The organism is Streptomyces sp. NPDC031466 (assembly GCF_055581265.1).
This window is the reverse complement of the sequence record NZ_JBVIJT010000013.1, coordinates 57,672-111,981: the sequence shown is the minus strand read 5'-3', so window position 1 is coordinate 111,981 and position 54,310 is coordinate 57,672. Positions and strand designations below refer to the sequence as shown.

The window sequence follows — 54,310 nt, the reverse complement described above, 5'->3', positions numbered from 1 at the left end:
CCACCCTGGCGAACACCCCGCGCCCTGAGTCCCAGATCTCCTCGCCTGGCGCGAACTTCCGCACCTGCGGCGGCACAAACCCCTCGCTCAGACGTCGGCACAGGGCGTGCGCCTCAGCCAGGCCGACCGACCCCAGCACGATGCGCGGCTCTTCACTCAGCCAGTCCACGCGGAGTTCGGGCATGGGGGTACCGCCGTCGAGGAGCACCTTTCTCAGCGATTCCAGGGTTGCCTGGGCCACGTTCGCGTCCTCACTGATGGTGAACCGCGTGGGACGCGTCTCCCGAGGGGAATCCATCGCCACTCCTCTCCGTAGCGGTTCCGCTACTCAGATGGCCCAGCGTGACCTACCCTTGCCATGTCCTCAACTTGCAGGCTTCGCACGGGTAGTTGGGCGGAAAGCAGTGAACCGAAAAGATCTGAACCCCGAGGAATCGCCCATCGCGGCGTTCGGTGAACGCCTGCGCAGGTCGCGGGACGAGCGGGGCTGGACGCAGGATGACCTCGGCGCCCGCATGGGTTACTCCGGGACGCACATCTCCGCTGTGGAAACTGGTCGGCGCCCCCCAACTCCCCGCTTCTCGGCAAGAGCCGACAAGGTGTTCGGTACGGGGGACAAGTTCGAACGGCAGGGCCGGGCCGCGCGGGACACGGCACTGCTGGAGGGTTTCCCCGAGTACCTCGGCTACGAGCGGCAAGCCGCGGAGATCCGGCTGTACGAAGTGGGCGTCATCCCTGGTCTCCTGCAGACACCGGACTACGCCGAGGCGCTGGCCGCCAGCGCGGTCAAAAGGGGTGCGATCACCGACGACCAGGCGCACGAACGGGTCTCGCTCATCACGGAGCGCCAAGCCTCGCTCATCAGGACGCCGCCACCTCTGGTCCTGGTCGTCCTCGACGAGAGCTGCCTTCGCCGTCCCATCGGGAACTCGGCGCTCATGGATGAGCAGTTGGCCCGGCTGCTGGAGTTCGCCGAGCTGCCGCACACCGCGCTGCAAGTCGCCCTGTTCACCATGGGGGCACGGCGTCCGTTCAATCTCCCCATCACCGTACTCACGCTGGCCGACCGCTCCCTCCTGTCCTACGCCGAGTCCGCCCAGCACAGCCACCTGGAGCGGGAAAGCACGTTCGTACTGCCGAGGCTTACGGCCTACCATCAGTTGCAGACCGAAGCGCTCTCGCAGAGGGCTTCCGTGGCCATGATCGAAGAACTTCGAAGGGGCACCTCGTGACCGACAACCCGCAGTGGTTCACGTCTTCGTACAGCGACAACGGCGGCCAGTGCGTTGAGGTCGCCGTCAATCTGGTCGCCTCGCGCGGCGTCGTCCCGGTCCGGGACAGCAAGAATCCCGAAGGCCCCGCTCTGGCGATCTCAGACACCGCGTGGAACGTCTTCGTGGGCTCTGTGCGCGGCACCACGCGCTGACCCTGTACGCCCAAAAGCAAGAGCCCCCGTCCATATCCGTGACGGGGGCTCTCGTCGTCCGGCTCCGCCCGATCAGGCCGTCGCCGAGCGGTATTTGCGGACCGCCAGCGTGCGGAAGATCAGGATGATCAGGACCGAGTAGAGCGCCGAGGCCCAGACCGGGTGCTGCATGGGCCAGGCCGTGGACGTCGAGACGCCCGGGTTGCCGAACAGCTCGCGGCAGGCCTGGACGGTCGCGCTGAAGGGGTTCCAGTCGGCGACATGGCGCAGCCACGGCGTCATCTGGCGGGAGTCCACGAACGCGTTCGAGATGAACGTGACCGGGAAGAGCCAGATCAGGCCGCCCGAGGTGGCCGCCTCCGGGGTGCGCACCGTCAGGCCGATGAGCGCGCCGACCCAGGTGAAGGCATAGCCGAGCAGGAGCAGCAGCCCGAACGCGCCGAGCGCCTTCGCGATCCCCTCGTGGGCGCGCCAGCCGACGAGCAGCGCCACGACCGCGAGGACCAGCAGCGTCAGAGCGGTCTGCACGAGGTCGGCGATGGTGCGGCCGGTGAGGACCGCGCCGCGCGCCATGGGCAGCGACCGGAAGCGGTCGATGAGGCCCTTGTGCATGTCGTCGGCGATGCCCGCGCCGGCGCCCGCGGTGGCGAAGGTGACGGTCTGCGCGAAGATGCCCGCCATCAGGAAGTTGCGGTAGACGGACGGGTCGGTGCTGGTGCCGATCTTCATGGAGCCGCCGAAGACGTAGCTGAACAGCACCACGAACATGACCGGCTGAATGAGCCCGAAAAGGATCATTTCGGGAATGCGTGACATGCGAATCAAGTTCCGCTGGGCCACGACCAGGGAGTCCCTGACGGACTGGCCGATGCCCCCCGCGGGCCTGGGGCCCGGCGTGCGCACGGCGTCGGTGACGGTACTCATGAGCCGCCCTCCGTGTTCTCGGCGTTCTCGGGATTCTCGGCGTTCTCCGCGACATGGCCGGTGAGGGAGATGAAGACGTCGTCCAGGGTGGGGCGGCGCAGGCCGATGTCGTCGATCTCGACACCCCGGACGTCCAGCTCGCGGATGACCTCGGCGAGCAGCTTGGCGCCACCCGTGACGGGCACGGTCAGCTTGCGCGTGTGCTCGGCGACGGTCACCTCGCCCTTGCCGAAGCCGCGCAGGACCTCGGAGGCGGCCGCCATGCGCTCGCGCTCGTGCACCACGACCTCGACGCGCTCGCCGCCGGTCCTGGCCTTGAGCTCGTCGGAGGTGCCGCGGGCGATGACGCGGCCGTGGTCGACGACGCAGATGTCGTGCGCGAGGTGGTCGGCCTCTTCGAGGTACTGGGTGGTCAGCAGCAGCGTCGTACCGCCCGCGACGAGTTCCTGGATGACCTCCCAGAGCTGCTGGCGGTTGCGCGGGTCGAGGCCGGTGGTGGGCTCGTCCATGAACATCACGGGCGGCGAGACGACGAGCGCGGCGGCCAGGTCCAGGCGGCGGCGCATGCCGCCGGAGTACGTCTTCGAGGGGCGGTCGGCGGCGTCGGCGAGGTGGAACCGGTCGAGCAGCTCGGCTGCCCGCGCCTTGGCCTCCTTGGCCTTCATCTGATAGAGCCGGCCCACCATCTGGAGGTTCTCACGGCCTGTCAGGTACTCGTCCACCGCGGCGAATTGGCCGGACAGGCCGATGGACCTGCGCACCTCGTTCGGATGCTTGAGGACGTCGATCCCCGCGACGACGGCCTTGCCGCTGTCGGGTGTCAGGAGCGTCGTCAGGCAGCGGACCGCGGTGGTCTTCCCCGCGCCGTTCGGCCCGAGGAGTCCGAGCACGGTGCCTTCCGGGACATCCAGATCGACGCCGTCCAGTGCCCTTACGTCGCCGAACGTCTTCACCAGACCTTCGGCATAGATGGCGCCTGGCATGTGGGTTCTCCCAGTGGTGTGGGTGACTTCCTGGGGAAAAGCTTAGATTTGCCGGACACCTCGCGCCCGGCGATCAGTGACGTGAGACACACCATAACGCGATACATCGCGAGTCCGCAGCTGTTTTCCCGAAAGTCCACCCCCGCCTTCTCCCCCGCCGGGCTGTGACGGCCGGGGGCCCGGCCCGGGGCTCAGCCGATGATCGTGTACCCGGCCTCCCGGAGCGCCGAAGTCACCTCCGCGCAGTGCTCGGGGCCCTTCGTCTCCAGGTGCAGCTCCACCTCCGCCTCCGTCAGACCGAGGCGCGGATCGGTGCGTACGTGGCTCACGTCCAGGACGTTGGCATCCATCACGGTCAGCACGCCGAGGAGCGTGGCCAGAGCGCCGGGCCGGTCGGTCAGGCGCAGCCGCAGCGAGAGGTAGCGGCCCGCCGCCGCCATGCCCTGGCGCAGGATGCGCTGCATCAGGAGCGGGTCCACGTTGCCGCCCGAGAGCAGCGCGACCACCGGGCCCTCGAACGCCTCCGGCCGGCTCAGCAGGGCCGCGACCGGACTGGCACCGGCCGGCTCCACGACCATCTTGGCGCGCTCCAGGCAGAGCAGCAAGGCGCTGGACAGTTCGTCCTCGGAGACCGTCACGATGTCGTCGACCAGGTCCGCGATGAGCCGGAACGGCACATCGCCGGGGCGTCCGACCTTGATGCCGTCGGCCATGGTCGCGGGGTGGGACATCGACACCGGGTGCCCGGCGGCGAGCGAGGGCGGGTAGGACGCGGCGCCCGCCGCCTGCACGCCGACCACCCGCACGTCCGGGCGCAACGCCTTGACGGCCACCGCGAGACCCGCCGCGAGACCGCCGCCTCCGACGCCGACGACGACGGTGCGCACCTCAGGGCACTGCTCCAGGATCTCCAGGCCCACCGTGCCCTGCCCCGCGACGATGTCGGGGTGGTCGAAGGGGTGGATGAACACCGCGCCCGTCGCGCGCGCGTACTCCTGCGCGGCGGCCAGCGTCTCGTCGACGACCTGGCCGTGCAGGCGCACCTCGGCGCCGTAGTCCCTGGTCGCCGCGGTCTTGGGCAGCGGCGCGCCGACCGGCATGAACACCGTGGAGCGCACCCCGAGCAGCGAGGACGCGAGGGCCACGCCCTGGGCGTGGTTGCCCGCGCTGGCGGCGACGACACCGGCCGCGCGCTCCTCGGGGAGCAGGCCGGCGATGCGCACGTAGGCCCCGCGCAGCTTGAACGAACCGGTCCGCTGGAGGTTCTCGCACTTGAGGTGCACCGGGGCGCCCACCAGCCGCGTCAAGTGCCGGCTGCCCTCCATCGCCGTCATCCGGGCGACTCCGGCGAGCATCTTCCGCGCGCCGTGCACGTCATCGAGGGTGACCGTCGGCAGCGACTGGGGCAAGCGGTGACTCATGCCGGCAAGTCTCGCAGCCGCCGCCCGGGGCCTCCCGCGGTGACCAAGGGACGAGACTGTTCCGGGCGTAGGTTTGCGCAGCGCAGGTACGGTCCGCGCCGTGTCCGCGTACCCTGTCCCCCAACCCACCGCCCTCGCATGAAGTGAGCCCCCGGCCATGCCCACCACTCCGGACATGACGACCGCCAGTGACCCCGGTCTTCTCGACAGCCTGCAGCACCAGGTGGCGGTCTTCGCCCGCCGTGCCGAGCAGACCCGCCTCGGCGGCGTAGGCCAGGTCCGCAACTCCATGGACCGCGCCGCGTATCTGCTGCTCAACCGCCTCGACAAGGAAGGCCCGATGGGCGTCAAGGCGCTGGCCGCGAGCATGGGGATCGACTCCTCGACGGTCACCCGGCAGGTCGCCCCGCTGGTCGACACGGGGCTCGTCAAGCGCACCTCGCACCCGGAGGACGGCCGTGCCGTCGTGCTCCAGCTGTCGCCGCGCGGCCAGGCCAGGCTGGACGAGGTGCGTTCCTCGCGGCGCGAGCTGATGGCCGAGCTGACGCAGGACTGGGCCCCGGACGAGCGGGAGAGCTTCTGCGCGCTCCTCACCCGCTTCAATTGCGCCCTCTCGGCGCGCCAGACGTCCCACGCGGCGCCCGGCGCGGAGGTTTCGGCCACTCCGGAGTCTTGACCCCGGCCCCGCGCCTGGCCTCATATGAGACCGGGACACTCCCTCGCCGGGAGTTGCCCTCTTCCCTGTGACCGGGAGGCGCGGTGCGAGGACGGCAGGCGCTCCAGGACGCCCGCCGTGCCCGGGAGTTCGAGGCGTTCGTCGCGGGCGCGGCAGGCAGACTCCTGCATGCCGCGACGCTGCTCACCGCCGAACGCCCCGACGACAACCCACGCGCGCGTGCCCTGCTGACCGGCGCCCTCGCGCACACGTACGCCACCTGGGACCGCCCGCGCGGCGAGGACCCCTACGACCGCGCGCGCCGGCAGGTCGCCCTGCGCTTCGTGCGCGGTGCCTGGCGCCACCACCGCGGCCACGGCGGCGTACTGGAGCGGCTCGGCCCCCAGGAACGGCTGATTCTCGTGCTGCGGATGTACGAGGGGGTGGCCGAGGAGCAGACGGCGGCGCTGCTCGGGCTGACCACCGAGCGGGTCCGGGTCACCTGCGCCCGCGCGATCGCGAGGACCCTGCACCCGCCCCGCGGGCCCGCCCCGGAGCTGAGCGGGGCCGCGCCCTCATGAGCCGTTACGAGCGCAAGGAGAGCGCCGTGCGGCGCCTCCTGGAGGGCGCGCAGCCGCCGGTCCCGCCCGAACTGTGCGCGGAGGCGGTGCGGCGGGGCGGGCGGATGCTGCGGCGGCGCAGGGTCGCGCGGCGCCTGCTGTGGCTCGTCCTGCTGGCCGGCGCCGTCGCGTTCGCCGTGTGGGCGTCCGTGGCCCAGCCGTGGGCGCCGCCGCCGGCCGACACGACCCCGCCGCTCACCCGCTGGTGACCGGTGGCTACCGGCCGGTGCCGAGGGCCTGCTGGAGGTCGGCCAGCAGGTCGTCGGCCGACTCGATGCCCACCGACAGGCGCACCAGGTCCGCCGGGACCTCCAGGGCCGAGCCGGCGACCGAGGCGTGCGTCATGCGGCCCGGGTGCTCGATCAGGGACTCGACGCCGCCGAGGGACTCCCCGAGCGTGAAGAGCTTGGCGCGGTTGCAGACCTCGACGGCCGCCTCCTCGCCGCCCTCGACGCGGAACGACACCATGCCGCCGAACGCCTTCATCTGCTTGGCGGCGATCTCGTGACCGGGGTGCTCCGGAAGGCCCGGGTAGAGGACCTGCGTCACGCGCGGGTGCCGGGTCAGCATCTCGGTGACCTTGGTGGCGTTCTCGCTGTGCCGGTCCATGCGCACCGCGAGGGTCTTGATGCCGCGCAGCACCAGCCAGGCGTCGAAGGGCCCGGCGACGGCGCCCATCGCGTTCTGGTGGTACGCCAGCTCCTCGCCCAGCGCGTCGTCGTTGACCACGAGGGCGCCGCCGACGACGTCCGAGTGACCGCCCATGTACTTCGTCATGGAGTGCACGATCACGTCCGCGCCGAGCGCGAGCGGCTGCTGGAGGTAGGGGCTGGCGAAGGTGTTGTCGACGACGAGGCGCGCGCCGGCGTCCCGGGCGATCTGCGCGACCGCGGCGATGTCGGTGATGCCGAGCAGCGGGTTGGAGGGGGTCTCCACCCAGATGACCTTCGTACGGTCGGTCAGCGCGGCCCGCACGGCCTCCGGGTCGGAGGTGTCGGCCACGGACCACTCGACGCCCCAGCGCGAGACGACCTTGGCGAAGAGGCGGAACGTGCCGCCGTAGGCGTCGTTCGGGATGACGACATGGTCCCCGGGGGCGAGCAGCGCGCGCAGGAGGCAGTCCTCGGCGGCCAGGCCGGAGGCGAAGGCGAGTCCTCGGCGGCCGCCCTCCAGTGCGGCCAGGTTCTCCTCCAGGGCGGTCCTCGTCGGGTTGGCGCTGCGGCTGTACTCGTAGCCGCCGCGCAGGCCGCCGACGCCGTCCTGCTTGTAGGTCGACACCTGGTAGATGGGCGGGACGACGGCGCCGGTGAGGGGGTCGGCCGTGTTCCCCGCGTGGATCGCCACGGTCTCGAAACTCGGGGCGGTGGGCGTGCTGTGCAAGTCACTCATGCGGCCTGAGCGTAATGCGCGGGAGGGACCTTTGGCGGCCCGGGCGCGGGGGCCGTCCTCCGGTGGGGGCGTCCGTCGGACATCCGGTGGGGGCGTCCGCTCGGTGCGGGTACGTCCCGGCAGGTTGGCCAAGTGTCGGACCCGTCTGGTTCGCTTGTGCCATGGAGATTCTCTGGTTCCTGTTCGCGGTGATCATGATCGGTGCGGTCCTCGGGCCCGTGCTGCTGCGCAGGCGCGGCGGAATCAGGCAGGTGGAGCCGGGCTCCCCGGACGCCGCCGACCCGGCGGACTACGGCTTCGCGCGTCAGGAGGAGCTGGACATCCGCATGCCCGGCCCGGACGCCGACCTCGTCCAGGTCCTCGACCTCGTGCAGCGCACGCAGGAGTGGAAGGCCGCCTCGCAGCTGCTCGCGGGCACGGAGACGCACGGCGAGCTGCGCTGGCAGCGTGTGCAGGCCTTCGCGGGGGCGGCCTCGCTGGAGCTCCAGCACCGGCCCGGTGGTGTGAGCGACACCCCCGGCGGCCAGTGGCTGCGGGTGTGGCGGGCCGAGGCGCCCAAGGACACGGGAGGCGCCGCGGTGCACGCGGAGTTCCTGGTGCAGCAGGCGTGGCGGACCGCGGTGCGGGGCACCGACGAGTTCCGGATCATCCTGGAGGAGGCCAAGGAGGCGTGCGCGCAGGCGGCGCTGCTCGCCCCGGGCGACCCCATCCCGTACATCATCGAGCTGTCCATCGCGCGTGGCCTCGCCTATCCGCGCGCGGAGTTCGAGCAGCTGTGGCTGAAGATCCTGGACCGCGCGCCCGCGCACATGGGGGCGCATCTGTCGGCGCTGCACTACTGGTGCGAGAAGTGGCACGGCTCGCGCGAGCTGGCGTACGCCTTCGCGGAGGCGGCCGCCGCGCGTGCTCCCCGGGCCTCCCTGCTCGCGGCGCTCCCGCTCTTCGCCGTCTACGAGCACATGCCCGAGGTCAATCTGGTCCGCGGCTTCTACGAGAGCGAGGTCGTCACCAAGGCCGTCGAGGGCGCCCTCTTCGCGGTGCACGCCGCGCGCCCGGACGACCCGATGCTGGCGCACGTCCGCCATCTCCTGGTGTTCTTCCTGGTCCGCTGCGAGCGCTGGTCGGAGGCGATGAACCAGCTGGTGCACGTGGACGGCCACGTCGGCGCCCTGCCCTGGACGCTCTCCGCCGACCCGGCCGAGAGCTACGCGGTGTACCGCGCGCTGGCGGTGGCGGGCTACGAGGCGAACGGCGGCAGCCCGGCGACGCTGCCGCACTGAGCCCCAGGAATGCCGGGGGCCGCCCGCACGTTCCCCTGATGCGTCCCCGCACCCCTGTCAGGTCCCGTACGAGGAGAGACCCACATGATCTTCGGCCGCACGCCCGAGCTCCCCACCCCCGAGCAGGCCCTGAAGGGCCGGGCGACCCCGGAATTCGAGGTCCCCTCCCGCCACACGGTCCTCGGCAACCCGCTGCTCGGCCCCTACCCCGAGGGCCTGGAGGTCGCGGACTTCGCGCTCGGCTGCTTCTGGGGCGCGGAGCGCAAGTTCTGGCAGACCCAGGGCGTCTGGACGACGTACGTCGGCTACCAGGGCGGTTACACCGAGAACCCCTCCTACGAAGAGGTCTGCTCCGGTCTGACGGGCCACACGGAGGCGGTCCGCGTCGTGTTCGACCCCACGCGCGTGTCGTACGCGACGCTCCTGAAGCTGTTCTGGGAGTCGCACAACCCCACGCAGGGCTTCCGCCAGGGCAACGACGTCGGCACGCAGTACCGCTCGGCGATCTACACCCACTCCGCCGGGCAGGAGACGGGCGCCAAGGCGTCCCTGGAGGCCTACCAGCAGGTCCTCACCGCCGCGGGCCACGGCACGATCACGACGACGGTGCTCCCCGCCGACCACAGGCCTTTCTGGCCCGCCGAGCCGTACCACCAGCAGTACCTGGACAAGAACCCCGACGGTTACTGCGGCATCGGCGGCACGGGCGTCCGCCTGGAGGACCCGTTCGAGACCAACTGGGGAGCGTCCTGCCCCACCGGCGTCGCTCCCGCGCCCGAGGCTGCGGACCAGTAGATCCGCCGCAGCGGGCACTCCGGCACCGGTGGCTACCACAGGAGCCCTCACTCGGAACCCGTTTCCCGGCGGGTCACCACTCAAAGGGGGACCCCGTCGTCAGCATGGACGTTTCTCCACCCCCGGCTTTCCTTAAGATGTTTGCGTTGCCCCGGTCCCTGGTGACGGTCCCACGATCGTGAACTCCCGCCTCGCGGGGGTCCTTCCGCTAGGAAACCCATGGACATCCAGGATCCGTACGCAGCGACGGGCCAGGGCCCCGAACGCCCGGCCCCGGGAAGGCCGCCGCGCGCGAGCCGGCACGTACGCAGTCATCTCACCCACGGCGTCACCGTGATCGAGATCCACGGTGACGTCGACGTGAGCACCGCCGCCGAGATCCAGGTGCACACCGATGCCGCCTCCGCACCGCGAGGCGCCCGGCTGATCGTGGACCTGCGGCCGGTGACCTTCCTCGACTGCGCCACCCTCAACCTCCTCTGCCGTACCCGGCACAGGGTCCTGGGGCGTGACGGACGTATGGCACTGGTCTGCGCGAATCCCTGGCACCTGCGGATCCTCGACACCGTGGGGCTCACCAAGCTCTTCGAACCCTTCGCCACCGTCCAGGACGCCCTGCCGGCGCACGGCCCGGATCGCCGGCACATCAGTCCAGGGTGTGATGAGTGAGCACGTGGTCGGCGGTCTGGTGCAGGGGCTGGTCGTGGCGGAAGGCGTGCGCCCGCATCCGGGCCAGGGCGTCCTCCGGGGGGAGCCGGAACATCTCGGCGAGCACGCCGGCCGCCATGTGGACGCTGGGCGGGTAGCCCTGCGGGCCGGGCCGGGTGGGGCGGTGCTCGGCGGTCAGCAGGTGGGGGTGCTCGTCCAGGGCGAGCAGGGCGAGGATGCGCGCGTAGGAGCCGGCCCGGGATTTCTGCCCGGCGGTGAGCAGGCCGGGCGCGGCGCGGCACAAGTCCACCGCGCCGATGCACAGATGGCCGGTGACCAGCGGAAGCGCGGTGACTGAGCGGACCTGCTGCGCGGCGGCGGCCTGGGTGTACGCCGGCCACCGGGCGAAGGCCTCGTACAGGTCCGCCTCTTCGATCAGGGCGCGCCGCACGTACGCGTCGGTGCAGGGGCCCTCGCCCGTGGTGAGCTGGGCGTCCTCCAGCCGCCGGGCCCGTTCGTCGGTGGCGTGGGCCATGAAGCGCAGCTCCCCGGCGACGACCAGGCTCAGCCCGAGGCAGTCGACCTCCAGATCCGCCACGCAGGCCCGGGCGGCCGCGGCGAGGCAGACGCCGTCCTCGTCGGCGGCGATCCGGCGCCAGGCGGCGGCGTGGTCATCCATGGTGTGCCCAATGGTGGAGGGGTCAGGGACGCGGTACGGCGTCGGTGTCGAGCCGGCCCTCGATGAGCCGACGGCACACCTGGGACAGCCCGAGCTGCTGGGACCGGGCGTAGCGGCGCAGGGCGTCGAAGGCCTCGTCCACGCCGGTGTTCCAGCGTTCGGCGAGGATGCCCTTGGCCTGTTCGATGACGATGCGGCTGGTCAGGGCCGCGTGCATCTGCGCGCGTTGCTGGTTGGCGTGGGCGACGGTGCGGTGCTGCAGGATGGCGATGGTCGCCACGTCCGCGAGCGACTGCGCGACCCGCGCGTCGACGGCCGAGAGGTTCTGCGCGCGGGCGTCGAAGAGGCTCAGCCCGCCGATGACCTGCTCGCGCAGCCGCATGGGCAGCGCGTGTGTGACGAGGAAGCCGCCTTCGCGGGCCCGGGCCGCGAAGACCGGGAAGGGAGCGGTCTGCGCGGCCGAGAGGAGGTCGATGTTCAACCGGGCCGTGCCGGTCCGGTGGCACTCCACGCACGGGCCCTGCTCGTGCTGGAGGGCGAAGAGTTCCAGCAGGCGGGTGTGCTCGTCGGAGGCGGCGATGAGCTGGAGCCTGCCGCCGGGATCCTCCAGGAGGACTCCCGCCGCCGACACGTCGAGCAGCTCGGTGCAGCGGGCGCACAGCGTGTGCAGGAAGTCGATCAGGTCGAAGTCGTCGACGAGTGTGTCGACCGCGTCGATGACGGCCGCCAGCAGGCGTTCTTCTCGAGTCATGGCCCTCAGTCCCTCCGCCGGCCACGAACGCCCGGCTCATCTCCGTCATCATGGTCAAAACGCACCCGCCGGGCCACCACGTCCTCGGCGACCTCGTTCAACGGCCGGCCGTGCCGGAAGGCGTACGCGCGCAGACGGATCAGCGCCTCGGCCAGTCCCACGCCCGCCTGGACGCTGATCATCCCGGCGGCCTGGTGCACGGCGGCCCGGTAGAAGTGCGAGGTGTCCGCCGCGGCGGCGAACGCCGCCCACGGTTCGGGGTCCTGGACGAGTGCGGCGGTCAGCGCGTTCGTCACGATCCACGCGTCGGCCAGGGGTGTCTCCGCCGGCGGGCCCGCCGCGGCGCGCTGCAAGGTCATGACGCCCAGGCAGGCCCCGCCGAGATCGAGCGGCAGACAGAACACCGCCCGGATGCCCAGCGCCAGGGCCTCGGGCAGCAGCGCGGGCCACCGGTCCGCCGGTTCGAGCGACAGGTCGGGCACCGAGACCGCCGTGCCCGACGCGGCCACCTGCGGGCCCGGTCCCTGGCCCAGCGTGAACTGGAGGTCCTCCAGGCGGGTGCTGGGGCCGCGGGTGGCCCAGAGCAGTTCGCCGAGCCCGCCGCCGAGCGTCACCGAGACGGCGACTCCGTCGACGCCCAGCGCGCGGGCGCACAACTCGGGATCCGCCCCGACCAGCCCGGCGCTGCCGGGGGCCGGACGCAGGCTCTCCAGTACGGCGGCAAGGTCGCTCCCGGCCACTGCCCGCACCCCCTTGCCCGACCGAACCCACTTGGAAATCGGCCCTGTCAGTCTATGCCCGGCCGGGGCCCGGCCGGGGTGGACCAGGCCACCCGGCGGCCCGGAAACGGGCGGGGCGCGGACGCGGGGCGCCAGGGGGCGTACGGTGGGGAGACAGGCTGCCCGCACCCGAGCAGATGATTCGCCGCGTACGCGGTGGTTTCGGCCGCGTACGGCAATCCTGACATTGGCTTCCGATCATGGGCAGCATCGGCGGTTTGTGCCAAAGATCGGAAGCACGATCATGTACACACGCCTGGGCGCGCACGCGGCTGCCGCCCCCTTCGTCTGTCTCCCGTGACCGCGTTCCGGGCGGCAGCCACCGAGCTGGCCGCCCTGCACGCGAACCGCCCCGACCCGTCGAGCAGTCTCGTACGCGCGTGCCGGACCGAACTGAGTCACGCCAGTTCGGTCGGGCTGACGCTGGCAGCGGACGCGGCGCTGGCCCAGCGGGTCTCCCTGGCCGCCGCCGGCCCTCTCGCCGTCCGGGGCGAAGCCCTGCAGATCAATCTGGGCGAGGGGCCGTGCGTCGAGGCCCTCCGCCGTGGGCGGGCGGTGCTCGCCCCCGACCTGGACGACCCGGAACACACCGGCGACTGGCCGGTGTACGCCCAGCAGGCCCGCGCGCACGGCATCCGCGCGGCCTTCGCGTTCCCGGTCGCCCACCCCGTGGGAGCCGATCCCCGGCCCGGCCTCGTCCTGTCCGTCTACCGCGACCGGCGCGGTGCGCTGTCCGACGCGGATCTGGCCACCGCCCGCACCCATGTCCACGCGGCCGAGCTTCTCCTCCTGAGCGTTCCGGTCCCCGGCGAGGACGACGCCACGGACGCCTGGCTCCTGCCGACCGAGGCGGTCGTCCACCAGGCGACCGGCATGATCAGCTACCGCCACGCCGTCACCGCCGGCCAGGCCCTGGCCCTGCTCCGCGCCCACGCCCACTCCCGCCAGACCGACCTGGCCGACCTGGCCCACGCCGTCGTCCACCACGGCCTACAGCTCCCGGAGCCACCGCCCGCCCATTCCTGACGAGGGCTGGGGCTCAGGCGCTGTCAGTCGACTCCGAGGTCCCGCCGCATCACGTGGCGCAGTTCGGCGATGGCCGCGTCGTTCGCGGCCTCCGCCTCGGCATAGGCCTCGCTGTCGGCCGTCGCTCCTTCGAGGATGCGGTCCCGCGTCGTGCGCAAGGCGATGAAGGCCGACCTCGCCGCCTCTACGACGTCCGACGGGGCGATGATGGCCAGCTGATGGCGGATCTCGTAGGCGCCGGGCGCGAGGAAACCGTCGCGGACCTCGCGTGCGTACCCCTCGCTTCCGCGGGCAGCCCCGCCCGTGGTCCGCGCGGATTCGTGGAGTGCCGTACGGATGCGGGAGAGCGCCGCCGTGTATTCCGCGTACAGCTGGCGTCGCGTCGCCGTCGCGCGGTCCTCGCTCTCCCGCCGCCACCGGATCCGGTCGGCCAGGAGTGTCGCGCCGACACCGATCCCCGCGCCCAGCAGCGTACTCACCGGCGAAATCCACTCCATGGGAACGCGACTCTAACGGCCCTCCCCCGCCCCTCCGCCGCCGGCGAATCCGTCTCGGGCCGGGATTTCCGACGCTGGGAGTGGCGAGGGGCAACAGCGGGCGTACAGCGCGATGTTGGACAGACGACTCCCGCCCTCACGCGGCCAGTCGTACCTCGCCCCAGGAAGACGTCCTGGCCGGCCTCGTGCTGGGGAGGGCGGTCAGTTGGCGTTGGGCCAGGGAGAGGAGGTCGGAGAGGCCGAGGCCCAGGGCGTGGGCCGCGGCTGCGAGGACCTCGGAGGAGCCTTCCTTGCGGCCGCGCTCCAGCTCGGACAGGTAGGGCATGGAGATCTGCGCGGCGTCGGCCACGTCCTTGAGCGTGCGCTCCTGCGCCAGGCGCTCACGGCGCAGGACGTCACCCACGACGTCCCGCCAGAGAGGTTCCTTGGGGCGCTCCTCGACCGGTCGCAGGGGGATCACACGGGCTTCGTTCGGCTTCCGCCGCTCCTGGCTGCTCATCCTCCCAGCCTAGGAGCCAATCGCCCGGCGGGTGGCGCAGGGTGTTCCGCCACCCGCGAAATCCCGCCGACCGCGCCGCGTCGGGCACCGCGCTACTTCGCCGCCGAGCCCACCGACGTCGCGTCCCGGCCCCAACTGGCCAGCAGCCGCAGGCCCTGCGCCGACGCCGAGTCCGGCTCCGCGTGGTACATCACCAGGGACTGGTCGCAGTCGTCCGGCAGCCGCAGCGTCTCGTACGCGAGCGTCAGCTCGCCCACCAGCGCGTGCCGCATCCGCTTGACGCCGTGGCCCTTCTCCCGCACGTCGTGCGTGGCCCACAGGTTCCTGAACTCCTCGCTCTTCACGGAGAGTTCACCCACCAGGGCGGACAGCTGCGGGTCGTCGGGATAGCAGCCCGCGTCCATGCGCAGGAAGCTCACGATGTCGGACGCCTTGTGCTCCCAGTCCACGAACAGCTCCCGTGAACGTACGTCCAGGAAACAGATCCGCGCCCAGTTGCGGTCCTTCGGCGCCAGCTCGCCCCAGTCGCCGAAGAGCGCCGCGGCCAGCCTGTTCCAGCCGAGGATGTCCGTCCTGCGCCCCACGACGTACGCGGGCACGCCGTCCAGGGAGTCCAGGAGCCGGCTCAGCGCGGGCCGCAGATACTGCTGGCGGGTGGCCCGCTTCTTCTTCGCCGCCTTCGGCTTCGCGAGCCGCGTGAGGTGCGCGTGCTCGGCGTCGCTGAGCCGCAGGGCGCGCGCGATGGCGTCGAGCACCTCGCCCGAGACGTTGCGGCCGTTGCCCTGCTCCAGGCGCGTGTAGTACGCGACGGAGACCCCCGCGAGCTGCGCCAGCTCCTCGCGGCGCAGCCCCGGCACCCTGCGGTGCCGCCCGAAGCTGGGCAGCCCGACGTCCTGCGGCTGGAGCCGCGCCCTGCGGGTGCGCAGGAACTCGCTCAGCTCCGCGCGGCCGTCCAGGGACACGGCCTCGCCGCCCCTGGGGTGCCCGGCGGTGGCCTCGGGGTTGTCGTCCATGCGTTCCATTGTCCCAGGCCGTGGGCCCGTGTCGCGGGTCGTAGGCCCAGGAGCCTGACCCCACCAGTAGTAGGACCGCTGGACGTAGGCAGAACGGGTGGCTGGGTGATGTCGCAGGTCAAGGGCAGTGTCATAGGTATGACTGAGCAGATCACCACCGTTTCCGCCTACGCCGCTCCCGCCCCCGACGCACCCCTGGAGCGCACCACCGTGCCGCGCCGCGCCGTCGGCGAGTTCGACGTCCTGATCGACATCAAGTACGCCGGTATCTGCCACTCGGACATCCACCAGGCCCGGGACGGCTGGGGCGAGGGCATCTTCCCGATGGTGCCCGGCCACGAGATCGCCGGCGTCGTCGCCGAGGTCGGCCCCGGTGTCACCAAGTTCGCCGTCGGCGACCGCGTCGGTGTCGGCTGCATGGTCGACTCCTGCCGCGAGTGCGAGAACTGCCGGGCGGGCCTTGAGCAGTACTGCGCCAAGGGCAACGTCCAGACGTACAACGCGCTGGACAAGAACGGCGAGCCGACCTACGGCGGCTACTCCACGCACATCGTCGTGGCCGAGGCGTTCACCCTGCGCATCCCCGACGGCCTCTCCCTGGACGTCGCCGCGCCGCTGCTGTGCGCCGGCATCACCACGTACTCCCCGCTCAGGCGCTGGGAGGCGGGTCCCGGCAAGAAGATCGCCGTGGTGGGCCTCGGCGGGCTCGGCCACATGGCCGTCAAGATCGCACACGCGATGGGCGCCGAGGTGACCGTCCTCTCGCAGTCGCTGCGCAAGAAGGCCGACGGCGAGCGACTGGGCGCCGACCACTACTACGCGACCAGCGACGACGCCACCTTCGAGCAGCTCGCCGGATCCTTCGACATGATCCTGTCCACCGTCTCCGCGCCGCTGCCGCTGGACAAGTACCTGGGGCTGCTGCGCCCGGAGGGTGCCTTCGTGAACGTCGGCGCCCCGGAGGAGCCGGTCTCCCTCAACCTGTTCTCCGTGATCGGCGGCGGCAAGACCCTTGCCGGCTCCATGATCGGCGGCATCCGGGAGACCCAGGAGATGCTGGACTTCTGCGCCGAGCACGGGCTCGGCTCGGAGATCGAGCTGATCCGCGCCGACCAGATCAACGAGGCGTACGAGCGGGTCCTGGCCAGCGATGTCCGCTACCGCTTCGTGATCGACGCGGCGACGATCTGACGGCCCCCGTGGCCTGACGACCCTCGTGGCCCGACGACCGCGTGGCCCGACGACCGCGTGGCCTGAAGACGCCTCGGTCGCGGGACCTGGTCCGCTGGACGCGGCGGAACCGGGACCCGTGACCGATACGGGCGCCGGGTGCCCCGGCCTAGCGTGGGCCCTGTCCGCGCGGGGTCTTGTTCCGTGCGGGAGCACGCGGGTTTTCGGCACACGAGGAGGTCGCACGATGTCCATCGAGTTGAACCACACGATCGTCCCGGCCGTGGACAAGAAGGCGTCGGCGCGGTTCCTCGCCGACATCCTGGGGCTCGAGGTGGGCCCACAGTTCGGGCCGTTCCTGCCGGTGGAGATCCCCGGCGGTGTCACCCTCGACTTCTACGAGAGCGACGGCGGCCCGATCACCCCGCACCACTACGCCTTTCTGGTGTCCGAGGACGAGTTCGACACGATCTTCGGGCGCGTCAAGGAGCGGAGCCTGACCTATTCGGCCGATCCGCAGGGCCACCGCACGGGCGAGATCAACACGAAGGACGGCGGCCGGGGCGTCTACTGGGACGACCCGAACGGCCACCGCCTGGAGATCATCACGAAGCCCTACGGCAGCGGGAGCTGAGCCGGGGCGCTCACGGCCACCCGACGTACGGGGGCGGTGGCACGACGCGGCGCCGACGGATACCGGCGATACGTGATCGCCGGTCCCTTCGACGCCGCGCCGCGGGAACCGCGCCGACCGGGGCCGACGCGTCAACGGGGCAAGGTCACTTGCCGTAGTACGCGTTGAGGATCGACACCGTCGACTTGTTCCCCTTCTTGTCCGTGATCTTGGCGTGGAAGGAGATCCCCTCGCCCTTCGCGGGGTTCTTCACGCTGACCTTTCCGGACCTGACCTTCACTTCCTTCCACGTCTGGCCGTAGTCGTAGGACACGTAGACGTAGAGGGACTTGAGGTTCGAGCCCGCCGCCGCGCCCTGGAGCGTGACCGGCACGGACTGGGTCCTGCCGGCCTCCGCCCTGCTGCGCAGGTCGACCGCCGGGCTGAACCGTGCCGTGGAGACGGGCAGGCTCGCGCCCTCCACCTTCTTGGAGCGGAACTTGAAGCTCGCGTCGACCCGCGTGGTGGCGGCCGCCACCTTCACGGAGCGCTTCACGGACGTCTTCAGCTCGTACGCGGCATCGCCCGCGGGCACCTTGAACGGCTGCGCGCCGACCAGCGGGTCCTCGTTCTCGCCGACCTTGGTGCCGTTGCGGTACAGCGTCGTCTTCGCGGACGTGTAGAGCGAGGAGCCCACGTGGTTGGCCCCGTCCGCGAACAGCGGCAGGGAGCCGAAGATCTCGTTGCCCTCGCGGAAGACACCGAGGTCGCCACCGATACGCGGCCCGAACACGGCCGTGTTGAACGTCTTCTCGTAGCTCTGGCCGGCCTTGAAGGTCTGCGCGGCGCCGAGCGTGTAACCCGCGTCGACGATGGGCCAGCCCTCGGGGTCGAGCCCGGCGTGCTGCTCCATGGTCATGCCCCACTTCACCTTGTCCGCGGTGGACAGGTAGAGCGTCCGCGTGGTGGGCAGCGGCCGGGGAATGCCGATCGACGAGCCGCTCGAGCTGCCCGGGATGGCACCCATGGCATTGAGCGCGCCCTTCTTGCCGCTGGACGACGCGCCGAGGCGCGCCGTCACCTTGGCCAGCTCGTTCGCCTTGAAGTGCCGGGTGTAGCCGGTCGCGAGCTGCTTGACCTTGCCGCCGGTGACGACGTCGTACTCGGTGTCCTCACCCTGGGTCCAGTGCCCGTCCCACTGCTGGAACAGCGAACCGTCGGTGATCTGCGGGCCGAGATGGGCGGTGCGGAAGTTCGCGTACGAGTCGAGGAACCAGCCGAAGCCGTAGCCCGCCTCCGCGGTCTCGATATTGAAGTCCGGCGCGGCGAACTCCATCTTCGCGCCCGCCGCCGGCACCGTGATGTCCACCGGCTTCGTCGTCCGCGCGTCCAGCGTCACCGTGGTGTTCCTGGTGATGCTCAGCTTGGGCTGGGCGATCCAGTCGGTGCCCTTGGTGAAGTCCGCCGGGTCCACGGTGATCCCGGAGTTCAGGATGTAACCGCCCTTGGGCACGCGCACCTTGACGGTGCCCGACGCGTCGAACGGGTCGTACGACTTGTCCTTCGCGAGCCCGCTGACGCCTTCGAGGTCGACGTCGTAGGCCTTGGCCGGAGCACCGTCCCGGCCGGTCAGCTTCAGCGTCAGGTCGTAGGACTCGACCTCGTTGTCGACCACGGCGGCCGTCCGCACGGACTGCCCGTCGCCGGTCGCGACGACGTACGCGGAGTACGTGCCGTCCAGGGCGGCGCCCCGCTTGGGGTCGGCGGTCAGGTCGACCGCGGCCGCGCCGCCCGCGGGGACGGTCACCTTCTTCGCGCCGAGGGCGAAGAAACCGGACGGGGCCGGGCGGCCCTTGGGGTCGGTGCCGGAGACCGTGACGTCGAGGGTGATGTCCTTCTTGCCGACGTTCTTGTACGTCACCTTCTTGGTGACCGACTTGTCGTCGGTGTGCGGCCACCGCTGCGTACCGAAGCCGACCGACACCGGCTCGGCGAACACGCTCTGCTTGATGGCCCTGTCGACGGCGATACGGCCCGAACCCTGCTGGAACGGCGTGTACTTGCCGCCCTTCGTGGACGCCGTCAGGGCGCCCTTCAGCTCGGCGTACTTCCAGTCGGGGTGCTGCTGCTTCAGCAGGGCGGCGGCGCCCGCGACGTGCGGGGTCGCCATCGACGTACCGGAGATCGTCAGATAGCCCTCGGGCTGCTGGCCGACCTCCTTCTCGATGACGCTGCCCGGCGCGGCGGCCGCGGTGATGTCCACGCCCGGAGCCGTCACGTCCGGCTTGATGGCGCCGTCGCCGAGACGCGGGCCCTGGCTGGAGAAGTCCGCCAGCTTGTCGTCGCCGTCGACCGCGCCGACGGTGAGCGCGGAGTCCGCGCTGCCGGGCGAGCCGACGGAGCCGGGAGCGCCGTCGTTGCCGGCGGCGATCGCGAACAGGATGCCCTTGTCCGCGGAGAGCTTGTCGACCTGCGCTTCGAGCGGGTCGACACCGGGGGTGTCGCCGCCACCGAGGCTGAGGTTGACGATGTCGGCGCCCTCGGCCGCCGCCCAGTCCATGGCGGCGATGACGCCGGAGTCCTCGCCGTAGCCGTCGTCGCCGAGGACCTTGCCGTTCAGGAGCTTGGCGCCGGGCGCCACGCCCTTGAACCTGCCGCCCGACTTGGCGCCCGTGCCGGCCGCGGTGGACGCGACGTGCGTGCCGTGGCCGTAGCGGTCCTTGGCGTCCGGCGAGGGCGTGAAGTTCTTCTCGGCGACCACCTGGCCGGCGAGGTCCGGGTGGGTGGCGTCGACGCCCGTGTCCAGGACGGCGATCTTCACGCCCTTGCCGTCGAACCCGGCGGCCCAGGCCTTGTCGGCGCCGATCTGCTTGACGCTCTTGTCCAGGCTCGCCTTGCGGACGCCGTCCAGCCACACGTGGCGGACGCCGGCGGCGGCGGTACGGGTGTCGCCCTTGCCGCTGGTGAGAGCGGCCCACAGGTCGGCGGCGTCCTGCCGGGGCGTGGTGAGCGCGTCGGCGTTCAGCGACTTCAGGGTCCTGCGGACCGTGGTGTCACCGGCGGAGCGCACCTCGGCGCGGGCGCCGGTCGCGGCTCCCTGGTAGCCGACGATGACCTTCAGGCCCTTCTTCTGGGCCGCGCGGTTGCGCTTCTTGTTCAGTTCGGTGACGTCGAACAGCCGCTGGTCGATCCGGCCGTCGGCTATCAGGCGGCGCGCGTCGGCGGGTATCAGCAGCGTGTGTCCGCCGCTGCGCCGGACCTGTACGGGGATGTGCTCGCGCCCCTTGGCCCGGTCGAGTCCGACCACGCGGCCCTCGGCGTCCAGGACGGCCCGGTCGCCGGTGATCAGCGTGAGATGGGTGCCGGCCCCGGCGCTCGCGCCCCGAACCTGGTAGGCGGGCCCGCCCGGCGTCGGCGCCGCGGTGGCCGGGCTGGTCATGCCCGCCGCCAGTGCCACGGCCGCTGCCGCGGCGACGGTGGCCCCGCCCGCTCTCTTCACTTGTCTGTGCAAGTCTCCCCCTGGAGGTTAAGGAGCTGTCGCCCCTCGGAGAGAGAAGTATGCCGATGGTCGAACATCTGCTCAACAGTGGGGCGAAAGGGGAGAGTTGGTGCCCGCGGTACGGGTGCCGACACGGGCGCGGGATACGGGTGTGGACACGGGCGCGGCCCGCACCCCTCGTCGGAGTGCGGGCCGCGACCGTGCCGTGCCGTGCCGATGGGACGGCACCGTGAGTGGGATCAGACGGCGGAGCCGGCCTTCCACTGCGCCCAGTCCATGTTCCAGCCGTTGAGGCCGTTGTCCGGGGCGATGACCTTGTCGCCGGTGTTGCGCACGTCGACCACGTCACCGGTGATGGTGTTGTCGAAGAACCAGGCGCCGGGCTTGCTCTTGTCGCCCGCGCCCTTGGCGTCCTCGAGGCCGATGCAGCCGTGGCTGGTATTGGCCTGGCCGAAGATCGACGGCGAACCCCAGTAGTTGCCGTGGATGAACGTGCCGGAGGAGGACAGGCGCATGGCGTGCGGCACGTCCTTGATGTCGTACTCGCCCTTGCCGTCGCCGTCCTTGAAGCCGACGGTCGCGCCGTCCATGCGGGTCTCCTTGAACTTCTCGGAGATCACCATCTTGCCGTTGTACGTCTTGTTCTCGGGCGAGCCGGCGGAGATCGGGATGGTCTTGACGACCTTGCCGTCCCGCGTCACCTTCATCGTCTTGGTCTTCGCGTCGACGATGGAGACCTGGTTGCGCCCGATCTTGAACTGGATGGTCTTCTGCTGCACGCCGTAGACCCCGTCGGCGCCTTCGACGCCGTCAAGCTTCAGCTTCAGCGTGACCGTGGAGTTGCCCTTCCAGTACTGCTCGGGACGGAAGTCCAGGCGGTTGTTGCCGAACCAGTGGCCGACGACTTCCTGGCCGCTGGTGGACGACACCTCGATCGCGGACTGGACTTCCTTCTTGTGCGTGATGCCCTTGTCGAAGCTGATCGACACGGGCATGCCGACGCCGACCGTCGAGCCGTTCTCCGGCGTGAAGTTGCCGATGAAGCTGTTGGCCGGCGAGACGGTCGTGAACGTCGAGTTCTCGTGCGCCTTGCGGCCCTCGGAGTCCTCGGCGGTCGCCGAGATCCGGTACTTCGTGGCGCGTTCGAGCTGGGCGGTGGGCTTCCAGCTCGTCTTGTCGGCCGATATCTGACCGGCCACGGCATGCCCGTCGGCGTTCTTCATGGTCACCGAGCTGAGCGTGCCCTCGCTGACCGTGACCTTCGCCGCGCTGTTGATGCTGGCGTTGTCGGAGCCGTCCTTCGGCGCGATCTTGATCTGGGCGGCGGAGGTCTTCTTGGCCGCCGCCTCGTCGACCTGGTTCTGCGACTCCTTGCCGCCGGAGGCCTTGTCGCCGTCGTCGCCGTTGCACGCCGAGAGCACCAGCACGCCGCCCACGAGAGCGGACACGGCCGCCAGGCCCCTGCGTCCACGTACTCGTCCGCGACGCCTACTGTCCGTCATCACACGCATCTCCATAGTTGCCGAATCCCCGAATGCCGCCGACATCCCGGCCCGCCCCCGGGAGTCCCTCGTAACCCCGCATAACGTCCTGCCCGGTTCGTCCCGTTCCACTACCGGGCGGACTGTGGGGAACACCACGTCCGCGGTACTGGAACCGCCCCGTGCCTCCACTGTGCGGCATGGGACGGCTCACACGAAAACGATCACCGTGCGGGGGCGGGACGACGGGACCCCGGACGGCGGTCGCTGTCCGGGGTCCCCGATTCCGGATCTTCCAATCCGCGAATCGCCGCCGAGCACTTCAGTCACTCGTCCGACCACGCCGGCGACTACACCAGCTCGTCGTCCTCATCGTCAGCGTCGTCATCATCCTCGTCCGCCTCCCAGTCCGGCGAATCGGGGTCGTAGTCGATCAGCTCGCTGCTCCACGAGGCCTGCGTCAGCTCGATCCCGGGGACCTCGTCGACCAGGTCGAACGGGTCCACCAGATAGGCGAGGGCCTCCGCCACGTCCTCCTTGACGGCGGCCTGCGCGTGCGCGCGCTCCTCGGCGGGCATCCGCTCGTCCTGTGCGACGCGGTCCAGCGCGGCACCCGTCAGTTTCCCGGCGTCATCGACCTCCACCACCATTTCAACCCGCAGTCGCACAAACCGTGATGTCTCGTCTTCAGTCATATGACGGAGCGTACGGCCCGGGCCCCCCGCGACTTTCCCGCGACCCGCGCCTTTCACTACCATCGGCCCACACGGCCAATTCGCCAGCACCACAAGGGGGATCCGATTCCGTGTCCGCACGTCGATCCATGCTGACCGCCACCGCCGCCGGAGCCCTCCTCGGCGCCCTGTGGTTCGTCCCCTCCGCGAACGCGACTCCCACTCCCGCGCACGAGAGCGCCCAGGGCGAGCGGCCCGCGGCCTCGCCGGCCCGCCCCCACGAGGCGACCACGACCACGGTGACCACCACGGCGACGACCACCGCGACCGGCACCCTCGCCGACACCGGCGGCTTCGACACCACCCCGTACGTGATCGGGGGGACGGCCTTCCTCGGCCTCGGGGCGGGCTTCGTCGCCTACTCCGTACGCCGGGAACGCACGGGCGGCGCCCGGGGCGCGGCCTACTGACCGGCGGCGCCCCCGGCATCGGTGAGGACTCGCCTAGGCGAGCGGTCCGGTGACCGGCTCCACCGCCGCGAGCAGCGCGCCCGAGCGTACGAACGCGTCGGCCGCCGCCAGATCGGGGGCGAGGAAGCGGTCCGGGCCCGGGCCCTCGACGCCCGCCTCGCGGATGGCCTCGACGACCGCCCGCGTCGCGGGGGCCGGGGTGAGGCCCTCGCGCAGCTCGACGGCGCGGGTGGCGGCGTACAGCTCGATGGCCACGACGCGGGTGAGGTTGTCGACGGCCGTACGCAGTTTGCGCGCCGCCGACCAGCCCATGGAGACGTGGTCCTCCTGCATGGCGGAGGAGGGGATGGAGTCCGCCGAGGCGGGGACGGCGAGCCGCTTCAGCTCGCTGACCAGGGCCGCCTGCGTGTACTGCGCGATCATCAGGCCGGAGTCGACACCCGCGTCGTCCGCGAGGAAGGGCGGCAGGCCGTGCGAGCGGTTCTTGTCGAGCAGCCGGTCGGTGCGGCGCTCGGCGATCGAGGCGAGGTCGGCGGCGGCGATCGCGAGGAAGTCCAGGACGTAGGCGACCGGGGCGCCGTGGAAGTTGCCGTTGGACTCCACGCGCCCGTCGGGCAGGACGACGGGGTTGTCGACGGCGGCGGCCAGCTCGCGTTCGGCGACCGTGCGGGCGTGCGCCATGGTGTCGCGCCCGGCGCCCGCGACCTGCGGGGCGCAGCGCACCGAGTACGCGTCCTGCACGCGCGGCGCGTCGTCCTGGTGGTGGCCGGTGAGCTGCGAACCGGCGAGGACGGCCAGCATGTTGGCGGCGGAGGCGGCCTGGCCCGGGTGCGGGCGGATGGCGTGCAGCTCGGGGGCGAGGACCTTGTCCGTGCCGAGCAGGGCCTCCAGGGTGAGGGCCGCCGTGACGTCGGCGGACTTGTAGAGCTTGTCCAGGTCGGCGAGGGCCATGATCAGCATGCCGAGCATGCCGTCGGTGCCGTTGAGGAGGGCCAGGCCCTCCTTCTCGCGCAGCTCGACCGGGGTGATGCCGTGCGCGGCGAGCAGTTCGCCGGCGGGCTTCAGCTCGCCGTCGGGGCCCTCGGCGTCGCCCTCGCCCATCAGGGTCAGCGCGCAGTGGCTGAGGGGGGCGAGGTCACCGGAGCAGCCGAGGGAGCCGTACTCGTGGACGACCGGCGTGATGCCCGCGTTGAGGACGTCCGCCATGGTCTGCGCGACCTCGGGGCGTACGCCCGTGTGGCCGGAGCAGACCGTCTTCAGGCGCAGGAACATCAGGGCGCGGACCACTTCGCGCTCCACGCGCGGGCCCATGCCGGCCGCGTGTGAGCGGACGATGTTGCGCTGGAGCTGGGCGCGCAGGTCGGGGCCGATGTGGCGGCTGGCCAGGGCTCCGAAGCCGGTCGAGACGCCGTAGACGGGTTCGGGCTTGGCCGCGAGCGCGTCGACGATCTCCCGCGAGGCGGCGAGGGCGGCCCGCGCCTCGTCGGTCAGCTCTATCCGCGTGTTCCTGCGCGCGACGGCGATGACGTCCGCCGCGGTCGTCCCGGACGTCCCAAGGGCCACGGTGCCCACGCTGTGCATATCCATATTCAGCAGCGTACGTATTGAATCGCCAGGTGTCACGGGTGGCTGCCGCCCTGGCCGCTTACCCCGCCTCGACCGGGCCGCTCGCCCGCTTCGTGCGGGCCGCCGCCCCCGCATCCCCCGGGCTGCCGACTCCGCATCCCCCAGGGCCGCTGCCCCCGCTTCCCCTGGGCCGCTGCCACCGCTCCGGGGCGCGCCGCCTCACCCGTCCGGGGGCCGGGGCTCCCGACCCCGGAAGCGCCGGCGCTCTCGCGGCGCCCCCGCGCGCGGGGGCGAGTCGGCGAGGCGGACCACCGCGTCGGGGCCGCTCGCGCCGCCCTCGCGGCCCGCGACCACCGGCTTCGCCGAGCGCGCCGCCTTGGCGCGGTACTGGGCCGCGTCGGCGAGGCGGAACAGGCGCCGGGCCGAGCGCACCGGACCGATCGGGTCCCCGGTGGACGCGACCCCGCAGGCGACCCCGTCCCCCAGCTCCAACTCCGCCGCCCGTACGCACAGTTCGTCGGCGACCCGCACCACCTCGTCGGCACTCGGTCCGAGGGACAGCAGGCAGAACTCGTCCCCGCCGAGCCGCGCGGCCAGCGTCCCCGGGAGCATCGCGCCGCAGAGCGAAAGGATCGAGCCGAAGCGTTCCAGGAGGCGGTCGCCGACCGCGTGGCCCCGGGTGTCGTTGACCCGCTTCAGCCCGTTCAGGTCGCAGACGACGAGGCTCACCACGGCGCCCTCGGCGCGGTGCCGCTCCACCGCCTCGTCGAGCCCGAGGTCCACCGCCCGCCGGTTGGCGAGGCCGGTCAGCGCGTCCGTGAAGGCCAGCCTGCGCACCTCCTCCAGACGCTCGGTCTGGGCGATCCCGGCGGCGGCGACCGCCGCGAGGACGGTGGCGAAGTCGGCGTCGGAGCGGCCGAAGACGGGCGCCCCCGCAGGCCGGGCCACATACAGCTCGCCCCAGGCCCGTCCGTGCAGCACGATCGGCGCGACCACGCAGCAGCCGCGGCCGCGCCGGCGCAGCGCCGTGACGCGCTGGTGGCAGTAGCCCGCCGAGCTGCCACCCCGGGGGCCCTCGGCGGTCTCCACCCACGCGTTCGGCTCGCCGCCACCCACCCAGCGCTCGTGCAGGAACTCGGTGATCTCCGGGAACTGGTGGACGGGGTAGGCCTCCCGCTCCGGGAACTCCTCCTCGCCCTCGGCGCGTTCGCCCGCGTTCACGAGCACGCGCAGCCGCCCGAGGTCGCGCTCCCACACGGACAGCGCCGCGAAGCTGCCGCTCAGCGCGCGGCAGGCACCGAGGGCGGCCGCCCGCCAGGACTCACGCGGAGTCTGCGCGGCGGCCATCCCCTGCGCCAGCTCCACCACGGCCCGCAGCCGGACATCCTCACCCATCACTCCAGGTTATGACGTTTGCGGCAATGTGGAACTTCGGGACATAAAGCCGCTTATATCCCGGGGCGGCGCGCACCCGGCCGGGAAGGCGTTCACTCCCCGGGCCACTGGGGCGCGCGCTTCTCGTTGAACGCCGCGACGCCCTCCGCCCGGTCGCCGGAGAACGCCACCGTGCGCCACGCGGCGTCCTCCACCTCAAGGCCTGCCCGCAGGTCGAGGCCGTGCCCCAGGCGCAGGGCACGCTTGGCGGCGCGCAGGCCGACCGGCGAGTTGGCGGCCATCCGGGCGCCCAGCGCGAGCGCTTCGGCACGGGCCTCGCCGTCCCGCACCAGTACGTCGACGAGCCCCAACTCCCGGGCCTCGGGCGCCTCCACGCGCCGCGCCGAGAAGATCAGCTCGGCGGCGCGGGCGGCGCCGACACGGCGCGGCAGGAGCTGGGTGCCGCCACCGCCCGGGATGACGCCGACGGACACCTCGGGGAGCCCGACGACGGCGGTCGGGTCGGCGACGATGACGTCGCAGGAGAGCGCCAGCTCGAAGCCGCCGCCGAGGGCGAATCCGCGGACGGCGGCGATGGTGGGCATGGGCAGCTCCAGCACACCGGTGTAGCAGGCCCGGGAGGTGGGCCGCTGGCGCAGCAGCTCGGCGTCGCTGAGGGAGTTGCGCTCCTTCAGGTCGGCGCCGACGCAGAAGGCCCGCTCGTGGGTGGACGTCACGACGACGACCCGGGCGGCCGGGTCGTCGGACAGGGCGGCGCAGGCGGCGGCGATGGAGCGGGCCATCTCCAGGGAGACGGCGTTCATGGCCTTCGGGCGGTCCAGGACCAGCTCCACGACGTGGCCGTGCCGCCTGACCGCCACGTACTGCCCGTACCGCTGCTCGTCGCCCATGACCGACGCCTCCTGTGGTTAACGACCGTTACCCCAGGATCATGTCAGCCGGGCGCCGCACCGGAAAGAGCCCCGGGGCCCGGAAGAGGGGCACCTCACGTACGGCGGGCCAGCAGCCACGGCTCGACGACACCGAGGCCGCGCACGGGCCGCTGCCACATCGGCTGGAGTGCGAAGCGGTACGAGGGCGGCTCCTCGCCCTCCTTCTCCGCCGCGGCGGCCGCCTCGGCGGCCTGCGCCTCGGAGGCCGGCGCGTCACCGGTGCGCGTCAGCTCCTCCGCGAACGCCCCGTCCACGAGGACCGCGTCCCGGGGCGCTATCGAGGTGAGCCGGCTCGCCAGGTTCACGGTCGTGCCGAAGACGTCGCCCATGCGGGTCGTCACGGTCCCGAAGGCGATGCCGACGCGCAGCTCGGGCATCGTCTCGTCGTTGGCCATGGTCTCGATGAGCCGCAGCGAGATCTCCGCGGCGACGCCCGCGTCGTCGGCCGCGTACAGGACCTCGTCGCCCAGCGTCTTGATGAGCCGGCCGCCGTGCGCGGCCACGAGGTCCGCGGCGGTGGTCTCGAAGGCCTCGACCAGCTCGCCCAGCTCCTCCTCCTCCATGCGGCGGGTCAGCCGCGTGAAGCCGACCAGGTCGGCGAAGCCGACGGCCAGGCGCCGGTCGACCATCTCCTCGTCGTCCGCCGCCTGCACGACCCGGCCCGTGGCGGCGGCCAGCTGGCGGCGCCACACGTAGACGAGGAACTCCTCCAGCTCGGGAAGGAGCAGTTCGACGAGCGGGTACGTGACCTCGGTGCGGGTCATGCCCGGCTCGGGCGGTTCGGTCAGCCCCTCCAGGAAGGAGTCGATCTGCCACTCGGCGAGCCGCGCCGTGGTCTGGCCCGTGGAGCGGGCCACCTGCACCGCCATGGCCTCGCTCAGCAGACCCGCCTCGACCAGACCGGCCAGCCGCCGCAGGGCCAGCACATCGGCCTCCGTCAGCGCCTTGGCCTGGCCGATGTCGGGGAAGCCCATGGCCCGCCAGAAGCGGGACGCCAGCTCCATCGAGACGCCCGCGCTGCGCGCCGCCTGGAACGGGGTGTAGCGGCGGTCCGCGCCGAGGATGAGCTGTTCCAGCTGGAGGGCGAGGGGGTTCTTCGCGGGCCCGCCGTCCGCCTTGTCGTCCTTCTCGTCCACTTCGGGAATCCCGGAGGCGCCGGCCCCGGCGTCGGGACCGCGCTGTGCGCCCGCGCCCGAGCCCGTGTCGTCGACGCTCACGCCTGCTGCCCTTCCGATCTGCCGCGGTCAGGTATCGACCCGCGCCAACTTTACGGCAGGTGTGCCGCAGCTCACTCCCGACTCCCCGTGACCTCGCGCGCGGGCCCCTGCAGGAGGCCTTCGGTGTCCGTGCCGTTCCCCCGCCGTTTCCCTGCCGTTCCCGCGCCTCCGGCACTCCGGCGCTCGTCAGCCTGCCGGCCGCAGATGCACGATGTCCCCCGCCCCGACCGGCTCCTGCACGCCGTCCTGCGTGGCCAGGACCAGACGGCCGTCGCCGTCCACCGCCACCGCCTCCCCCACGACGGCCCGCTCCCCGGGGAGTTCCGCGCGCACCCGGCGCCCGAGCGTCGCGCAGCCCGCCGCGTACGCCTCCTGGAGCCTGGACGCGCCCGGGTCGCCGTCCGCGTCCCGCCACACCCCGTACCAGTGCTCCAGGGACCGCAGCACGGCCCGCAGCAGTGTGTCCCGGTCCGTGGTGGTGGCCCCGGCGAGCGCGAGCGACCCGGCCGTGGGCACCGGCAGCTCGTCCTCACGCAGCGTGACGTTGAGCCCGATGCCGATGACGACTCCGCCGCCGGACCCGACGGGACCCCCGGCGCGCTCCACGAGGATGCCTCCCGCCTTCCGCTCCTGCTCACCGACCGTGACCAGGAGGTCGTTGGGCCACTTGAGTGCCGTGTCCACGCCGGCCACCCGGGACAGGCCCGAGGCGACGGCGACGCCGGTGAGCAGCGGCAGCCACCCCCACCGCTCGACGGGCACCTCGGCGGGCTTGAGCAGCACGGAGAAGAAGAGCCCGGAACGGGCGGGCGCCGACCACCGGCGGTCCAGGCGGCCGCGCGCCGCGCTCTGCTCCTCGGCGACCAGCACGGCCCCCTCGGCCAGGTCCCCGGCCCGGGCCGCCAGGTCGGTGTTGGTGGACCCGGTGGTGGGCACCACGTCCAGGGAGGTCCACAGCCCGCCCTCCCGCAGCAGGGCCCGCCGCAGGGAGGCGGCGTTCAGGGGCGGTCGCGCGAGGTCGGACCAGCGGTTGTCTTCAGCATCTGGCGGCGTCATGCAAGCCACCCTAGGTGTGGCAAACGCCGCACTGCCGAACGGTATCCGCGCCGATACGCTACGGGTCAGTAGCCAGCCGCAAGCCGCCATACGCACCTTTGAGCAGGCAGGGAGCCGCATCCCTATGTCCGAGATCGACATCCACACGACCGCCGGAAAGCTCGCGGACCTCCAGCGCCGCATCGAGGAGGCGACGCACGCGGGATCGGCCCGCGCGGTCGAGAAGCAGCACGCCAAGGGGAAGTTGACGGCGCGCGAACGGGTCGGGCTGCTGCTCGACGAGGGCTCCTTCGTCGAGTTCGACGAGTTCGCCCAGCACCGCTCGACGCAGTTCGGCCTGGAGAAGAACAGGCCGTACGGCGACGGCGTGGTGACCGGTTACGGCACCGTCGACGGCCGCCCCGTGGCGGTGTTCTCGCAGGACTTCACCGTCTTCGGCGGTGCGCTCGGCGAGGTCTTCGGCCAGAAGATCGTCAAGGTCATGGACTTCGCGCTGAAGACCGGCTGCCCGGTCATCGGCATCAACGACTCCGGCGGCGCCCGCATCCAGGAGGGCGTCATGGCCCTGGGCATGTACGGCGAGATCTTCCGCCGCAACACCCACGCCTCCGGCGTGATCCCGCAGATCTCCCTGGTCGTCGGGCCGTGCGCGGGCGGCGCGGTCTACTCCCCCGCCATCACCGACTTCACGGTCATGGTCGACCAGACCTCGCACATGTTCATCACCGGGCCCGACGTCATCAAGACCGTCACCGGGGAGGACGTCGGCTTCGAGGAGCTGGGCGGCGCCCGCACCCACAACGCCACCTCGGGCGTGGCGCACCACATGGCGGGCGACGAGAAGGACGCCATCGAGTACGTCAAGTCGCTCCTGTCGTACCTGCCCTCGAACAACCTCAGCCAGCCCCCGGCCTTCCCCGAGGAGGCGGACCTGGCGCTCACCGACGAGGACCGCGAGCTGGACACGCTGATCCCGGACAGCGCGAACCAGCCCTACGACATGCACGGCGTGATCGAACACGCCCTGGACGACGGCGAGTTCTTCGAGACGCAGCCGCTGTTCGCGCCGAACATCCTCACCGGCTTCGGCCGCGTGGAGGGCCACCCGGTGGGCATCGTCGCCAACCAGCCGATGCAGTTCGCCGGCTGCCTGGACATCGACGCCTCCGAGAAGGCCGCGCGGTTCGTGCGCACCTGCGACGCGTTCAACGTGCCGGTCCTGACCTTCGTGGACGTCCCCGGCTTCCTGCCGGGCGTCGAGCAGGAGCACACGGGCATCATCCGCCGCGGCGCGAAGCTGATCTACGCCTACGCCGAGGCCACCGTCCCGCTCATCACGATCATCACCCGCAAGGCCTTCGGCGGCGCGTACGACGTCATGGGCTCCAAGCACCTGGGCGCCGACCTGAACCTCGCCTGGCCCACCGCGCAGATCGCGGTGATGGGCGCGCAGGGCGCGGTGAACGTCCTGCACCGGCGCACCATCGCCGCGGCCGGCGACGAGGAGGCCCAGGAGGCGGCGCGCGCGAAGCTGATCCAGGAGTACGAGGACGCGCTGCTCAACCCGTACACGGCCGCCGAGCGCGGCTACATCGACGCGGTGATCATGCCGTCGGAGACCCGCTCGCACCTCGTGCGGGGCCTGCGGCAACTGCGTACGAAGCGGGAGTCCCTGCCCCCGAAGAAGCACGGCAACATCCCCCTCTAGTCCCCCTAGTCCCCCTAGTCCCCCTAGTCCCCCTAGTCCCCCAGGGAGCGGTCATGATCAAGGTCGTACGGGGCAACCCGACCCCGGAGGAGCTGGCCGCCGCGCTCGCGGTGGTCCAGGCGCGCGCCGCGGCGGTGGCGAACCAGCCGTCCGGCGCGCCCGCGCCGCCCGACGCGTGGGCCGACCCGGCCCGGGTGGCCCGCGACCGCCTGCCGGCCCCCGGCCCCACGGCATGGGGCCGCACGTACTGGCCCGCCTAGGCAGAGTGGGCCGGGGGAACCTGAGTACGCGTACTCAGGCGTCCCCGGCCCGCGCGGGCGCAGTATCGGAGTCATGCTGTGGTCGGATCCGGAGAACAACCCGCCCGAGGACATGCGGGACATGCAGGCGAAGATGCGCCGCGCGGGATTCGTCCTCGCCCTGGCCATGGTGATCGCGATGATCGTCCTCGGCATCCACTGAGCGCGACTCCGCCGCGTCCGTGCGCTCGCTACGCTGACCGGCATGAACGATCAGCCGCGCCGTCTCGTCCTCGCCTCGCAGTCCCCCGCCCGTCTCGCCCTGCTCCGGCAGGCGGGCCTCGCGCCCGAGGTGATCGTCAGCGGGGTCGACGAGGACAAGGTCACCGCGCCCACCCCCGCCGAACTGGCCCTCGCGCTCGCCGAGGCGAAGGCCTCCGTCGTCGCCGCGCGGCCCGAGGCCAAGGGCGCTCTGGTGATCGGCTGCGACTCCGTCCTGGAGCTGGACGGCCAGGCCCTCGGCAAGCCCGCCGACGCCGCGGAGGCGACCGCCCGCTGGCAGGCCATGCGCGGCCGCGCGGGCGTCCTGCAGACGGGCCACTGCGTCCACGACACCCTCACGGGGAAGTACGCCTCGGCGACGGCGTCGACCGTCGTGCGCTTCGGCGAGCCCACCGACGAGGAGATCGCCGCGTATGTCGCGAGCGGTGAACCGCTGCACGTGGCGGGCGCCTTCACGCTGGACGGCCGCTCGGCGCCGTTCATCGACGGCATCGAGGGCGACCACGGCAACGTCATCGGCCTCTCGCTGCCGCTGCTGCGCCGCCTGCTCGGTCAACTGGGCGTGGGCATCACGCGGTTGTGGGCGTAGGGCGGGCCGCCCTGTCGTAGGCCACGAGCGGCAGGACGATCAGGCCGAGCACGGCCATCATGAACACGAAGGCGGACCAGCCCACCGGGCCGACGCAGAAGGCGCCGAGCACGCCGTGCACGACCGCGCAGCCGATCAGCAGCAGGCTCCCGAAGCGGCCCGGCGCGCGGTCGCGGAGGCCGACGAGCGCCAGCAGGACGCCGCACAGCGCCAGATAGCCGCCGAGGAGGGCGCCGCCGATCCAGGCCGCGACGGTCATCGCGTGCGGGTCGAGGCCGGCCAGGGACATCTTCTGGTTGTCGACGACAAGGCCGAGGAACCAGTTGAGGAGCACGATCCCGACCGCCTCCACGAGGAGAACGATCGCGCCCACCCAGGCCACCGGTCTGCGCGCCACGGCACCCACCCTCTTTCCGCCCCGCTGTTACCGCCAGTACGGTCGAACATCGCGCACGCTACACGGCCCCGCGTCGGGCCGCGGGCAAAGAATCATTGGGCCATTCGTAGGGACTCCACAAAGAATGAGTCCGTGCCGCGGTGTGGCTTCACAGAGACCTTGACCACACCGGAGGGCTAGGCTGCCGGGCAGGAACCCCGCGTACCGTGGTGGGACAAGGGTTTTCGCGGTTCGAGCGGGCCTCGCATCACACTCCGTGTGGGCAAGCTCACCCTTGGGGACGGGTCGTACAGCCGTGTCGGCAGTCCCTAAACTCGGCTTGTTTCAAGGAGGGAGCCATCGTGCGCAAGGTGCTCATCGCCAACCGTGGCGAAATCGCTGTCCGCGTTGCTCGGGCATGCCGGGACGCTGGGATCGCGAGCGTAGCCGTCTACGCAGATCCTGACCGGGACGCCCTGCATGTCCGGGCGGCCGATGAGGCGTTCGCGCTGGGCGGTGACACTCCGGCCACCAGCTACCTGGACTTCTCCAAGGTGCTGGCCGCGGCCAAGGATTCGGGGGCGGACGCGATCCACCCCGGTTACGGCTTCCTTTCGGAGAACGCCGACTTCGCGCAGGCCGTCATCGACGCGGGCCTGAACTGGATCGGCCCGCCCCCGCAGGCCATCCGCGACCTGGGCGACAAGGTCGCCGCCCGGCACATCGCGCAGCGCGCCGGCGCTCCGCTGGTGGCGGGTACGCCGGACCCGGTCTCCGGTGCCGAGGAGGTCGTCGCCTTCGCCGAGGAGCACGGCCTGCCCATCGCCATCAAGGCGGCGTTCGGCGGTGGCGGGCGCGGCCTGAAGGTCGCCCGCACCCTCGAAGAGGTCCCGGAGCTCTACGACTCCGCGGTGCGCGAGGCGGTGGCCGCCTTCGGCCGCGGCGAGTGCTTCGTGGAGCGCTACCTCGACAAGCCGCGGCACGTGGAGACCCAGTGCCTGGCCGACAAGCACGGCAACGTGGTCGTCGTCTCCACCCGTGACTGCTCGCTGCAGCGCCGCCACCAGAAGCTGGTGGAGGAGGCCCCGGCGCCCTTCCTCTCCGAGGCGCAGGTCGCCGAGTTGTACGCCTCGTCCAAGGCGATCCTCAAGGAGGCCGGCTACGTCGGCGCGGGCACCGTCGAGTTCCTCGTCGGTGTGGACGGCACGATCTCCTTCCTCGAGGTCAACACCCGTCTCCAGGTGGAGCACCCGGTCACCGAGGAGGTCGCCGGCATCGACCTGGTCCGGGAGATGTTCCGCATCGCCGACGGCGAGGAACTCGGCTACGGCGACCCCGAACTGCGCGGCCACTCCTTCGAGTTCCGCATCAACGGCGAGGACCCGGGCCGCAACTTCCTGCCCGCGCCCGGCACGGTGACGAAGTTCGAGGCCCCCTCCGGTCCCGGTGTCCGCCTGGACGCGGGCGTGGAGTCCGGCTCGGTCATCGGCCCGGCCTGGGACTCGCTCCTGGCCAAGCTGGTCGTCACCGGCGCCACCCGTGAGCAGGCCCTCCAGCGCGCGGCCCGCGCGCTGGATGAGTTCACCGTGGAGGGCATGGCCACCGCCATCCCCTTCCACCGCGCCGTCGTCAAGGACCCGGCGTTCGCCCCCGAACTGACCGGCTCCAGCGACCCGTTCACGGTCCACACCCGGTGGATCGAGACCGAGTTCGTCAACGAGATCCCGGCCTTCACCGCGCCCGCCACGGACGCCGAGGCCGACGAGGAGCCGGGCCGCGAGACGGTCGTCGTCGAGGTCGGCGGCAAGCGTCTGGAGGTCTCCCTGCCCTCCTCGCTGGGCATGACCATCGCGCGCACCGCGGCCGCGGGCGGGGCCCGCCCCAAGCGCCGCGCGGCCAAGAAGTCCGGCCCGGCCGCCTCCGGCGACACCCTGGCCTCGCCCATGCAGGGCACCATCGTCAAGATCGCGGTGGAGGAGGGGCAAGAGGTCAACGAAGGCGACCTCATCGTCGTCCTGGAGGCGATGAAGATGGAACAGCCCCTGAACGCGCACCGCTCGGGCACGATCAAGGGCCTCACCGCGGAGGTGGGCGCCAGCCTGACCTCCGGCGCGGTGATCTGCGAGATCAAGGACTGATCCTGGTCCTCGGACGCCGGACGGGCTGAATTTCCGGGTATATCAAGCCCGTCCGGTGTTCGAGGACCGACTCGGCGGAGCCCGTGATCGACGGGTCGCGCTGCGGGGCACCCCCGCAACCGGCCCGCCCCCGCCCCGCGTCCTCCCCCACGCAGAACCGAGGGCCACGGGGGGCTTCAGTGACACGCACAGGGGAATTACTGGCGCTGCTGACCGCCGCGGGTGCCCTCGCCGGCACCGGGTGGCTCGCGGCGACCGCCGAGGCCGGGCAGCGCTACGAGGCGGGGCTCGTCCTCGGCCTCGCCGCAGGGCTCGCCGTGGCGCTCCTGCGGCGCTTCACCGCGCTGCCGCCGGGCCGGCGCCGCCCCTACACCTACGCCCTGCCGCTCCCCGCGCCCGACTGGCGCGCCCCACTGCCGGACCCGGCCGGCGACCCCGACGCCCTGCGCCCGTACGCCGAGCGGCGCGCGCGGCTCCTGAGCGACGCGTCCGCGCTCGGCGGCTCGCTGCGGTACAGCTGCGCGCTGGCGCCCCGGCTGCGGGACGAGCTGGCCGCCTTCGCCACCACGGCCTCCATCCAGGCGAGCAACTGCGTGCTGTATCCCGCGGGCGACGGGCCGAGCAGCCCCGATCCCGCGTACGACGCCGCGTACGCCCTGGGGGAGCTGGTGGCCGCCGTGGAGTTCAGCCGGCTCGGGCTGCGGGCCGTGGAGGCCCTGGTGACCGAGCGGCCGCTGCGCGCCGATCCGCCCTGCTACTTCAATCCGCTGCACGAGCGCGGCCACGCCCGCCTGGCGATCGGGGACGCCGAGGAGGCCGCCGTCTGCCACGGCTGCGCCCGGCGGCCGGCGCCGCTGCTCGTGCCGTCGGCGGCCGGGCCCGTGCCCTACCACGACAGTGACGCCGTCGACCCGCGCTGGCGGCTGCTCGGTTACGGCGCGCTCGTCCCGGACAGCGGCGCCGCGATGATCGCCGCCGCCAAGGACAGCTGCCACGCGCCGCCGCGCGGTCGCGGCCCTCGCGGGGACCGGGTCAAGGCGCTCCGCGCGAGGGTGAGTTGATGATCATGGAAGAGCTGGTGGCCGGGGTGCTGAGCGGGCTCGCCGTCGGCACCTGTGTGACGTACCCCCTGGTGCTGTGGCTGGTCCGGAACCTCCGTGGGGGCGGTCTGCCGCCGCACCGGCGCGAACGCAGGGCGCGGGCGGAGCTGGAGGCCTTCTTCGGCCCCGGGGAGGCATGAGCGGGGCCGCGCGGGACGTGACCTCCGCCGATCTCGCCCGGGGCGGCAGTGGCATCCTTGAAGGACGCGTACGTTCACGAAGGGTGCGGGGATGACGACCGGCATGGACCAGCAGGCGGGTGCGGCGCAGCAGTCCACGCGGGCCATGCGGGCCGACGCGCGCCGGAACTACGACCGGCTGCTCGCACAGGCCCGGGCGGCCTTCGCCGAGCACGGCACGGGCACCTCGCTGGAGGACGTGGCGCGCCGCGCGGGCGTCGGCATCGGCACGCTCTACCGGCACTTCCCCAACCGGCACGCGCTGATGAGCGCGGTCTGGGAGGACGCGGTCAGCGATCTCCTCGCCCGCTCGCGGGCGCTGCTCGACGATCCGCAGCCCTGTTCAGCGCTGGTGACGTGGCTGCGCGCCATCGTCACCCACGCGGGTGAGTACCGCGGTCTGTCCAGCGCCCTCATGTCGGCGTCGCAGGACGACAGTTCGGCGCTGGCCCGGTGCAGCGCGCCCATGCGGCAGGCGGGCGCGGCGCTGCTCGCCCGCGCGCAGGAGGCGGGGGCCGTGCGGCCCGACGTCTCCATCTCCGACCTGTTGCAGCTGACCAACGCGATCTCCCTGGCGGCGGAGCAGACCCCGGACGATCCGGAGCTGGCCGACCGGCTGCTCACGCTGACCCTGCGGGGCCTGAAGGCCGACGGCCGCGCGGCGGCGTGAGCACCGCGCCGCCCGTCCCCGGCCGCCTCGGCCCCACCCCCGGTCAGCGGCGGCGCAGATCCGCGACGCGCGCGGTCCGCTCCCCCGGCGGCTGTTCCGCGAGGAGGGCGTTGCGCAGCTGTTGACCCGGGCCCGCCCCGTGGTTGCGCCGCTGGCCCGGCAGGGGCACGTCCCGGCGCGGCGGGCGGCCCCCCTGAGCGGAATCAGCGCCGGGCCCGGCGCCGGGGCCCGCGGAGCCGCCCGTCACCGCGATCTGGACGCCCTGGTCGGCCAGGGCCTGTAGTTCCGTGCCCGCCCGGTCGTCGTGCGCCGGGGGCTCGTCGGTGACCAGGCGGGTGATGACGTCCGTCGGCACCGTCTGGAACATCGTGTCGGTGCCGAGCTTGGTGTGGTCGGCGAGGACCACGACCTCGGAGGCCGCCTGCACCAGCGCCCGGTCCACGCTCGCGGAGAGCATGTTGGACGTGGACAGACCGCGCTCGGCGGTCAGACCACTGCCCGACAGGAACGCGCGCGACACCCGCAGCCCTTGCAGGGACTGCTCCGCCCCGCTGCCCACGAGGGCGTAGTTGGAGCCGCGCAGGGTGCCGCCGGTCATGACGACCTCCACCCGGTTGGCGTGGGCCAACGCCTGGGCGACCAGCAGCGAGTTGGTGACGACGGTCAGGCCGGGGACCCGCGCGAGCCGTCGGGCCAGCTCCTGCGTGGTCGTCCCCGCCCCGACGACGATGGCCTCGCCTTCTTCGACGAGTCCCGCCGCGAGGTCGGCGATGGCCGTCTTCTCGGCGGTCGCGAGATGTGATTTCTGCGGAAAGCCGGACTCCCGCGTGAATCCGCCCGGCAATACCGCACCGCCATGTCGGCGGTCGAGGAGTCCTTCTGCCTCCAGCGCGCGCACGTCCCGCCGTACGGTCACTTCGGAGGTCTGGACGACGCGGGCGAGCTCGCGGAGCGATACCGCTCCGTTGGCCCGCACCATTTCGAGGATCAATTGGCGACGTTCTGCAGCGAACACGAAACTGACAGTAACCCCAACGACCGTCTGCTTTCAGCAGTATGCGCCGAATAACAGAAGTTGTTCGCACGGCAGCACAGGAAGTGGTATAGCTGCCCATCTCCCCGGCCTATGCCGCGCGAATGGGTGACAACAGCGCGTGACCTGCGGCGCGTTGCGCCAAGGAGCGCCGCCCCGGTCAGCCCTCGCCCGCCGTCTTCCGCGTGTGGAGCTGGCGCGCCACCTCCGCGATCGACCCCGAAAGCGAGGGGTACACGGTGAACGCGTTCGCGATCTGCTCGACCGTCAGATTGTTGTCGACCGCGATCGAGATGGGGTGGATCAGTTCCGAGGCGCGCGGTGCGACGACCACACCGCCGACCACGATGCCCGTACCCGGCCGGCAGAAGATCTTGACGAAGCCGTCGCGGATGCCCTGCATCTTCGCGCGCGGGTTGCGCAGCAGCGGGAGCTTGACGACGCGCGCGTCGATCTTGCCCGCGTCGACGTCGGCCTGGCTGTAGCCGACGGTGGCGATCTCCGGGTCGGTGAAGACGTTCGCCGAGACGGTCTTCAGGTTCAGCGGCGTCACCGCGTCGCCCAGGAAGTGGTACATCGCGATGCGCCCCTGCATGGCGGCGACGGAGGCGAGCGCGAAGACCCCGGTGACGTCACCGGCCGCGTAGACCCCCGGGGCAGACGTCCTGGAGACCTTGTCGGTCCAGATGTGCCCGGAGTCCTTGAGCTTGACCCCGGCCTCCTCCAGACCCATGCCGCTGCTGTTGGGGATGGCGCCGACGGCCATCAGGCAGTGCGTGCCGGAGATGACGCGCCCGTCGGCCAGTGTGACCTCCACGCGGTCGCCCACGCGCTTGGCGGAGGCGGCGCGGGAGCGGGACATGACGTTCATGCCGCGCCGCCGGAAGACGTCCTCCAGGACGGCGGCGGCGTCGGGGTCCTCGCCGGGCAGCACGCGGTCGCGGCTGGACACCAGGGTGACGTTCGAGCCGAGCGCCTGGTAGGCGCCGGCGAACTCGGCGCCCGTGACGCCCGAACCGACCACGATGAGCTCCTCGGGCAGCTCGTCGAGGTCGTAGACCTGGGTCCAGTTCAGGATCCGCTCGCCGTCGGGCAGGGCGTCCGGGACCTCGCGCGGGTGGCCGCCGGTCGCGATGAGCACGGCGTCGGCGACGAGGGTCTCCTCGCTGCCGTCGGCGGCCCGCACGACGACCTTGCGGGAGCCGTCGGACTCCTGCTGGCCCTCCAGACGGCCGCGGCCGCGCAGCACGCGTGCGCCCGCCCGCGTGACGGACGCGGTGATGTCGTGGGACTGCGCGAGCGCGAGGCGCTTCACCCGCCGGTTGACCTTGCCCAGGTCCACGCCGACCACGCGCGCGGGCGTGTCGATGTGCGGGGTGTCGTCCGCGACGATGATCCCCAGCTCCTCGTACGAGGAGTCGAAGGTGGTCATCACCTCGGCCGTCGCGATCAGGGTCTTCGACGGCACGCAGTCGGTGAGCACCGACGCCCCGCCCAGACCGTCGCAGTCGACGACGGTCACCTCCGCGCCGAGCTGGGCGGCCACCAGGGCCGCCTCGTATCCGCCGGGTCCGCCGCCAATGATCACGATCCGAGTCACGTACTCCATTGTCCCGCACGCTCGCGGACGGGGACGCGCCGGGGCCACCGTCCGGGCGAGCCCCTTCCGCGCGGGCGGTACTCCCGCCGCGGGACCTGCGTTCTTGATTGCTGCCGTACCCTCGACCACATGTCGCTCTACGCCGCGTACGCCGGCAATCTGGATCCGCGGCTCATGTCACGCCGCGCCCCGCACTCACCGCTGCGCGCGACCGGCTGGCTGACCGGCTGGCGGCTCACCTTCGGCGGGGAGCACATGGGGTGGGAGGGCGCCCTCGCGACGATCGTCGAGGCACCTCGCTCGCAGGTCTTCGTCACCCTCTACGACATCGCGCCCATGGACGAGGATTCCATGGACCGGTGGGAGGGCGTGGGCCTGGACATCTACCGGCGCATGCGGGTCCGCGTGGACACCCTGGAGGGCAAGGAGCCCGCCTGGGTGTACGTCCTCAACGGCTACGAGGGCGGCCTTCCGTCGGCGCGCTACCTCGGTGAGCTGGCCGACGCGGCGGAGACGGCCGGGGCGCCCCACGACTACGTGATGGAGCTGCGCAAGAGGCCCTGCTAGCGGCCTCGACGTCGTCTCGTCGGAAACGACAAGACAACGATCGGAATCCCGTGAGCATCGTCATCTACGCGCGTAGGACTTAACCGGCTACTCTCGTCGGCGTGAACGCTTCAGTTATTCCGGACGACATCCAGGGCGACCCCTACGCCGCCGCCGACGCCGCCGCCGCGCGGCTGCGCGAGCTGACGGGCGCCGAGACCCACGACGTCGCCCTCGTGATGGGCTCCGGCTGGGCGCCGGCCGTCGACGCGCTGGGCGAGCCCGAGGCCGACTTCGCCGTCACCGAGCTGCCCGGCTTCCCGCCGCCGGCGGTCGAGGGGCACGGCGGGCGCATCCGCTCCTTCCAGATCGGCGACAAGCGCGCCCTGGTCTTCCTGGGCCGCACCCACTACTACGAGGGCCGCGGCGTGGCCGCCGTCTCGCACGGCGTGCGCACCGCGGTGGCCGCCGGCTGCAAGACGATCGTGCTGACCAACGGCTGCGGCGGTCTGCGCGAGGGCATGCGTCCCGGGCAGCCGGTGCTGATCAGCGACCACCTCAACCTCACGGCGACCTCCCCGATCGTCGGCGCGAACTTCGTCGACCTGACGGACCTGTACTCGCCTCGGCTGCGCGCCCTGTGCAAGGAGATCGACCCCTCCCTGGAGGAGGGTGTCTACGCGCAGTTCCCCGGCCCGCACTACGAGACGCCGGCGGAGATCCGCATGGCCCGCGCGATCGGCGCGGACCTGGTGGGCATGTCCACCGTCCTGGAGGCCATCGCCGCGCGTGAGGCCGGGGCGGAGGTGCTGGGCATCTCCCTGGTCACGAACCTTGCCGCGGGCATGACGGGGGAGCCGCTGAACCACGAAGAGGTCCTCCAGGCGGGGCGGGACAGCGCCACGCGCATGGGTGAGCTGCTCGGCAAGGTCCTCAACCGGATCTGACGGGGGCGTCTTGACCGGGGTCCTTGCCGTTGCCCCGGGTCCCGGCTCGCTCTCCGGCGCTCCGCGCCGGGTCTCCCACCCACCCACCCGTTTACCCCGCACACACCGGCGAGGTAGGGGCGTTCGCCCCCGCGCGGGTGGGTGGGTGGGCGGGACCGTTTACCCCGCACGAACCGGCGAGGTAGGGGTGTGGCCACCCGCGGGTGGGTGGGACCGTTTGCTCCGCACCAACCAGCGAGGTAGGGGCATGCCCCCCCCCCCGCGGGTGGGTGGGGGGACCGTTACCCCGTACCAACCGGCGGGGTAGGGGCGTGGCCCCGCGCGGTGGGTGGGACCGTTTGCCCCGAACCAACCAGCGGGGCAGGGGCTTGGCCTCGCGCGGGTGGGTGGGGCCGTTTGCTCCGCACCAACCGGCGGGGCAGGAGCCCGGGGCGGGCGGCCCGGGGTCCGGACGGGTCGGGCGGCCCATGCACCACAGCCGGCGCCCTCCCGCCGCCCGGCCGGCCGGACGGAACAGCCGGACGAAGAACACCACCGGACCGGCCCGGACGGAACAGATGGACGAAGAACGCCACCGGACCGGACCGGCCCGGACGGCACGGACGGAGCCCTGGCCCCGGCGGGCCCGTGCCACCGGCCCGCGGGCCGGATCGAGACGCGAGGGGACGTGCCGGTATGTCCGCCCGGAGCACGGTGCCCGCCCCCCGGGGCCACCGAAGCGAAAGGGCGCCCGGGCCTAGATGGCGAGGACGGACATACCGGCGCGGCCCCGCCCCAAAACCAACCGGGGCAACCCCGCGACACCCGCACACGGCAAAACCACCCACCCCCAGACCACCCGGGGACACGGCACCAGCACGACCCGCCACCCCCCGACCAACCGGGGCGGCACCCCCGCCCGCCGCCCTTAGAAACAACCGGGGTAGGCATACCCCGACCGCCCCACCCCGCCCCCCCCAGGACACACCGCCGACCGCTACAGCGACCGCCGCAACGAGAGGCTGACGACCCCGTGCAGGACCACCCCGTGCAGGACAACTCCGAACTCATCGCGCGAGCCCGGGCCTGGCTGGCCGAGGACCCGGATCCCGAGACCCGCGACGAGCTGGCCGAGCTCATCGACGCGCAGGACATCGCCGAGCTGACGGCGCGTTTCGCCGGCACCCTCCAGTTCGGCACGGCGGGCCTGCGCGGCGAGCTGGGCGCGGGCCCCCTGCGGATGAACCGCTCCGTGGTCATCCGCGCCGCCGCGGGCCTCGCCGCGTACCTGAAGGCCGAGGGGCACACGGACGGCCTCGTCGTCGTCGGGTACGACGCCCGCCACAAGTCCGCGGACTTCGCCCGCGACACCGCCGCCGTGATGACCGGCGCCGGACTGCGGGCGGCCGTCCTCCCCCGCCCGCTGCCCACCCCCGTCCTGGCCTTCGCCATACGGCACCTCGGCGCGGTCGCGGGCGTGGAGGTCACCGCCAGCCACAACCCGCCCCGCGACAACGGCTACAAGGTCTACCTCGGCGACGGCTCGCAGATCGTGCCGCCCGCCGACGCGGAGATCGCCGCGCACATCGACGCGGTCGCGAGCCTGCACGACGTGCCCCGCCCGGAGTCCGGCTGGCAGACCCTCGCCGAGGACGTCCTGGAGGCCTACCTGGCCCGTACGGACGCCGTCCTGTCCCCGGAGTCCCCCCGCACCGCCCGCACCGTCTACACGGCGATGCACGGCGTCGGCAAGGAGACCCTCCTCGCCGCCTTCGACCGGGCGGGCTTCCCCGCCCCCACGCTCGTCGCCGAGCAGGCCGAGCCGGACCCGGACTTCCCGACGGTCGCGTTCCCGAACCCGGAGGAGCCGGGCGCGATGGACCTGGCCTTCGCGACGGCGGCCCGCACCACCCCCGCCCCGGACCTGATCATCGCCAACGACCCGGACGCCGACCGCTGCGCCGCGGCCGTCGTGGACGGCGGCGAGTGGCGGATGCTGCGGGGCGACGAGGTCGGCGCCCTGCTCGCCGCGCACCTCGTCGAGCGCGGTGCCCGCGGCACCTTCGCCGAGTCGATCGTCTCCTCCTCCCTCCTCGGCCGCATCGCCGAGAAGGCGGGCCTGCCGTACGAGGAGACGCTGACCGGCTTCAAGTGGATCGCCCGCGTCGAGGGCCTGCGCTACGGCTACGAGGAGGCGCTCGGCTACTGCGTGGACCCCGAGGGCGTACGCGACAAGGACGGCATCACCGCCGCGCTCCTCCTCACGGAGCTGGCGTCCGAGCTCAAGGAGGCGGGCCGCACCTTCCTCGACCTCCTGGACGACCTCGCCCTCCAGCACGGCCTGCACGCCACCGACCAGCTGTCGGTCCGGGTGGAGGACCTCTCCCTGATCGCGGACGCCATGCGTCGCCTGCGCGAGCAGCCGCCGACCGCGCTCGCGGGCCTGCCCGTGACGAAGGCCGAGGACCTGACGCGGGGCACGGAGACGCTGCCGCCCACGGACGGCCTGCGCTACACGCTGGACGGCGCCCGCGTCATCGTGCGGCCGAGCGGCACGGAGCCGAAGCTCAAGTGCTACCTCGAAGTGGTGGTCCCGGTGTCGGCCAAGTCCGAGCTGCCGGCGGCCCGCGCGCGGGCGACGGAGCTGCTCGCCGCGATCAAGCGGGACCTGTCGGCGGCCGCGGGCATCTGACCCGGGACGGGTGGCTCCGCCCCGGGAGCCACCCGTCCGAGTGATTCCACTCCCGCAGCTGCCGCAGCGGAACGCTGCGCCGCCGGTCCCCCAGGAAGGGACGACCGGTAGCGCACGTCCACCTCCGGGAGCCGCCGCAGTGCCGTACGGACCGATTCCCTCGACCGCCGCTCCCTCCCGGGTCCCGGCGTCGCGACGTCCCCCGGGTGCCGCGCGGCCGCTCCCGGGCCTGCGCCGGCGCGCGGTTCGCGCCCTGCGCCACGCCTTTCCGGCACTTGTGGCGTACGCGGCCGTACGCGGGCTCGGCCTGCTGGTCTTCGTGCCCTGGGCGCACAGCGAACGCCGAGGCGTGCGGCATCTGCTCATGGCGTCCTGGGACTGCGACTGGTACCTGCGGATCGCCTCGCAGGGGTACACGCAGACGCTGGGCAGCGCGTACGACGCGAACAACCTCGCGTTCTTCCCGCTCTACCCCCTGCTCATCCGGGCGGGCGACGCCCTGGTCCCGGGCCTGCCGCGCGGCGCGGCCGGCCTCGGCGTGTCGCTGTTCTGCTCGTTCCTCGCGGCGTGGGGGATCTTCGCGGTGGGCGACCGGCTGTACGGCCGTCGCACGGGGGTCGTCCTCGCACTCCTGTGGGGGAGCCTCCCGGTGGCCCTCGTGCAGTGGATGGGCTACACCGAGTCCCTGTTCACGGCCCTCACCGCGTGGTCGCTGTACGCGCTGCTGACCGGGCGCTGGCTGTGGGCGGGCTCCCTGGCCGCGCTGGCCGGCCTGACCCGGCCCACAGGTGTGGCGCTGGCGGCGGCGGTCTGCGTGACGGCGCTGCTCGCACTGCGGCGCGGTCTCTCGGTACGGCCACTCCTCGGCGCCCTCCTGGCGCCCCTCGGCTGGCTCTCGTACGTAGCCTGGGTGGGCCTGCGGCTCGGCCGCTGGGACGGCTATTTCGCCGTACAGAAGCTGTGGCACAACAAGTGGGACGGCGGCGTCGAGACGGTCCGGCGCATGCAGGCGCTGTTCATGACCGAACGGCCCGCGCTGTTCTACGCGATGGTGACGGCGGTGCTGCTCGGCGCGGTCGTGCTGTACGCGCTCAGCGTCGCCGACCGGCAGCCGCTCCCCCTGCTGGTCTTCACCGGCCTGCTCCTGCTGATCGTGGCCGGCAGCAGCGGCGTCTACTTCCCCCGGGCCCGCTTCCTGCTGCCCGGCTTCCCGCTGCTGCTGCCGCTCGCCGCGGCCCTGGCACGGGCGAGGACACCGGTCGCGGTGACGCTGCTGACGGCGGCGGCGTTCGCGTCGGCCGTGTGCGGCGGCCACATGCTCCTGGGGTGGCACGGCCCGCCGTGAGGCATGCCGTGCCGGATCAGGTCAGGTCGGGTCAGATCTGGTCGAGTCAGGTCACCGCGAGCAGCACCACGAGCAGCACCGCTCCCGCCACGGCCGGCGCGAGGATCTCGTAGGCCCAGCGCACCTCGGCCTCACCCCGCGCGGACTCGGCGTCGGCCTGGCGCTCGGCCAGCTCGCGCAGGTCGTCCATGGCCAGGTCGCCGCCGGAGCGCGTGGGCGGGGCGGACGGGTCGAGGAAGGGGCGGCCGCCCGTCGGGTCACCGGCCGCGGCGGCCTGGGACCGGCTGCGGGCGGCCTTCTTGCGGCCGCGCAGCGAGACGGGGATGGCCCACAGCTGGTACTTGGCGCCCGAGCGGGTGAGGACCTCGTTGGAGTAGCCGGAGCGCAGCGCCGCGACGGACGCCCACGGCAGCGTGATGGTCCGGAAGGGGTTGCGCACGCGCAGCCTGTCGTCGTTGGCGAAGACGACGGGCCGCACGGTGTACGCGACGACCAGCGGCACCGCCAGGAGCAGCCCGGCGAGCGCGATCCAGGGGGTGCGGCCCTCGCCGCGGATGACGGCGTCGAGGCCGAGCCACAGGCCCAGGGCGAGCAGCAGGACGCCGCCGGCGATGCCGGCGGGGGACCGGAAGGCGCGGTCCTTGTACGCGGGCTCCGCCACGGGGTTCTGGGGGTCGCTCATACCCTGATTCTGCCTGACGCGCGGCGCAGGGCCCGCAGGCCCACCCCTGTACAGCAGCTACGCGCGTAGATATGCTCCCCTCGTGACCATGCCCACTGCATTCGCTGACGTGACCGCGTCCGACAGCACGCTCCGCCGCTTCCTCCACGGGCTGCCCGGCGTCGACGCGGTCGGCCTGGAGGCGCGCGCCGCCTCGCTCGGAACCCGTTCGATCAAGACCACGGCGAAGGCGTACGCCATCGACCTGGCCATCTCGATGATCGACCTGACGACGCTGGAGGGCGCCGACACGCCGGGCAAGGTCCGTGCGCTCGGTGCGAAGGCCGTCCATCCGGACCCGACGGACCGGGGGGCGCCGCGCACGGCGGCCGTCTGCGTCTATCCGGACATGGTCGCCACCGCCAAGGAGGCCGTCGCGGGCAGCGGCGTCAAGGTCGCCTCCGTCGCGACCGCCTTCCCGGCGGGCCGCGCCGCGATCGAGGTGAAGCTGGGCGACGTGCGCGAGGCCGTGGCCGCGGGCGCCGACGAGATCGACATGGTCATCGACCGCGGAGCCTTCCTCTCCGGGGACTACATGACGGTGTTCGAGCAGATCCGCGCCGTGAAGGAGGCCTGCGGCACCGCCCGCCTGAAGGTCATCTTCGAGACGGGCGAGCTGTCGACGTACGACAACATCAAGCGCGCCAGCTGGATCGGCATGATCGCGGGCGCCGACTTCATCAAGACCTCGACCGGCAAGGTCGGCGTCAACGCCACCCCGGCCAACACCCTCCTGATGCTGGAGGCCGTGCGCGACTTCCGCGCGCAGACCGGGGTGCAGATCGGGGTGAAGCCCGCGGGCGGCATCCGCTCGACCAAGGACGCGGTGAAGTTCCTCGTCCTGGTGAACGAGACGGCGGGCCCGGACTGGCTGGACAACCACTGGTTCCGCTTCGGCGCCTCGTCGCTCCTCAACGACCTGCTGATGCAGCGCCAGAAGCTGGCCACCGGCCGCTACTCCGGCCCCGACTACGTGACGGTGGACTGACCCATGACTTCCACTCCCTTCGAGTACGCACCCGCGCCCGAGTCCCGCTCGGTCGTCGACATCGCGCCGAGTTACGGCCTGTTCATCGACGGCGAGTTCGTGGAGGCCGCCGACGGCAAGGTCTTCAAGACGGTCTCCCCCGCCACCGAAGAGGTCCTCTCCGAGGTCGCGCAGGCCGGCTCCGAGGACGTCGACCGCGCCGTGAAGGCGGCCCGCAAGGCCTTCGAGAAGTGGTCCGCGCTGCCGGGCGCCGAGCGCGCCAAGTACCTCTTCCGCATCGCCCGGATCATCCAGGAGCGCAGCCGCGAGCTGGCCGTCCTGGAGACCCTTGACAACGGCAAGCCGATCAAGGAGACCCGCGACGCGGACCTCCCCCTGGTCGCCGCGCACTTCTTCTACTACGCGGGCTGGGCCGACAAGCTCGACCACGCGGGCTACGGCCCGAACCCGGCGCCGCTGGGCGTCGCGGGCCAGGTCATCCCCTGGAACTTCCCGCTCCTGATGCTGGCCTGGAAGATCGCCCCGGCGCTCGCGACCGGCAACACCGTCGTCCTGAAGCCCGCCGAGACCACCCCCCTGAGCGCGCTGTTCTTCGCGGACATCTGCCGCCAGGCGGGCCTGCCCAGGGGCGTCGTCAACATCCTTCCCGGGTACGGCGACGCGGGCGCCGCCCTGACCTCGCACCCGGACGTGGACAAGGTCGCGTTCACGGGCTCCACGGCCGTCGGCAAGGCCATCGCCCGCCAGGTCGCGGGCACGGACAAGAAGGTCACGCTCGAACTGGGCGGCAAGGGCGCGAACATCGTCTTCGACGACGCCCCCATCGACCAGGCCGTCGAGGGCATCGTCACGGGCATCTTCTTCAACCAGGGCCAGGTCTGCTGCGCCGGGTCGCGCCTCCTCGTACAGGAGTCGATCCAGGAGGAGCTGCTGGACTCGCTCAAGCGGCGCCTGTCCACCCTGCGCCTGGGCGACCCGCTCGACAAGAACACCGACATCGGCGCGATCAACTCCGCCGAGCAGCTGGCCCGCATCACCGCGCTCGCCGACACCGGTGAGGCGGAGGGCGCCGAGCGCTGGTCGCCCGCGTGCGAGCTGCCCACGTCCGGCTACTGGTTCGCCCCGACGCTCTTCACGAACGTCACGCAGGCGCACACCATCGCCCGCGACGAGATCTTCGGCCCGGTCCTCTCGGTGCTGAGCTTCCGCACGCCGGACGAGGCCGTCGCCAAGGCCAACAACACCCAGTACGGACTCTCCGCCGGCATCTGGACGGAGAAGGGCTCGCGCATCCTCGCGGTCGCGAACAAGCTCCGGGCGGGCGTCGTGTGGGCCAACACATTCAACAAGTTCGACCCGACCTCGCCGTTCGGCGGCTACAAGGAGTCGGGCTTCGGCCGCGAAGGCGGCCGCCACGGTCTGGAGGCGTACCTCGATGTCTGACGCGCGACTTGACGTCTTCAAGACCTACAAGCTGTACGTGGGGGGCAAGTTCCCCCGCAGCGAGAGCGGCCGGGTGTACGAAGTGACCGACGCAAAGGGCAAGTGGCTGGCGAACGCGCCCCTCTCCTCCCGCAAGGACGCCCGCGACGCGGTCGTGGCAGCGCGCAAGGCGTTCGGCGGCTGGTCGGGCGCGACCGCGTACAACCGCGGCCAGGTCCTCTACCGCATCGCCGAGATGCTTGAGGGCCGCCGCGAGCAGTTCGTCCGTGAGGTCGCGGACGCCGAGGGTCTGTCGAAGTCCAAGGCCGCCGCCGTCGTGGACGCCGCGGTCGACCGCTGGGTCTGGTACGCGGGCTGGACCGACAAGATCGGCCAGGTCGTGGGCGGGGCGAACCCGGTCGCGGGCCCCTACCTCAACCTCTCGACGCCCGAGCCGACCGGCGTGGTCGCCGTCCTCGCGCCGCAGGACTCGTCCTTCCTCGGCCTCGTCTCGGTCCTCGCCCCGGTGATCGCGACGGGCAACACCGCCGTCGTGATCGCCGCCGAGAAGGCCCCGCTCCCGGCGCTCTCGCTGGGCGAGGTCCTCGCGACCTCCGACGTGCCCGGCGGCGTGGTCAACATCCTCACCGGCAGGACCGCCGAGATCGCGGCGCCGCTCGCCGCCCACCAGGACGTCAACGCGATCGACCTCACGGGCGCGGACGCCGACCTGGCCCGCGAGCTGCAGATCGCGGCGGCGGACAACCTCAAGCGCGTCCTGCGTCCACAGCCTGTGGACACGGACTGGACCGCCGACCCCGGCACGCGCCGCCTGACGGCCTTCCTGGAGACCAAGACGGTCTGGCACCCCACGGGCTCCCTGGGCGCCTCCGGCTCGGCCTACTAGCCGCCCCGCACGCGATGAGGCCCCGGTTTCCTCCGTCCAGGAGGCCGGGGCCTCGTCGTGCCACCACCCCGGGTCGCGGCCTAGCCCGGCAGCAGGCCCGTCGCGTGGCCCACCAGCGGGAGGTCGGCCGCCGACGCGCCCTGGGCGAGCGGGCCGGTGGCGACCGCCGTGGTGACCGGCTTGAAGTCCCCGATCTGGGTGCCGAGGGAGTTGTCGAGCGGGTCGACGCCGGTGCCCGCCAGCGGGTCGAGCTGGAGGTTCTTGGCCGGTGCGAGGCCGCCCGCCGTCGCGTCGCGCACCGCCCCGGTGAGGGCCCCCACCGCCGAGGCGCCGTCGAGGTCGCCGAGCGGCGTGGGGACCCCGGCCGCGCGCGCCGCCTGGACCGGCTCCGCCGCACTCGCGCCCGCGCCCCCGGCGCCCAGCGCCGCGCCCGCCGCGCCGATGACCAGCCCCGCGCGCAACAGCGCCCGGGAGCCGGCGCGCAGAGACCTGGATGCCGCGTGTCGTGTCATGAGTACCGCCCATATCCGTGCGTCGTCAGTAATCGCGCGAGCACGTAGCGTAGTTGACATGTGACGTGGCCGCCAATGCCGACCCGCGGGGGCGGCCGGGGGGCGCGATGCCGCACACTGTTCTCTCGTGACTTCCCATCCGCCGATACCCACCCGCGTCGTGCTGCTCTGCGGCCCCTCGGGCTCGGGCAAGTCGTCCTTCGCCGCCCGCTCGGGACTGCCCGTCCTGTGTCTGGACGACTTCTACAAAGAAGGCGACGACCCTACGTTGCCGCAGGTCCCCGGCAGTTCGGACATCGACTGGGACTCCCCCGCGTCCTGGGACGCGGACGTGGCGGTCGCCGCCATCGAGGAGCTGTGCCGCACGGGCCGCACCCGTGTCCCGGTGTACGACATCTCGACCAGCGCGCGCGTGGGCCAGGAGGACCTGGACATCGAGCGCACGCCGGTGTTCATCGCGGAGGGGATCTTCGCGGCGGACATCGTGGAGCGGTGCCGGGAGATCGGCGTGCTCGCCGACGCGATCTGTCTGCGGGGGCGGCCCGCCACCACGTTCCGGCGGCGGCTTGTCCGGGATCTGCGGGAGGGGCGCAAGTCCGTGCCGTTCCTCCTCCGGAGGGGGTGGCGGCTCATGCGGGCGGAGCGGGCGATCGTGGCGCGGCAGGCCGCGCTCGGGGCGGATCCCTGCGGGGGCGAGGAGGCGTTGGGGCGGGTTGCCGCGGCCGCTGTTGCTGTGCCGGGTGCTCTCCACCGCCGCTTCGCGGCGGATCCTCTCCCACCCACCCGCCCGTTTGCCCCGCGTTGACCTCGTACCGAACAGACAGCCCGTTTGCCGCCCGTTTGCCCCGCGTTGACCTCGTACCGAACAGACAGCCCGTTTGCCGCCCGTTTGCCCCGCTTCGAACCCGTACCGGACAAGCAGCCCGTTTGGCCCGTGCTGAGTCCGTGCTGAGTCCGTGCCGGACAAACAGAAGGACCGGAAAGGCCCCCCCGGCCTTCCGGTCCCGCTGCTTGTTTCCCCCGTGTCCCCCGTGTCCCCCGTGTCCCCCGTGCTTTCCGCCGCGTCCCCCCGGAGCGGCGGCCCCCGTTCCCCCCGAATCCTCAGGCGACCAACTCGCCGAAGGACTCCTCCTGGTCACGGCCAAAGCTGAGGACCTCGTCCTCACGCAGCCGGCGCAGCGAGCGCCAGATGCTGGACTTGACCGTGCCCACGCTGATGTCGAGGATGTCCGCGATCTCCGGGTCGGTGCGGCCCTCGTAGTAGCGAAGGACCAGCATCGTGCGCTGGAGTTCGGGCAGCCGGGCCAGGGCCTGCCACAGGACCGCGCGCAGCTCGGTGCCGCGCATCGCGTCCGTGTCGCCCACCGTCTCCGGCAGCTCCTCGGTCGGGTACTCGTTCAGCTTGCGGCGGCGCCACGCGCTGATGTGCAGGTTGGTCATGGTGCGGCGGAGGTAGCCCCCGACCGCCGCCTTGTCGCTGATCCTGTCCCAGGCCCGGTACGTCGAGAAGAGGGCGCTCTGCAGCAGGTCCTCGGCCTCGAAGCGGTCCCCGGTCAGGTGGTAGGCCGTCGCGTACAGGGAGGCGCGGCGCTCCTGGACGTAGGCGGTGAACTCCGCCTCCGACAAGGTCTTCCGCTCCCCCGAGCCCTCCCCGCACACGCTTGTCCCGCGCGGCGCGTCAACCACCGTCATGTACGTGGTGTGCTGACGCCCGGCGCCGCGAGCGCACCCCCGCCCGCTCACGGCACCGGACTTCTCAGAGCCCCGCCCGACGTCGTGGAGACGCGTGACAACTGCGCTTGAGCTGGTGCTGTGCAGCGTGTTCATCTCGCGCCCCCCGTCGGTGGAGTCCGGCTTGTTCCGTCTGGCTTCCGTACTTCTTGCGTGTGACCAGAACTCTGCCGGACCCACTTCATGACGGTGTCCGCCGACTGTCACAGGCCTGTCACAGGGCGCGGGGTCCCTCCTTCCGCGCGTGAGGGTGCGGTGAGGGAGCACGCCAACAGTCGAACTGGGGCCGAGCATGGGACAGAATGACCTCCGTGCCTTCCCTGTTGCTGATCGAGGACGATGACGCCATCCGGACGGCCCTGGAGCTCTCGCTGACGCGCCAGGGGCACCGGGTGGCCACTGCTGCCACCGGCGAGGACGGCCTGAAACTGCTCGGTGAGCAGCGGCCGGACCTGATCGTGCTGGACGTGATGCTGCCGGGCATCGACGGGTTCGAGGTGTGCCGCCGCATCCGGCGCACCGACCAGCTGCCGATCATCCTGCTGACCGCGCGCAGCGATGACATCGACGTGGTCGTGGGCCTGGAGTCCGGCGCCGACGACTACGTGGTCAAGCCCGTGCAGGGGCGCGTCCTGGACGCCCGGATCCGGGCCGTGCTGCGGCGCGGCGAGCGGGAGGCCAACGACGCGGCGACGTTCGGTTCGCTCGTCATCGACCGGGCCGCGATGACCGTGACGAAGAACGGCGAGGACCTCCAGCTCACGCCGACCGAGCTGCGGCTGCTCCTGGAGCTGAGCCGCAGGCCCGGGCAGGCCCTGTCGCGGCAGCAGTTGCTGCGCCTGGTGTGGGAGCACGACTACCTCGGTGACTCGCGGCTGGTCGACGCGTGTGTGCAGCGGCTGCGCGCCAAGGTCGAGGACGTCCCGTCCTCGCCGACGCTGATCCGCACGGTGCGCGGGGTCGGATACCGGCTGGACTCGCCTCAGTGACCACACCGCACGACGAGCTCCGCGGGCTGCCCGCGGCGCGCAAGGCCCTGCTGGCGGGGTTGCGCTTCACGAGTCTGCGACTGCGGCTCGTGGTGGTGTTCGGCCTCGTCGCGCTCACCGCCGCCGTCACCGCGTCCGGCATCGCGTACTGGCTCAACCGCGAGGCCGTGCTGACGCGCGCGCAGGACGCGGCGCTCAAGGACTTCCGGCAGCAGATGCAGACCCGCGCGGGCGCGCTGCGGGCCGACGCCACGCAGGAGGAACTGCAGTCGGCGGCCGGGCAGATGGCCAACAGCGGCCAGCGCTACAGCGTGCTCCTGGTGGCCGAGAAGAAGGGCGGCGGCCGGATCGTCGGCTACTCCGACCTGGACGCGTTCACCCTCGCCAAGGTGCCGCACCCGCTGCGGCAGGCCGTGGCCAAGAAGCAGGAGCTGAACTCCGGCAACGACAGCCCCTACCACCTGTACTGGCAGCGGACCGTCGACCACGGCACGCCGTACCTGGTGGGTGGCGCCACGGTGATCGGCGGCGGCCCGACCGGTTACATGCTCAAGTCCCTGGAGCCCGAGGCCAAGGACCTCAGCTCGCTCGGCTGGTCCCTGGCCATCGCCACGGCCCTCGCGCTGATCGGCTCGGCGCTGCTCGCGCAGGCCGCCGCCACGACCGTACTCAAACCCGTGCACCGCCTCGGTGTCGCCGCGCGCAGGCTCGGCGAGGGCAAGCTCGACACCCGGCTGCGGGTGTCCGGCACCGATGAACTGGCCGATCTGTCCCGGACGTTCAACCGGACCGCCGAGAACCTGGAGAAGAAGGTCGCCGACATGAGCGCCCGCGACGAGGCGTCCCGGCGCTTCGTCGCCGACATGTCGCACGAGCTGCGGACGCCGTTGACGGCGATCACCGCGGTGACCGAGGTCCTGGAGGAGGAGCTGGACGCGCAGACCGGTTCCGTCGACCCGATGATCGAGCCCGCCGTGCGGCTCGTGGTGAGCGAGACGCGGCGCCTGAACGACCTCGTGGAGAACCTCATGGAGGTCACCCGCTTCGACGCGGGCACCGCGCGCCTCGTCCTGGACGACGTCGACATCGCCGACCAGATCACCGCGTGCATCGACGCCCGCGCCTGGCTGGACGCGGTGGAGCTGGACGCCGAGCGCGGCATCACGGCCCGGCTCGACCCGCGCCGCCTGGACGTCATCCTGGCCAATCTGATCGGCAACGCCCTCAAGCACGGCGGCTCCCCGGTGGAGGTGTCGGTGCGCCTGGAGGACCAGAAGCTCGTCATCTCCGTACGCGACCACGGGCCCGGCATCCCGCAGGACGTGCTGCCGCACGTCTTCGACCGCTTCTACAAGGCGAGCGCGTCCCGGCCGCGGTCCGAGGGCAGCGGCCTCGGCCTGTCCATCGCCCTGGAGAACGCGCACATCCACGGCGGTGACATCTCCGCGGCCAACTGCTCCGACGGCGGCGCCGTCTTCACCCTGTGGCTGCCGTGCGAGAGCGAGAGCGAGACCGGCTGCGGGGGCGCCGGCGCCGCAGCCGAGGGAGGCCAGGCATGACCGGTCGCAGGACGCGGGCCGCGGTGGCCGCCGTCGCGCTCGGCGCGGCGCTCGCGGGGTGCGGGATCAGGTCGACGCAGGTGCCCACCGACTTCGGGCCCGCGCCGTCGCGGGTGCCGTGCGTGATGTCGGGCTCCAGCATCGCCTCGCAGTCGAGCGGCGGGGTGCCCGTTCAGGTCTTCCTGGTGTGCGCGGCGCAGCTGGTGTCCGTCGACCGGACGGTGCGGGTGCCGCAGGACAAGGCCGACACGGCGAGCACCGACCGGGTGCGCATCGCGCAGGCCCTCCTGGACGAGCTGGCCGTGTCCCCCGCGGAGGCCGAGAAGCAGGCGGGCCTCGCCACGGACGTGCGGGGCGGGACGCGGGTCCTCGGCCCCGCCGAGGGCGACCCCGAGGAGGCGCTGCGCTTCAGTACGCCGCCGGAGAACCTGTCCGCCTTCGCGCTCGCCCAGATCGTGTGCACGCTGGCCGACAGCGCCGCGGCGGCGGACGGGCCCTCGGTGGTGATGGGCGGCCCCGGGCACGGCCCGCTGCGGCGCTACACGTGCACCCCGGAGGTCCGCTCCCGGCCCGGCACGGTGGCACCGCCCACCAAGACCT

56 protein-coding genes (2 of these 56 only partly in view) are annotated in these 54,310 nt (G+C 72.2%); 31 read left to right on the top strand and 25 right to left on the bottom strand.

Annotated features, from left to right (window positions below):
• On the bottom strand, nt 1–298 hold the start of the coding sequence (locus ACZ5GP_RS29885; protein WP_468753809.1) for a hypothetical protein. The gene continues 311 nt to the left of window position 1, outside the view; only the first 298 of its 609 coding nucleotides appear in the window; the start codon lies at nt 296–298; its stop codon lies beyond the left edge, outside the window.
• Nucleotides 299–404: 106 nt separating this feature from the next.
• Here ACZ5GP_RS29885 and ACZ5GP_RS29880 point away from each other — a divergent pair, with 106 nt between their 5' ends.
• Nucleotides 405–1,232 carry a helix-turn-helix domain-containing protein gene (locus ACZ5GP_RS29880; protein ID WP_468753808.1) on the top strand — a complete coding sequence of 276 codons (828 nt, stop codon included), beginning with the start codon at nt 405–407 and terminating at the stop codon, nt 1,230–1,232.
• Complete coding sequence (locus ACZ5GP_RS29875; RefSeq protein WP_468753807.1) at nt 1,229–1,426, top strand: DUF397 domain-containing protein; 198 nt, start codon at nt 1,229–1,231, stop codon at nt 1,424–1,426. Before ACZ5GP_RS29880 ends, ACZ5GP_RS29875 begins: the two co-directional genes overlap by 4 nt.
• A gap of 72 nt (nt 1,427–1,498) precedes the next feature.
• Here ACZ5GP_RS29875 and ACZ5GP_RS29870 read toward each other — a convergent pair whose 3' ends face one another.
• From ACZ5GP_RS29870 to ilvA, 3 genes are all read right to left on the bottom strand, one after another.
• Entirely contained in the window at nt 1,499–2,350 is an 852-nt protein-coding gene (locus tag ACZ5GP_RS29870; RefSeq protein ID WP_468753806.1) for an ABC transporter permease, read from the bottom strand.
• Nucleotides 2,347–3,333 carry an ATP-binding cassette domain-containing protein gene (locus ACZ5GP_RS29865; RefSeq protein WP_468753805.1) on the bottom strand — a complete coding sequence of 329 codons (987 nt, stop codon included), beginning with the start codon at nt 3,331–3,333 and terminating at the stop codon, nt 2,347–2,349. The genes ACZ5GP_RS29870 and ACZ5GP_RS29865 overlap by 4 nt, the downstream gene beginning before the upstream one ends.
• Before the next feature lie 191 nt (nt 3,334–3,524).
• Entirely contained in the window at nt 3,525–4,754 is a 1,230-nt protein-coding gene (ilvA, locus tag ACZ5GP_RS29860) for a threonine ammonia-lyase (protein ID WP_468753804.1), read from the bottom strand.
• Between the two features lie 157 nt (nt 4,755–4,911).
• Here ilvA and ACZ5GP_RS29855 point away from each other — a divergent pair, with 157 nt between their 5' ends.
• From ACZ5GP_RS29855 to ACZ5GP_RS29845, 3 genes are all read left to right on the top strand, one after another.
• On the top strand, nt 4,912–5,430 hold the full coding sequence (locus tag ACZ5GP_RS29855; protein ID WP_468753803.1) for a MarR family winged helix-turn-helix transcriptional regulator: 519 nt from the start codon (nt 4,912–4,914) through the stop codon (nt 5,428–5,430).
• 83 nt (nt 5,431–5,513) lie between these two features.
• Nucleotides 5,514–5,990 (top strand): sigma factor-like helix-turn-helix DNA-binding protein, encoded by a 477-nt coding sequence (locus ACZ5GP_RS29850; protein ID WP_358584718.1) that lies wholly within the window; start codon nt 5,514–5,516, stop codon nt 5,988–5,990.
• A complete protein-coding gene (locus ACZ5GP_RS29845) occupies nt 5,987–6,238 on the top strand; it encodes a hypothetical protein (protein ID WP_468753802.1) in 252 nt (83 codons plus the stop codon). Before ACZ5GP_RS29850 ends, ACZ5GP_RS29845 begins: the two co-directional genes overlap by 4 nt.
• Nucleotides 6,239–6,245: 7 nt before the next feature.
• Here the strand turns inward: ACZ5GP_RS29845 and ACZ5GP_RS29840 are convergent, their stop codons facing one another.
• Nucleotides 6,246–7,418: a cystathionine gamma-synthase gene (locus ACZ5GP_RS29840; protein WP_468753801.1), complete on the bottom strand. Its 1,173-nt coding sequence runs from the start codon at nt 7,416–7,418 to the stop codon at nt 6,246–6,248.
• A gap of 161 nt (nt 7,419–7,579) precedes the next feature.
• On the opposite strand from ACZ5GP_RS29840, the gene ACZ5GP_RS29835 reads away from it, so the two are divergent.
• The 3 genes from ACZ5GP_RS29835 (at nt 7,580) to ACZ5GP_RS29825 (ending at nt 10,162) form a co-directional block, all read left to right on the top strand.
• Entirely contained in the window at nt 7,580–8,698 is a 1,119-nt protein-coding gene (locus ACZ5GP_RS29835; protein WP_468753800.1) for a hypothetical protein, read from the top strand.
• 84 nt (nt 8,699–8,782) lie between these two features.
• Complete coding sequence (gene msrA / locus ACZ5GP_RS29830) at nt 8,783–9,493, top strand: peptide-methionine (S)-S-oxide reductase MsrA (protein ID WP_468753799.1); 711 nt, start codon at nt 8,783–8,785, stop codon at nt 9,491–9,493.
• Nucleotides 9,494–9,712: 219 nt separating this feature from the next.
• Nucleotides 9,713–10,162, top strand: coding sequence for an STAS domain-containing protein (locus tag ACZ5GP_RS29825; protein WP_468753798.1), 450 nt, complete (start codon nt 9,713–9,715; stop codon nt 10,160–10,162).
• Here ACZ5GP_RS29825 and ACZ5GP_RS29820 read toward each other — a convergent pair.
• From ACZ5GP_RS29820 to ACZ5GP_RS29810, 3 genes are read right to left on the bottom strand one after another with little or no spacing between them, the layout of a single operon-like run.
• Nucleotides 10,140–10,820, bottom strand: coding sequence for an ANTAR domain-containing protein (locus ACZ5GP_RS29820; RefSeq protein WP_468753797.1), 681 nt, complete (start codon nt 10,818–10,820; stop codon nt 10,140–10,142). The two genes, ACZ5GP_RS29825 and ACZ5GP_RS29820, sit on opposite strands and share 23 nt — an antisense overlap.
• Nucleotides 10,821–10,842: 22 nt before the next feature.
• Nucleotides 10,843–11,571: an ANTAR domain-containing protein gene (locus ACZ5GP_RS29815; RefSeq protein WP_468753796.1), complete on the bottom strand. Its 729-nt coding sequence runs from the start codon at nt 11,569–11,571 to the stop codon at nt 10,843–10,845.
• Between the two features lie 5 nt (nt 11,572–11,576).
• Nucleotides 11,577–12,311 carry a GAF and ANTAR domain-containing protein gene (locus tag ACZ5GP_RS29810; protein WP_468753795.1) on the bottom strand — a complete coding sequence of 245 codons (735 nt, stop codon included), beginning with the start codon at nt 12,309–12,311 and terminating at the stop codon, nt 11,577–11,579.
• A 336-nt stretch (nt 12,312–12,647) separates the two neighbouring features.
• On the opposite strand from ACZ5GP_RS29810, the gene ACZ5GP_RS29805 reads away from it, so the two are divergent.
• On the top strand, nt 12,648–13,376 hold the full coding sequence (locus ACZ5GP_RS29805; protein ID WP_468753794.1) for a GAF and ANTAR domain-containing protein: 729 nt from the start codon (nt 12,648–12,650) through the stop codon (nt 13,374–13,376).
• Between the two features lie 23 nt (nt 13,377–13,399).
• On the opposite strand, the gene ACZ5GP_RS29800 is transcribed toward ACZ5GP_RS29805, so the two are convergent.
• From ACZ5GP_RS29800 to ACZ5GP_RS29790, 3 genes are all read right to left on the bottom strand, one after another.
• Nucleotides 13,400–13,855, bottom strand: coding sequence for a hypothetical protein (locus ACZ5GP_RS29800; RefSeq protein ID WP_468753793.1), 456 nt, complete (start codon nt 13,853–13,855; stop codon nt 13,400–13,402).
• 154 nt (nt 13,856–14,009) lie between these two features.
• On the bottom strand, nt 14,010–14,372 hold the full coding sequence (locus ACZ5GP_RS29795; protein WP_468753792.1) for a helix-turn-helix domain-containing protein: 363 nt from the start codon (nt 14,370–14,372) through the stop codon (nt 14,010–14,012).
• Nucleotides 14,373–14,464: 92 nt separating this feature from the next.
• Nucleotides 14,465–15,385 carry a helix-turn-helix domain-containing protein gene (locus tag ACZ5GP_RS29790; protein WP_468753791.1) on the bottom strand — a complete coding sequence of 307 codons (921 nt, stop codon included), beginning with the start codon at nt 15,383–15,385 and terminating at the stop codon, nt 14,465–14,467.
• A 138-nt stretch (nt 15,386–15,523) separates the two neighbouring features.
• Between ACZ5GP_RS29790 and ACZ5GP_RS29785 the strand changes: the two genes are divergently transcribed.
• Both ACZ5GP_RS29785 and ACZ5GP_RS29780 read left to right on the top strand, forming a co-directional pair.
• Nucleotides 15,524–16,576, top strand: coding sequence for an NAD(P)-dependent alcohol dehydrogenase (locus ACZ5GP_RS29785; protein ID WP_468753790.1), 1,053 nt, complete (start codon nt 15,524–15,526; stop codon nt 16,574–16,576).
• Between the two features lie 226 nt (nt 16,577–16,802).
• Complete coding sequence (locus tag ACZ5GP_RS29780; RefSeq protein WP_468753789.1) at nt 16,803–17,189, top strand: VOC family protein; 387 nt, start codon at nt 16,803–16,805, stop codon at nt 17,187–17,189.
• 145 nt (nt 17,190–17,334) lie between these two features.
• Here the strand turns inward: ACZ5GP_RS29780 and ACZ5GP_RS29775 are convergent, their stop codons facing one another.
• The 3 genes from ACZ5GP_RS29775 to ACZ5GP_RS29765 form a co-directional block, all read right to left on the bottom strand.
• Nucleotides 17,335–20,667, bottom strand: a complete 3,333-nt coding sequence (locus tag ACZ5GP_RS29775) for a S8 family peptidase (RefSeq protein ID WP_468753890.1) — start codon at nt 20,665–20,667, stop codon at nt 17,335–17,337.
• 239 nt (nt 20,668–20,906) lie between these two features.
• Entirely contained in the window at nt 20,907–22,169 is a 1,263-nt protein-coding gene (locus ACZ5GP_RS29770) for a L,D-transpeptidase (protein WP_468753788.1), read from the bottom strand.
• 329 nt (nt 22,170–22,498) lie between these two features.
• Nucleotides 22,499–22,843: a hypothetical protein gene (locus ACZ5GP_RS29765; protein ID WP_468753787.1), complete on the bottom strand. Its 345-nt coding sequence runs from the start codon at nt 22,841–22,843 to the stop codon at nt 22,499–22,501.
• Between the two features lie 128 nt (nt 22,844–22,971).
• Between ACZ5GP_RS29765 and ACZ5GP_RS29760 the strand changes: the two genes are divergently transcribed.
• Nucleotides 22,972–23,292 (top strand): LPXTG cell wall anchor domain-containing protein, encoded by a 321-nt coding sequence (locus ACZ5GP_RS29760; protein WP_468753889.1) that lies wholly within the window; start codon nt 22,972–22,974, stop codon nt 23,290–23,292.
• A 33-nt stretch (nt 23,293–23,325) separates the two neighbouring features.
• On the opposite strand, the gene hutH is transcribed toward ACZ5GP_RS29760, so the two are convergent.
• The 5 genes from hutH to ACZ5GP_RS29735 form a co-directional block, all read right to left on the bottom strand.
• Nucleotides 23,326–24,864 (bottom strand): histidine ammonia-lyase, encoded by a 1,539-nt coding sequence (gene hutH, locus ACZ5GP_RS29755; RefSeq protein WP_468753888.1) that lies wholly within the window; start codon nt 24,862–24,864, stop codon nt 23,326–23,328.
• A 213-nt stretch (nt 24,865–25,077) separates the two neighbouring features.
• Nucleotides 25,078–26,253, bottom strand: a complete 1,176-nt coding sequence (locus tag ACZ5GP_RS29750; protein WP_468753786.1) for a GGDEF domain-containing protein — start codon at nt 26,251–26,253, stop codon at nt 25,078–25,080.
• A gap of 92 nt (nt 26,254–26,345) precedes the next feature.
• Nucleotides 26,346–27,143: an enoyl-CoA hydratase/isomerase family protein gene (locus ACZ5GP_RS29745; protein WP_468753785.1), complete on the bottom strand. Its 798-nt coding sequence runs from the start codon at nt 27,141–27,143 to the stop codon at nt 26,346–26,348.
• Nucleotides 27,144–27,238: 95 nt separating this feature from the next.
• The gene (locus ACZ5GP_RS29740; protein ID WP_468753887.1) at nt 27,239–28,330 is read right to left on the bottom strand and encodes an adenylate/guanylate cyclase domain-containing protein; all 1,092 of its coding nucleotides are present in this window, start codon (nt 28,328–28,330) and stop codon (nt 27,239–27,241) included.
• A gap of 258 nt (nt 28,331–28,588) precedes the next feature.
• The gene (locus ACZ5GP_RS29735) at nt 28,589–29,458 is read right to left on the bottom strand and encodes a biotin--[acetyl-CoA-carboxylase] ligase (protein WP_468753784.1); all 870 of its coding nucleotides are present in this window, start codon (nt 29,456–29,458) and stop codon (nt 28,589–28,591) included.
• A 124-nt stretch (nt 29,459–29,582) separates the two neighbouring features.
• Between ACZ5GP_RS29735 and ACZ5GP_RS29730 the strand changes: the two genes are divergently transcribed.
• The 4 genes from ACZ5GP_RS29730 (at nt 29,583) to ACZ5GP_RS29715 (ending at nt 32,276) form a co-directional block, all read left to right on the top strand.
• Nucleotides 29,583–31,166, top strand: a complete 1,584-nt coding sequence (locus ACZ5GP_RS29730; protein WP_468753783.1) for an acyl-CoA carboxylase subunit beta — start codon at nt 29,583–29,585, stop codon at nt 31,164–31,166.
• A gap of 53 nt (nt 31,167–31,219) precedes the next feature.
• Complete coding sequence (locus tag ACZ5GP_RS29725) at nt 31,220–31,426, top strand: acyl-CoA carboxylase subunit epsilon (RefSeq protein WP_468753782.1); 207 nt, start codon at nt 31,220–31,222, stop codon at nt 31,424–31,426.
• Nucleotides 31,427–31,499: 73 nt separating this feature from the next.
• Nucleotides 31,500–31,628: a morphogenic membrane protein MmpB gene (gene mmpB / locus ACZ5GP_RS29720; RefSeq protein WP_358590315.1), complete on the top strand. Its 129-nt coding sequence runs from the start codon at nt 31,500–31,502 to the stop codon at nt 31,626–31,628.
• 42 nt (nt 31,629–31,670) lie between these two features.
• Nucleotides 31,671–32,276 carry a Maf family protein gene (locus tag ACZ5GP_RS29715; protein WP_468753781.1) on the top strand — a complete coding sequence of 202 codons (606 nt, stop codon included), beginning with the start codon at nt 31,671–31,673 and terminating at the stop codon, nt 32,274–32,276.
• Here the strand turns inward: ACZ5GP_RS29715 and ACZ5GP_RS29710 are convergent.
• On the bottom strand, nt 32,257–32,673 hold the full coding sequence (locus ACZ5GP_RS29710; protein WP_468753780.1) for a hypothetical protein: 417 nt from the start codon (nt 32,671–32,673) through the stop codon (nt 32,257–32,259). The genes ACZ5GP_RS29715 and ACZ5GP_RS29710 overlap by 20 nt on opposite strands.
• Nucleotides 32,674–33,014: 341 nt before the next feature.
• Here ACZ5GP_RS29710 and ACZ5GP_RS29705 point away from each other — a divergent pair, with 341 nt between their 5' ends.
• The 4 genes from ACZ5GP_RS29705 (at nt 33,015) to ACZ5GP_RS29690 (ending at nt 36,739) form a co-directional block, all read left to right on the top strand.
• Entirely contained in the window at nt 33,015–34,790 is a 1,776-nt protein-coding gene (locus ACZ5GP_RS29705; protein ID WP_468753779.1) for an acetyl/propionyl/methylcrotonyl-CoA carboxylase subunit alpha, read from the top strand.
• Nucleotides 34,791–34,969: 179 nt separating this feature from the next.
• Complete coding sequence (locus ACZ5GP_RS29700; RefSeq protein WP_468753778.1) at nt 34,970–35,851, top strand: hypothetical protein; 882 nt, start codon at nt 34,970–34,972, stop codon at nt 35,849–35,851.
• Nucleotides 35,851–36,030 (top strand): hypothetical protein, encoded by a 180-nt coding sequence (locus tag ACZ5GP_RS29695; RefSeq protein ID WP_468753777.1) that lies wholly within the window; start codon nt 35,851–35,853, stop codon nt 36,028–36,030. Before ACZ5GP_RS29700 ends, ACZ5GP_RS29695 begins: the two co-directional genes overlap by 1 nt.
• Nucleotides 36,031–36,175: 145 nt before the next feature.
• On the top strand, nt 36,176–36,739 hold the full coding sequence (locus ACZ5GP_RS29690; RefSeq protein WP_468753886.1) for a TetR/AcrR family transcriptional regulator: 564 nt from the start codon (nt 36,176–36,178) through the stop codon (nt 36,737–36,739).
• Nucleotides 36,740–36,782: 43 nt separating this feature from the next.
• On the opposite strand, the gene ACZ5GP_RS29685 is transcribed toward ACZ5GP_RS29690, so the two are convergent.
• Both ACZ5GP_RS29685 and ACZ5GP_RS29680 read right to left on the bottom strand, forming a co-directional pair.
• Nucleotides 36,783–37,754 (bottom strand): DeoR/GlpR family DNA-binding transcription regulator, encoded by a 972-nt coding sequence (locus tag ACZ5GP_RS29685; RefSeq protein ID WP_468753776.1) that lies wholly within the window; start codon nt 37,752–37,754, stop codon nt 36,783–36,785.
• 178 nt (nt 37,755–37,932) lie between these two features.
• Entirely contained in the window at nt 37,933–39,381 is a 1,449-nt protein-coding gene (locus tag ACZ5GP_RS29680; RefSeq protein ID WP_468753775.1) for an NAD(P)H-quinone dehydrogenase, read from the bottom strand.
• A gap of 120 nt (nt 39,382–39,501) precedes the next feature.
• Between ACZ5GP_RS29680 and ACZ5GP_RS29675 the strand changes: the two genes are divergently transcribed.
• From ACZ5GP_RS29675 to ACZ5GP_RS29660, 4 genes are all read left to right on the top strand, one after another.
• Nucleotides 39,502–39,939, top strand: coding sequence for a gamma-glutamylcyclotransferase family protein (locus ACZ5GP_RS29675; RefSeq protein ID WP_468753774.1), 438 nt, complete (start codon nt 39,502–39,504; stop codon nt 39,937–39,939).
• Between the two features lie 101 nt (nt 39,940–40,040).
• Nucleotides 40,041–40,865 (top strand): purine-nucleoside phosphorylase, encoded by an 825-nt coding sequence (locus ACZ5GP_RS29670; protein ID WP_358589823.1) that lies wholly within the window; start codon nt 40,041–40,043, stop codon nt 40,863–40,865.
• Nucleotides 40,866–41,892: 1,027 nt separating this feature from the next.
• Complete coding sequence (locus ACZ5GP_RS29665; RefSeq protein WP_468753773.1) at nt 41,893–43,536, top strand: phospho-sugar mutase; 1,644 nt, start codon at nt 41,893–41,895, stop codon at nt 43,534–43,536.
• 277 nt (nt 43,537–43,813) lie between these two features.
• Entirely contained in the window at nt 43,814–44,881 is a 1,068-nt protein-coding gene (locus ACZ5GP_RS29660) for a hypothetical protein (protein WP_468753772.1), read from the top strand.
• Nucleotides 44,882–44,927: 46 nt separating this feature from the next.
• On the opposite strand, the gene ACZ5GP_RS29655 is transcribed toward ACZ5GP_RS29660, so the two are convergent.
• A complete protein-coding gene (locus ACZ5GP_RS29655; RefSeq protein WP_468753771.1) occupies nt 44,928–45,563 on the bottom strand; it encodes a PH domain-containing protein in 636 nt (211 codons plus the stop codon).
• Nucleotides 45,564–45,651: 88 nt separating this feature from the next.
• On the opposite strand from ACZ5GP_RS29655, the gene deoC reads away from it, so the two are divergent.
• Genes deoC through ACZ5GP_RS29640 form a run of 3 tightly spaced genes read left to right on the top strand, consistent with a single transcriptional unit; the run spans nt 45,652 to nt 48,919 of the window.
• Nucleotides 45,652–46,590: a deoxyribose-phosphate aldolase gene (gene deoC, locus ACZ5GP_RS29650; RefSeq protein WP_358585340.1), complete on the top strand. Its 939-nt coding sequence runs from the start codon at nt 45,652–45,654 to the stop codon at nt 46,588–46,590.
• Between the two features lie 3 nt (nt 46,591–46,593).
• Nucleotides 46,594–48,033: an aldehyde dehydrogenase family protein gene (locus ACZ5GP_RS29645; protein ID WP_468753770.1), complete on the top strand. Its 1,440-nt coding sequence runs from the start codon at nt 46,594–46,596 to the stop codon at nt 48,031–48,033.
• A complete protein-coding gene (locus tag ACZ5GP_RS29640) occupies nt 48,026–48,919 on the top strand; it encodes an aldehyde dehydrogenase family protein (RefSeq protein ID WP_468753769.1) in 894 nt (297 codons plus the stop codon). Before ACZ5GP_RS29645 ends, ACZ5GP_RS29640 begins: the two co-directional genes overlap by 8 nt.
• Before the next feature lie 80 nt (nt 48,920–48,999).
• Here ACZ5GP_RS29640 and ACZ5GP_RS29635 read toward each other — a convergent pair whose 3' ends face one another.
• The gene (locus tag ACZ5GP_RS29635) at nt 49,000–49,431 is read right to left on the bottom strand and encodes a hypothetical protein (RefSeq protein ID WP_468753768.1); all 432 of its coding nucleotides are present in this window, start codon (nt 49,429–49,431) and stop codon (nt 49,000–49,002) included.
• A 127-nt stretch (nt 49,432–49,558) separates the two neighbouring features.
• On the opposite strand from ACZ5GP_RS29635, the gene ACZ5GP_RS29630 reads away from it, so the two are divergent.
• A complete protein-coding gene (locus ACZ5GP_RS29630) occupies nt 49,559–50,236 on the top strand; it encodes a uridine kinase family protein (RefSeq protein WP_468753767.1) in 678 nt (225 codons plus the stop codon).
• A gap of 296 nt (nt 50,237–50,532) precedes the next feature.
• Here the strand turns inward: ACZ5GP_RS29630 and ACZ5GP_RS29625 are convergent, their stop codons facing one another.
• Entirely contained in the window at nt 50,533–51,258 is a 726-nt protein-coding gene (locus tag ACZ5GP_RS29625) for a SigE family RNA polymerase sigma factor (protein WP_358585330.1), read from the bottom strand.
• Between the two features lie 215 nt (nt 51,259–51,473).
• Between ACZ5GP_RS29625 and afsQ1 the strand changes: the two genes are divergently transcribed.
• The 3 genes in view from afsQ1 to ACZ5GP_RS29610 are tightly spaced (each overlapping or abutting the next) and all read left to right on the top strand, a layout consistent with a single transcriptional unit that may run on beyond the window.
• Nucleotides 51,474–52,151, top strand: a complete 678-nt coding sequence (gene afsQ1, locus ACZ5GP_RS29620; RefSeq protein WP_358585328.1) for a two-component system response regulator AfsQ1 — start codon at nt 51,474–51,476, stop codon at nt 52,149–52,151.
• A complete protein-coding gene (locus ACZ5GP_RS29615; RefSeq protein ID WP_468753766.1) occupies nt 52,148–53,710 on the top strand; it encodes an ATP-binding protein in 1,563 nt (520 codons plus the stop codon). Before afsQ1 ends, ACZ5GP_RS29615 begins: the two co-directional genes overlap by 4 nt.
• Nucleotides 53,707–54,310, top strand: partial view of a hypothetical protein gene (locus ACZ5GP_RS29610; protein ID WP_468753765.1) — the 5' portion only. It continues 8 nt past the right edge of the window; the window shows 604 of its 612 coding nt (coding positions 1–604); its start codon is at nt 53,707–53,709; its stop codon lies beyond the right edge, outside the window. Before ACZ5GP_RS29615 ends, ACZ5GP_RS29610 begins: the two co-directional genes overlap by 4 nt.

Excerpts from the sequence above, each read along its gene's own strand:
- ACZ5GP_RS29760 (WP_468753889.1), top strand. The coding sequence starts at position 22,972 with ATGCTGACCGCCACCGCCGCCGGAGCCCTCCTCGGCGCCCTGTGGTTC.
- ACZ5GP_RS29640 (WP_468753769.1), top strand. The coding sequence starts at position 48,026 with ATGTCTGACGCGCGACTTGACGTCTTCAAGACCTACAAGCTGTACGTG.
- ACZ5GP_RS29790 (WP_468753791.1), bottom strand. The coding sequence starts at position 15,385 with ATGGACGACAACCCCGAGGCCACCGCCGGGCACCCCAGGGGCGGCGAG.
- ACZ5GP_RS29750 (WP_468753786.1), bottom strand. The coding sequence starts at position 26,253 with ATGGGTGAGGATGTCCGGCTGCGGGCCGTGGTGGAGCTGGCGCAGGGG.
- ACZ5GP_RS29855 (WP_468753803.1), top strand. The coding sequence starts at position 4,912 with ATGCCCACCACTCCGGACATGACGACCGCCAGTGACCCCGGTCTTCTC.
- ACZ5GP_RS29780 (WP_468753789.1), top strand. The coding sequence starts at position 16,803 with ATGTCCATCGAGTTGAACCACACGATCGTCCCGGCCGTGGACAAGAAG.
- ACZ5GP_RS29770 (WP_468753788.1), bottom strand. The coding sequence starts at position 22,169 with ATGACGGACAGTAGGCGTCGCGGACGAGTACGTGGACGCAGGGGCCTG.
- msrA (WP_468753799.1), top strand. The coding sequence starts at position 8,783 with ATGATCTTCGGCCGCACGCCCGAGCTCCCCACCCCCGAGCAGGCCCTG.
- ACZ5GP_RS29725 (WP_468753782.1), top strand. The coding sequence starts at position 31,220 with ATGATCAAGGTCGTACGGGGCAACCCGACCCCGGAGGAGCTGGCCGCC.
- ACZ5GP_RS29815 (WP_468753796.1), bottom strand. The coding sequence starts at position 11,571 with ATGACTCGAGAAGAACGCCTGCTGGCGGCCGTCATCGACGCGGTCGAC.
- ACZ5GP_RS29715 (WP_468753781.1), top strand. The coding sequence starts at position 31,671 with ATGAACGATCAGCCGCGCCGTCTCGTCCTCGCCTCGCAGTCCCCCGCC.
- ACZ5GP_RS29840 (WP_468753801.1), bottom strand. The coding sequence starts at position 7,418 with ATGAGTGACTTGCACAGCACGCCCACCGCCCCGAGTTTCGAGACCGTG.
- mmpB (WP_358590315.1), top strand. The coding sequence starts at position 31,500 with ATGCTGTGGTCGGATCCGGAGAACAACCCGCCCGAGGACATGCGGGAC.
- ACZ5GP_RS29690 (WP_468753886.1), top strand. The coding sequence starts at position 36,176 with ATGCGGGCCGACGCGCGCCGGAACTACGACCGGCTGCTCGCACAGGCC.
- ACZ5GP_RS29680 (WP_468753775.1), bottom strand. The coding sequence starts at position 39,381 with ATGGAGTACGTGACTCGGATCGTGATCATTGGCGGCGGACCCGGCGGA.
- ACZ5GP_RS29655 (WP_468753771.1), bottom strand. The coding sequence starts at position 45,563 with ATGAGCGACCCCCAGAACCCCGTGGCGGAGCCCGCGTACAAGGACCGC.
- ACZ5GP_RS29635 (WP_468753768.1), bottom strand. The coding sequence starts at position 49,431 with ATGACACGACACGCGGCATCCAGGTCTCTGCGCGCCGGCTCCCGGGCG.
- ACZ5GP_RS29735 (WP_468753784.1), bottom strand. The coding sequence starts at position 29,458 with ATGACGCCGCCAGATGCTGAAGACAACCGCTGGTCCGACCTCGCGCGA.
- ACZ5GP_RS29625 (WP_358585330.1), bottom strand. The coding sequence starts at position 51,258 with ATGAACACGCTGCACAGCACCAGCTCAAGCGCAGTTGTCACGCGTCTC.
- ACZ5GP_RS29785 (WP_468753790.1), top strand. The coding sequence starts at position 15,524 with ATGACTGAGCAGATCACCACCGTTTCCGCCTACGCCGCTCCCGCCCCC.
- ACZ5GP_RS29835 (WP_468753800.1), top strand. The coding sequence starts at position 7,580 with ATGGAGATTCTCTGGTTCCTGTTCGCGGTGATCATGATCGGTGCGGTC.
- ilvA (WP_468753804.1), bottom strand. The coding sequence starts at position 4,754 with ATGAGTCACCGCTTGCCCCAGTCGCTGCCGACGGTCACCCTCGATGAC.
- deoC (WP_358585340.1), top strand. The coding sequence starts at position 45,652 with ATGCCCACTGCATTCGCTGACGTGACCGCGTCCGACAGCACGCTCCGC.
- ACZ5GP_RS29730 (WP_468753783.1), top strand. The coding sequence starts at position 29,583 with ATGTCCGAGATCGACATCCACACGACCGCCGGAAAGCTCGCGGACCTC.
- ACZ5GP_RS29825 (WP_468753798.1), top strand. The coding sequence starts at position 9,713 with ATGGACATCCAGGATCCGTACGCAGCGACGGGCCAGGGCCCCGAACGC.
- ACZ5GP_RS29745 (WP_468753785.1), bottom strand. The coding sequence starts at position 27,143 with ATGGGCGACGAGCAGCGGTACGGGCAGTACGTGGCGGTCAGGCGGCAC.
- ACZ5GP_RS29795 (WP_468753792.1), bottom strand. The coding sequence starts at position 14,372 with ATGAGCAGCCAGGAGCGGCGGAAGCCGAACGAAGCCCGTGTGATCCCC.
- ACZ5GP_RS29645 (WP_468753770.1), top strand. The coding sequence starts at position 46,594 with ATGACTTCCACTCCCTTCGAGTACGCACCCGCGCCCGAGTCCCGCTCG.
- ACZ5GP_RS29820 (WP_468753797.1), bottom strand. The coding sequence starts at position 10,820 with ATGGATGACCACGCCGCCGCCTGGCGCCGGATCGCCGCCGACGAGGAC.
- ACZ5GP_RS29675 (WP_468753774.1), top strand. The coding sequence starts at position 39,502 with ATGTCGCTCTACGCCGCGTACGCCGGCAATCTGGATCCGCGGCTCATG.
- ACZ5GP_RS29865 (WP_468753805.1), bottom strand. The coding sequence starts at position 3,333 with ATGCCAGGCGCCATCTATGCCGAAGGTCTGGTGAAGACGTTCGGCGAC.
- ACZ5GP_RS29695 (WP_468753777.1), top strand. The coding sequence starts at position 35,851 with ATGATCATGGAAGAGCTGGTGGCCGGGGTGCTGAGCGGGCTCGCCGTC.
- ACZ5GP_RS29870 (WP_468753806.1), bottom strand. The coding sequence starts at position 2,350 with ATGAGTACCGTCACCGACGCCGTGCGCACGCCGGGCCCCAGGCCCGCG.
- ACZ5GP_RS29845 (WP_468753802.1), top strand. The coding sequence starts at position 5,987 with ATGAGCCGTTACGAGCGCAAGGAGAGCGCCGTGCGGCGCCTCCTGGAG.
- ACZ5GP_RS29765 (WP_468753787.1), bottom strand. The coding sequence starts at position 22,843 with ATGACTGAAGACGAGACATCACGGTTTGTGCGACTGCGGGTTGAAATG.